The 57,671-nt window shown below is 42.1% G+C and carries 48 protein-coding genes, 2 tRNA genes, 2 pseudogenes and 1 riboswitch (2 of these 53 cut by a window edge); of the genes and pseudogenes, 27 read left to right on the plus strand and 25 right to left on the minus strand.

Features of this window, described 5'->3' with window-relative positions; genetic code table 11:
* The 9 genes from NA23_RS01085 to nth all read left to right on the plus strand — a co-directional run.
* On the plus strand, nucleotides 1-203 hold the end of the coding sequence (locus NA23_RS01085; RefSeq protein WP_033191420.1) for an electron transport complex protein RnfA. The gene continues 370 nt to the left of window position 1, outside the view; 203 of the gene's 573 nt are visible here — the last part of the coding sequence; the start codon falls outside the window, past its left edge; its stop codon occupies nucleotides 201-203.
* Between the two features lie 161 nt (nucleotides 204-364).
* Nucleotides 365-2,449: a polyribonucleotide nucleotidyltransferase gene (locus NA23_RS01090; RefSeq protein WP_033191419.1), complete on the plus strand. Its 2,085-nt coding sequence runs from the start codon at nucleotides 365-367 to the stop codon at nucleotides 2,447-2,449.
* 1 nt (nucleotide 2,450) lies between these two features.
* Nucleotides 2,451-3,671 (plus strand): M16 family metallopeptidase, encoded by a 1,221-nt coding sequence (locus NA23_RS01095; protein ID WP_033191418.1) that lies wholly within the window; start codon nucleotides 2,451-2,453, stop codon nucleotides 3,669-3,671.
* A gap of 53 nt (nucleotides 3,672-3,724) precedes the next feature.
* Complete coding sequence (gene hslU, locus NA23_RS01100) at nucleotides 3,725-5,107, plus strand: ATP-dependent protease ATPase subunit HslU (protein ID WP_033192516.1); 1,383 nt, start codon at nucleotides 3,725-3,727, stop codon at nucleotides 5,105-5,107.
* 32 nt (nucleotides 5,108-5,139) lie between these two features.
* Entirely contained in the window at nucleotides 5,140-6,462 is a 1,323-nt protein-coding gene (locus NA23_RS01105) for a carbohydrate ABC transporter permease (protein ID WP_145974435.1), read from the plus strand.
* A 21-nt stretch (nucleotides 6,463-6,483) separates the two neighbouring features.
* Complete coding sequence (locus NA23_RS01110; protein ID WP_203225725.1) at nucleotides 6,484-8,643, plus strand: carbohydrate ABC transporter permease; 2,160 nt, start codon at nucleotides 6,484-6,486, stop codon at nucleotides 8,641-8,643.
* A gap of 178 nt (nucleotides 8,644-8,821) precedes the next feature.
* On the plus strand, nucleotides 8,822-10,147 hold the full coding sequence (locus NA23_RS01115; RefSeq protein ID WP_084383998.1) for an MFS transporter: 1,326 nt from the start codon (nucleotides 8,822-8,824) through the stop codon (nucleotides 10,145-10,147).
* Between the two features lie 53 nt (nucleotides 10,148-10,200).
* Nucleotides 10,201-11,130, plus strand: coding sequence for a riboflavin biosynthesis protein RibF (ribF, locus tag NA23_RS01120; protein WP_084383999.1), 930 nt, complete (start codon nucleotides 10,201-10,203; stop codon nucleotides 11,128-11,130).
* Nucleotides 11,114-11,758: an endonuclease III gene (gene nth, locus NA23_RS01125; protein WP_052107263.1), complete on the plus strand. Its 645-nt coding sequence runs from the start codon at nucleotides 11,114-11,116 to the stop codon at nucleotides 11,756-11,758. The genes ribF and nth overlap by 17 nt, the downstream gene beginning before the upstream one ends.
* Nucleotides 11,759-11,773: 15 nt before the next feature.
* Here nth and fliD read toward each other — a convergent pair whose 3' ends face one another.
* From fliD to NA23_RS01190, 13 genes are all read right to left on the minus strand, one after another.
* Nucleotides 11,774-13,564 (minus strand): flagellar filament capping protein FliD, encoded by a 1,791-nt coding sequence (gene fliD / locus NA23_RS01130; protein WP_033191417.1) that lies wholly within the window; start codon nucleotides 13,562-13,564, stop codon nucleotides 11,774-11,776.
* 4 nt (nucleotides 13,565-13,568) lie between these two features.
* Entirely contained in the window at nucleotides 13,569-13,958 is a 390-nt protein-coding gene (locus NA23_RS01135) for a flagellar protein FlaG (protein ID WP_033191416.1), read from the minus strand.
* A 39-nt stretch (nucleotides 13,959-13,997) separates the two neighbouring features.
* Entirely contained in the window at nucleotides 13,998-14,375 is a 378-nt protein-coding gene (gene rbfA, locus NA23_RS01140; protein ID WP_033191415.1) for a 30S ribosome-binding factor RbfA, read from the minus strand.
* Nucleotides 14,353-15,222 (minus strand): HDOD domain-containing protein, encoded by an 870-nt coding sequence (locus NA23_RS01145; protein ID WP_033191414.1) that lies wholly within the window; start codon nucleotides 15,220-15,222, stop codon nucleotides 14,353-14,355. Before NA23_RS01145 ends, rbfA begins: the two co-directional genes overlap by 23 nt.
* Before the next feature lie 71 nt (nucleotides 15,223-15,293).
* Nucleotides 15,294-16,700, minus strand: a complete 1,407-nt coding sequence (locus NA23_RS01150; RefSeq protein WP_033191413.1) for a sensor histidine kinase — start codon at nucleotides 16,698-16,700, stop codon at nucleotides 15,294-15,296.
* A gap of 49 nt (nucleotides 16,701-16,749) precedes the next feature.
* Nucleotides 16,750-18,378 carry an arginine--tRNA ligase gene (gene argS / locus NA23_RS01155; RefSeq protein ID WP_033191412.1) on the minus strand — a complete coding sequence of 543 codons (1,629 nt, stop codon included), beginning with the start codon at nucleotides 18,376-18,378 and terminating at the stop codon, nucleotides 16,750-16,752.
* Between the two features lie 43 nt (nucleotides 18,379-18,421).
* A complete protein-coding gene (gene yihA, locus NA23_RS01160; protein ID WP_033192510.1) occupies nucleotides 18,422-19,015 on the minus strand; it encodes a ribosome biogenesis GTP-binding protein YihA/YsxC in 594 nt (197 codons plus the stop codon).
* Nucleotides 18,966-21,416, minus strand: coding sequence for an endopeptidase La (gene lon / locus NA23_RS01165; protein ID WP_033191411.1), 2,451 nt, complete (start codon nucleotides 21,414-21,416; stop codon nucleotides 18,966-18,968). Before lon ends, yihA begins: the two co-directional genes overlap by 50 nt.
* Nucleotides 21,409-21,891, minus strand: coding sequence for a tRNA (adenosine(37)-N6)-threonylcarbamoyltransferase complex ATPase subunit type 1 TsaE (tsaE, locus tag NA23_RS01170; protein ID WP_033191410.1), 483 nt, complete (start codon nucleotides 21,889-21,891; stop codon nucleotides 21,409-21,411). Before tsaE ends, lon begins: the two co-directional genes overlap by 8 nt.
* A complete protein-coding gene (gene glpK, locus NA23_RS01175; protein ID WP_033191409.1) occupies nucleotides 21,849-23,294 on the minus strand; it encodes a glycerol kinase GlpK in 1,446 nt (481 codons plus the stop codon). The genes tsaE and glpK overlap by 43 nt, the downstream gene beginning before the upstream one ends.
* Before the next feature lie 42 nt (nucleotides 23,295-23,336).
* Nucleotides 23,337-23,558 (minus strand): DUF2905 domain-containing protein, encoded by a 222-nt coding sequence (locus tag NA23_RS01180; protein ID WP_084384000.1) that lies wholly within the window; start codon nucleotides 23,556-23,558, stop codon nucleotides 23,337-23,339.
* Nucleotides 23,470-24,366 (minus strand): PSP1 domain-containing protein, encoded by an 897-nt coding sequence (locus NA23_RS01185; RefSeq protein WP_033191408.1) that lies wholly within the window; start codon nucleotides 24,364-24,366, stop codon nucleotides 23,470-23,472. The genes NA23_RS01180 and NA23_RS01185 overlap by 89 nt, the downstream gene beginning before the upstream one ends.
* The gene (locus NA23_RS01190; RefSeq protein WP_052107104.1) at nucleotides 24,363-25,196 is read right to left on the minus strand and encodes a DNA polymerase III subunit gamma/tau; all 834 of its coding nucleotides are present in this window, start codon (nucleotides 25,194-25,196) and stop codon (nucleotides 24,363-24,365) included. Before NA23_RS01190 ends, NA23_RS01185 begins: the two co-directional genes overlap by 4 nt.
* A gap of 180 nt (nucleotides 25,197-25,376) precedes the next feature.
* On the opposite strand from NA23_RS01190, the gene NA23_RS01195 reads away from it, so the two are divergent.
* From NA23_RS01195 to NA23_RS01205, 3 genes are read left to right on the plus strand one after another with little or no spacing between them, the layout of a single operon-like run.
* Entirely contained in the window at nucleotides 25,377-26,438 is a 1,062-nt protein-coding gene (locus NA23_RS01195) for a polyprenyl synthetase family protein (protein WP_236938709.1), read from the plus strand.
* A gap of 22 nt (nucleotides 26,439-26,460) precedes the next feature.
* Complete coding sequence (glgX, locus tag NA23_RS01200; protein ID WP_033191405.1) at nucleotides 26,461-28,632, plus strand: glycogen debranching protein GlgX; 2,172 nt, start codon at nucleotides 26,461-26,463, stop codon at nucleotides 28,630-28,632.
* A gap of 19 nt (nucleotides 28,633-28,651) precedes the next feature.
* Nucleotides 28,652-29,242 carry a hypothetical protein gene (locus NA23_RS01205; RefSeq protein ID WP_249477107.1) on the plus strand — a complete coding sequence of 197 codons (591 nt, stop codon included), beginning with the start codon at nucleotides 28,652-28,654 and terminating at the stop codon, nucleotides 29,240-29,242.
* Between the two features lie 26 nt (nucleotides 29,243-29,268).
* Here the strand turns inward: NA23_RS01205 and NA23_RS01210 are convergent, their stop codons facing one another.
* Together NA23_RS01210 and NA23_RS01215 are read right to left on the minus strand one after the other, a co-directional pair.
* Nucleotides 29,269-29,652 (minus strand): Rid family detoxifying hydrolase, encoded by a 384-nt coding sequence (locus NA23_RS01210; RefSeq protein WP_033191403.1) that lies wholly within the window; start codon nucleotides 29,650-29,652, stop codon nucleotides 29,269-29,271.
* Between the two features lie 33 nt (nucleotides 29,653-29,685).
* Nucleotides 29,686-30,381: an energy-coupling factor ABC transporter ATP-binding protein gene (locus NA23_RS01215; protein WP_033191402.1), complete on the minus strand. Its 696-nt coding sequence runs from the start codon at nucleotides 30,379-30,381 to the stop codon at nucleotides 29,686-29,688.
* 110 nt (nucleotides 30,382-30,491) lie between these two features.
* Here NA23_RS01215 and NA23_RS01220 point away from each other — a divergent pair, with 110 nt between their 5' ends.
* The gene (locus NA23_RS01220; protein ID WP_084384002.1) at nucleotides 30,492-31,376 is read left to right on the plus strand and encodes a YitT family protein; all 885 of its coding nucleotides are present in this window, start codon (nucleotides 30,492-30,494) and stop codon (nucleotides 31,374-31,376) included.
* 45 nt (nucleotides 31,377-31,421) lie between these two features.
* On the opposite strand, the gene NA23_RS01225 is transcribed toward NA23_RS01220, so the two are convergent.
* Complete coding sequence (locus tag NA23_RS01225) at nucleotides 31,422-33,407, minus strand: methyl-accepting chemotaxis protein (RefSeq protein WP_033191401.1); 1,986 nt, start codon at nucleotides 33,405-33,407, stop codon at nucleotides 31,422-31,424.
* Between the two features lie 498 nt (nucleotides 33,408-33,905).
* On the opposite strand from NA23_RS01225, the gene NA23_RS01230 reads away from it, so the two are divergent.
* Nucleotides 33,906-35,108 (plus strand): acetyl-CoA C-acetyltransferase, encoded by a 1,203-nt coding sequence (locus NA23_RS01230; protein ID WP_033191400.1) that lies wholly within the window; start codon nucleotides 33,906-33,908, stop codon nucleotides 35,106-35,108.
* A gap of 35 nt (nucleotides 35,109-35,143) precedes the next feature.
* Nucleotides 35,144-35,863: a beta-ketoacyl-ACP reductase gene (locus NA23_RS01235; RefSeq protein WP_033191399.1), complete on the plus strand. Its 720-nt coding sequence runs from the start codon at nucleotides 35,144-35,146 to the stop codon at nucleotides 35,861-35,863.
* 62 nt (nucleotides 35,864-35,925) lie between these two features.
* Here the strand turns inward: NA23_RS01235 and NA23_RS01240 are convergent, their stop codons facing one another.
* Nucleotides 35,926-36,654, minus strand: coding sequence for an ABC transporter substrate-binding protein (locus NA23_RS01240; protein WP_236938432.1), 729 nt, complete (start codon nucleotides 36,652-36,654; stop codon nucleotides 35,926-35,928).
* Nucleotides 36,655-36,807: 153 nt separating this feature from the next.
* Nucleotides 36,808-37,791 carry a thiamine ABC transporter substrate-binding protein gene (locus NA23_RS01245; protein WP_033191398.1) on the minus strand — a complete coding sequence of 328 codons (984 nt, stop codon included), beginning with the start codon at nucleotides 37,789-37,791 and terminating at the stop codon, nucleotides 36,808-36,810.
* A gap of 90 nt (nucleotides 37,792-37,881) precedes the next feature.
* Nucleotides 37,882-37,993, minus strand: a riboswitch (TPP riboswitch).
* Between the two features lie 131 nt (nucleotides 37,994-38,124).
* Here NA23_RS01245 and NA23_RS01250 point away from each other — a divergent pair.
* A complete protein-coding gene (locus tag NA23_RS01250; RefSeq protein ID WP_033191397.1) occupies nucleotides 38,125-39,138 on the plus strand; it encodes a polysaccharide deacetylase family protein in 1,014 nt (337 codons plus the stop codon).
* A gap of 24 nt (nucleotides 39,139-39,162) precedes the next feature.
* A complete protein-coding gene (locus NA23_RS01255) occupies nucleotides 39,163-40,359 on the plus strand; it encodes an MFS transporter (RefSeq protein ID WP_033191396.1) in 1,197 nt (398 codons plus the stop codon).
* On the opposite strand, the gene NA23_RS01260 is transcribed toward NA23_RS01255, so the two are convergent.
* Nucleotides 40,356-41,750, minus strand: a complete 1,395-nt coding sequence (locus tag NA23_RS01260; RefSeq protein ID WP_052107103.1) for an MATE family efflux transporter — start codon at nucleotides 41,748-41,750, stop codon at nucleotides 40,356-40,358. The two genes, NA23_RS01255 and NA23_RS01260, sit on opposite strands and share 4 nt — an antisense overlap.
* Nucleotides 41,751-41,763: 13 nt before the next feature.
* Nucleotides 41,764-42,975 carry an MFS transporter gene (locus tag NA23_RS01265; protein WP_033191395.1) on the minus strand — a complete coding sequence of 404 codons (1,212 nt, stop codon included), beginning with the start codon at nucleotides 42,973-42,975 and terminating at the stop codon, nucleotides 41,764-41,766.
* 280 nt (nucleotides 42,976-43,255) lie between these two features.
* On the opposite strand from NA23_RS01265, the gene NA23_RS01270 reads away from it, so the two are divergent.
* From NA23_RS01270 to NA23_RS01300, 7 genes are all read left to right on the plus strand, one after another.
* On the plus strand, nucleotides 43,256-45,481 hold the full coding sequence (locus tag NA23_RS01270) for an ATP-dependent Clp protease ATP-binding subunit (RefSeq protein WP_033191394.1): 2,226 nt from the start codon (nucleotides 43,256-43,258) through the stop codon (nucleotides 45,479-45,481).
* Between the two features lie 144 nt (nucleotides 45,482-45,625).
* A tRNA-Cys gene (locus NA23_RS01275) sits at nucleotides 45,626-45,702 on the plus strand.
* Nucleotides 45,703-45,709: 7 nt separating this feature from the next.
* A tRNA-Ile gene (locus NA23_RS01280) sits at nucleotides 45,710-45,785 on the plus strand.
* Nucleotides 45,786-45,910: 125 nt separating this feature from the next.
* Complete coding sequence (rpsF, locus tag NA23_RS01285; protein WP_033191393.1) at nucleotides 45,911-46,297, plus strand: 30S ribosomal protein S6; 387 nt, start codon at nucleotides 45,911-45,913, stop codon at nucleotides 46,295-46,297.
* Nucleotides 46,297-46,707 (plus strand): single-stranded DNA-binding protein, encoded by a 411-nt coding sequence (locus NA23_RS01290; protein ID WP_033191392.1) that lies wholly within the window; start codon nucleotides 46,297-46,299, stop codon nucleotides 46,705-46,707. Before rpsF ends, NA23_RS01290 begins: the two co-directional genes overlap by 1 nt.
* A 33-nt stretch (nucleotides 46,708-46,740) precedes the next feature.
* Entirely contained in the window at nucleotides 46,741-46,971 is a 231-nt protein-coding gene (gene rpsR, locus NA23_RS01295) for a 30S ribosomal protein S18 (protein ID WP_033191391.1), read from the plus strand.
* 94 nt (nucleotides 46,972-47,065) lie between these two features.
* Nucleotides 47,066-47,983, plus strand: a complete 918-nt coding sequence (locus tag NA23_RS01300) for a glycoside hydrolase family 191 protein (RefSeq protein ID WP_033191390.1) — start codon at nucleotides 47,066-47,068, stop codon at nucleotides 47,981-47,983.
* Between the two features lie 23 nt (nucleotides 47,984-48,006).
* Here NA23_RS01300 and era read toward each other — a convergent pair whose 3' ends face one another.
* Entirely contained in the window at nucleotides 48,007-48,903 is an 897-nt protein-coding gene (era, locus tag NA23_RS01305) for a GTPase Era (RefSeq protein ID WP_033191389.1), read from the minus strand.
* 212 nt (nucleotides 48,904-49,115) lie between these two features.
* Here era and NA23_RS01310 point away from each other — a divergent pair, with 212 nt between their 5' ends.
* Nucleotides 49,116-50,315, plus strand: a complete 1,200-nt coding sequence (locus NA23_RS01310; RefSeq protein WP_128998116.1) for an IS110 family RNA-guided transposase — start codon at nucleotides 49,116-49,118, stop codon at nucleotides 50,313-50,315.
* 771 nt (nucleotides 50,316-51,086) lie between these two features.
* Here the strand turns inward: NA23_RS01310 and NA23_RS01315 are convergent.
* A protein-coding gene (locus tag NA23_RS01315; RefSeq protein ID WP_145974437.1) for an IS3 family transposase occupies nucleotides 51,087-52,363 on the minus strand; the annotation gives its coding sequence in 2 pieces (ribosomal slippage) (nucleotides 51,087-52,057 and nucleotides 52,057-52,363; 1,278 coding nt in all).
* 42 nt (nucleotides 52,364-52,405) lie between these two features.
* Complete coding sequence (locus NA23_RS01320) at nucleotides 52,406-53,767, minus strand: sensor domain-containing diguanylate cyclase (protein ID WP_033191386.1); 1,362 nt, start codon at nucleotides 53,765-53,767, stop codon at nucleotides 52,406-52,408.
* Between the two features lie 179 nt (nucleotides 53,768-53,946).
* On the opposite strand from NA23_RS01320, the gene NA23_RS01325 reads away from it, so the two are divergent.
* Nucleotides 53,947-54,582 carry a 1-phosphofructokinase family hexose kinase gene (locus tag NA23_RS01325; RefSeq protein ID WP_236938440.1) on the plus strand — a complete coding sequence of 212 codons (636 nt, stop codon included), beginning with the start codon at nucleotides 53,947-53,949 and terminating at the stop codon, nucleotides 54,580-54,582.
* A gap of 19 nt (nucleotides 54,583-54,601) precedes the next feature.
* On the opposite strand, the pseudogene NA23_RS01330 reads toward NA23_RS01325, so the two are convergent.
* Nucleotides 54,602-56,166 (minus strand): annotated as a pseudogene (locus NA23_RS01330) (IS3 family transposase).
* Nucleotides 56,167-56,240: 74 nt separating this feature from the next.
* Between NA23_RS01330 and NA23_RS01340 the strand changes: the two are divergent.
* A pseudogene (locus tag NA23_RS01340) lies at nucleotides 56,241-56,591 on the plus strand (transposase); the annotation flags it as partial.
* Nucleotides 56,592-56,815: 224 nt separating this feature from the next.
* On the opposite strand, the gene NA23_RS01345 reads toward NA23_RS01340, so the two are convergent.
* Nucleotides 56,816-57,671: the final stretch of a heavy metal translocating P-type ATPase gene (locus NA23_RS01345; RefSeq protein WP_084384004.1), read on the minus strand. 1,742 nt of this gene lie beyond the right edge of the window; 856 of the gene's 2,598 nt are visible here — the last part of the coding sequence; the start codon falls outside the window, past its right edge; its stop codon occupies nucleotides 56,816-56,818.

Below are 57,671 nucleotides of genomic sequence, written 5' to 3' on the forward strand. Positions count from 1 at the left end.
CGAAATACACATTCTTTGAGGCCATTTTCAACGCACTCGGTGCAGGATTAGGATTTTTGCTGGCGTTAGTTATCTTTTCTGGAATCAGAGAAAAACTTGAACTTTACGATGTGCCAAGGCCATTCATTAACCTTCCAATCTCGATGATAACAGCATCATTACTTTCACTTGCTTTCATGGGATTCCAAGGTATGATAAAATAATAACACGCCAGTGCAAAAGTGTAAGATAAAGAAGTTCCGGGGAACCGGAACTTCTTTCTTCATATTTTGATGTTCCAGACGATTCAAAAATCATATAATCTGTGATAAAATAATTTGATTGAGGAAAATAATCGAAAACCAGGAAAATCGGAGGTGTAGTTATGTCGGTTCGAGAATGGCGAAAGACGTTATTTGGGAAAGAATGGATATTCCAACACGGAAAGGTAGCAAAGCAATCGGCAGGTTCAATATGGGCAAGGTTTGGTGATAGTGTCGTCTTGGCAACTGCGAACGTTTCTGACAAAGTCGTTGAAGGTGTTGATTTTGTACCACTAACGGTGGAATTCATGGAGAAATTCTATGCGGCTGGTAAGATACCTGGAGGTTTTATAAAACGCGAAGGAAAGCCTTCAGAAAGTGGTATATTGTCGTCAAGACTCATCGACAGACCTATAAGGCCACTTTTCCCGAAAACTTTGAGGAATGAGGTTCAGGTAATTGTTACAGTTTTATCCGTTGATCCGGACTGTCCAACGGATGTATTAGGAATATCCGCTGCATCACTGGCCCTGAATATTTCAAGGATCCCGTTTGATGGGGTTGTTGCCGGCGTACAAGTTGGTTACGTCGATGGCCAGTTCGTCATCTTTCCAACGGCCGAACAACTGGAGAGAAGTAAGATAGATATTGTGGTTGCTGGAACGAAAGATGCAATTACTATGGTTGAAGGTGAAGCGAAGGAAGTTACCGAAGATGAGATGCTCCAGGCACTTATGGTTGCACACGAGGCTATAAAGGAGATCGTCGCTTTCCAAGAAGAGATTATCAGCCAATTCAATGTTGAAAAAATGCCACTGCCAGAGCCGAAGTACAACGTGGAACTCGTTGAAAAGTTTGCGCAGTACGTGGATATGAATGAATTGGAAAAGAGGATATTCACACGCGGAAAACAGGAACGTGTCGAAATGGCTGATGAGTACTATGAAAGTATCGTTCAGAAATTCTTTGAGGACAACAACATAAGCGAGGAAGAGCAAGAAGAGTACAAATTGCCGTTGAAAGAAAAATACGACGAATTATCCAAAAAGCTTATGAGGAAGATCATAATCGAGCGCGGCCTGAGGGCAGATGGAAGAGGGCCAAAAGATATAAGACCTATCAGCTGCGAAGTTGGATTGTTACCAAGAACACACGGTTCTGCACTATTTACAAGGGGCGAAACGCAGAGCCTTGGTATTGTAACGCTCGGTTCACCAGCTGAAGAACAGATAATCGACACGTTGATCGAAGAGGGAACAAAGAGGTTCATGTTGCACTACAATTTCCCACCGTTCTCAACTGGCGAAGTGAAACCAGTTAGATTGAGCAGAAGAGAGATAGGGCACGGCCATCTTGCTGAACGTGCTGTCAAAGCGGTTATGCCTTCGGAAGAAGAATTTCCGTACGTTATAAGGGTCGTTTCTGAAATTCTTGAATCCAACGGCTCTTCGTCGATGGCGACTGTTTGTTCTGCTTCGCTTGCCCTGATGGATGCAGGAGTGCCTATAAAAAAGCACGTTGCAGGTGTTGCAATGGGGTTGATTTTGGAAGAAGGTAAGTCCGTCATACTGACAGACATCATAGGACTTGAGGACCACTGGGGTGATATGGACTTCAAAGTTGCAGGTACAAAAGATGGCATAACGGCATTCCAGATGGATTGTAAAGTTTCTGGAGTAAGTGAGGAGTTGCTTAGAAGTGCGCTTTATCAAGCGAAAGAGGCAAGGATGTTCATACTCAACAAACTTTACGAAACGATCCCTGAACCACGCAAAGAACTCTCGCCGTATGCACCGAGAATCAAGTGGTTCTACATCGACCCAACGAGAAGTGGTGAACTGATAGGACCTGGTGGAAAGATAATAAAATCAATCATAAAGATGTTTGACGTGGAGATTTCTATCGACGATGAAACAGGAAAGGTAACGGTCAGCGGTGTTGACCCAGATAAGGTTCAGCAAGCAGTAGACTACATCCAAAATATGTTCCGCGATATTTCCATAGGTGATATCTACGATGGCAAGATCACGAGGGTGGAGAATTACGGTATCTTCGTTGAAATCGCACCTGGTAAGATAGGTTTGGCGCACGCATCGAAGCTCGGAAACATAAAGCCCACCTCTTTCAAGGTTGGAGACAGAGTGAGAGTAGAGGTTATCAGCATAGACGAAGTTGGAAGGTTCCAGCTCAGGAGGGTTGAGGAATAATATGCTTAAACTTGGAGAGAATATATACTACTACGAAATCCCCGGTGTTAGATCTGCTACAATAGCCTTTATCGTTGGAAGTGGTCCGGTCTATGAACCGGACCATTTGCTCGGTATCTCACATTTCATCGAGCACACGGTTTTTCGAAAAACGAAGAAGAGAACACTCAAAGAAATAAAGTATCCAATAGAGCAGGTTGGCGGTTTGCTAAACGCTTGGACCGACAAGGAAGACACGGTGTATTATGCGAAGGTTCCATCTTCGTTCTTTAAAACCGCATTTAATATACTCAGAGAAATCGTTTTTGAACCTGAGTTCACAGACAGAAACGTTGAACTTGAACGAAAGATAATACTCCAAGAGTACTATTCCGACCTAGAAGTCCCTGAGCAGAGACTCTTCAATAAGTTCTTTGAAGAGCTCATAGACGGTCCACATTCAAAATCGATAATTGGAACTGAGCAAACTATAAAAAATATAACAAGAGAAGATTTGGAACGATTCCACGCTGAGATGTATTCACCCTACAATGTGAAACTCGTAATCGCTGGTCACGTTGATGAGAAAGACTTGAAACTTGTTAAGGAGTTGGAGCTGACAGATGGGTTTAAGACGGTAAAACAGGGCTCAAAGCTTAAGACAGGCATTGTTTGCGACAAGTTTAAGGAAACACAGCAAGTGCACCTTCTCTTTGCCCACGATGGGATACCTCTGGCCGATGAAGAGAACGTGTATGCTGCGATGGTTTTGAAAACGCTGCTTGGAAGTGGTATGAGTTCGGTCTTGTTTGAACAAATCAGGGAGAAAAAAGCATTGGTCTACGATATCAGTGTATCCCACCTTCAAAGCAAAGAATGGGGAGTGTTCTTGATATACGCCGCAACCTCCACTGAAAATGCTCCAAAACTCGTTGATGAACTCTACTCACTTTTGAAGAATTTCAAACTCAACAAAAAAGTTTTCGATTACGGAAAAAAGCGTCTATTAGGGTACCTTGAGCTTCTGACCGAGAGCACGTCTTCGCTCATTTCACTCTATACACAGTATCTGGCAAACGATGTACAGGCAAAGAGCGTAGACGAGATTATAGAGTGTGTGAAGACTGTTAGTGAAAAAGATGTGGAAAGAGTTTTCGAAAAGATGATAGCGGGGCAGTGGTCACTTGCCTACGTAACACCTGAACAAGAGCTGCAAGTTGGGCTCCCAGATATTTATGTTTAGGCATAGACACATCACAAGCACTGGAGGTGCTTAAAATGGGCGATTTTGCAAACTTGACGAATTTTGACAATTTGACACCTCGCCAAATCGTTGCAGAACTTGATAAGTACATCATCGGACAGTACGAGGCAAAAAAGGCTGTTGCGATAGCGATAAGAAACAGAATTAGAAGGCAAAGACTCCCAGAAGAATGGAAAAAAGAGGTCATACCGAAAAATATTCTCCTCATCGGTCCAACGGGTGTTGGTAAGACCGAGATTGCAAGAAGGCTTGCACAATTATCTGGTTCACCATTTTTGAAAGTTGAAGCGACGAAGTTCACAGAAGTGGGATACGTCGGCAAGAATGTGGATTCGATGATAAGGGATTTGGTAGAGATAGCTGTGAACATGGTGAAACAAGAGAAGATTAAAGAGGTTGAGCCAAAGGTGAAAGATTTGGTCGAAGAGCGTATATTGGAAGCATTGGTACCGAGCAAAAAGCAAAGTATACCATTTGCAAATATCTTCGGATTCCAAGCAGCATTTCAAGGTCAACAGGAACAGCAAGAAGAGATAGACGTTCGCAGAAAGAGGGCAGAGCTAAGGGAAAAACTAAAAAACGGCGAGTTGGAAGATATGGAAATCGAGCTTGACATCGAAGTTAACCAGCCCGGCGTAGGTTTCGTTGGAATGCCGGATATGGAAGACATGGGTATCGATTTTTCGCAGATACTTGGAAATATACTGCCAAAGCAGAAGAAAAGGCGGAGAATGAAGGTCTCAGAAGCAAGAAGGATACTTGCTCCTATTGAGTCGGAAAAGCTCATTGATATGGATGAAGTCGTTCAAAAAGCACTCGTTTTAGCGCAGGAACGCGGAATCATATTTATAGACGAGCTCGATAAGATAGCGGCAACCGGACAAGGTCATGGACCCGATGTCTCAAGACAAGGTGTCCAAAGGGACTTGTTGCCTATTGTCGAGGGGACGACGGTAACAACAAGATACGGACCCGTTAGGACAGATTATATTCTCTTCATAGGTGCTGGTGCATTCCATATGTCCAAACCTTCAGATCTCATTCCAGAGCTCCAAGGAAGGTTCCCGATAAGGGTGGAATTGGAACCTCTCAAAGAAGAAGACTTTGTAAGGATACTTACAGAACCGGAAAATGCACCGCTGAAACAATACAAGGCACTGCTTTACACGGAAGGAATAGAACTAGACTTCACCGAAGATGCGATAAGAGAAATCGCAAAGATAGCGTACAAGCTTAATGAAAAGATGGAAAACATAGGTGCTAGGAGACTCTACACCGTCGTTGAAAAGCTCCTCGAAGACATTATGTTCGAAGCCCCCGACGTAGAGAAGAAGGTAGTTATAAACAAAGAATACGTCAACAAAAAGCTGAGCAGCATAGTCGAAGATGAGAACGCAGCAGCTTACATCCTTTGATGAGCTTAAAATATACTTGAGGGGTGGGATTGATGGCACGCATTAAGGCAAGTCGGGTAAAAGAAAGTCTCTTAGCGTATTTGTTTTTGCTTCCATCACTTGTTGTGCTTGGTATCTTTACATTCTGGCCCATCGGCTTTTCATTCGTGCTGAGCTTTTTCAAATGGGACTTCAGAAATATGAAGAACCCGTATTTTTACGGATTTGGAAATTACAAGGAGATTTTGAAATTCGACTATCCGGTGAAGTTCCCGTTCTACAAAGGACTGATTTACAGCGCTCTTTACATAGTGCTCTCTATTTTGCTCTTGATGGTTATCTTTTCGTTTGTTGAGATGATTAACAAGAGAAAGTTGGAATGGAGAAAGTTGCTATTAATAGCTTCATACATTCTAGTTCTTGTTGGCTATGGATTTACAAGAGCACAACTTTCTACAGGAAGGTTGGTTATTTCGCTAATCGTTTCAGCTGGTTTGCTGGCTTTGTTCTTGCGAGCAAGGCTAGTGGGTTCAAAAACGCTCGCAGACCATGCATGGATTGGATTTGCAATATGGCTTGTTACCTACGTGCTCTTTGAGTTTAAATTCACAGGGGCTTTCAACGGCCAAAGCTACGGCATTGTGGACTTTTTGATCGATGCGGCCGAGAAGAACTTGTTCTTTAAAGCGTTAGTGAACACAACATATTACGTGATTCTCACAGTCCCCATCGGATTAAGCCTTTCTTTACTAATTGCGCTTCTTTTGAACAGTATAGAGCGGTTTAAGGCCTTTTTCAGAACGGTCTTTTTCATACCATTCGTCACTTCGGTTGTTGCAGTCTCGCTAATCTGGAAATGGATTTTCAACGATGATGTCGGTTTGCTCAACTACATACTCGTTTCTATGGGATTGGAACCTGTGAAGTGGTTGAAGGACGCGAAATGGACGATACCGACCGTCAGTATAGTCTCTATTTGGAGACATGTTGGCTATAACGCAATGATCTTCTTAGCCGGCTTGCAGAATATTGATACGTTTTACTACGAAGCTGCCGATGTGGACGGTGCGAATAGTATGCAGAAGTTCTTGAAGATCACTTGGCCCTTACTCTCACCGACCACGTTCTTCTTGCTTATAGTCTCCGTTATAGGTGCGTTTAAGGTCTTTCAAGAGGTCTTCACCCTCTACGATGGTCTACCGGGACCTTACGGCAACAGCGGTATGACGATGGTTTACTATGTATTCGATTTGTTCTACCGCCAGCAGAGGATGGGTATCGCAAGTGCGGCGGCGTATCTGCTCTTTTTAGTGATTCTTGTCTTTACATTCATTCAGTACAGGGTCGGCGACAAAGTCGTTGAATACGTCAGCTGACGCTTCGAGGGGGAACGGTGTATGAGAGAATTGAAAAAGCTTATAATATATGTACTTTTATTACTTGGTACAGTTATTATGATCGCCCCTTTCGCTTGGATGGTGGTCACTTCTTTCAAGCTGCCTTCCGAGGTTAACACATGGCCACCGAGATGGACGACGAAGTCTTTTGCGTCAAGTAGAGACGTTAGAGTTGTCCCTTCAACGGGATCAGTATCGACCGTAAAAGGTTTGAGTTTGCGAGAAGCACTTTCATTTGTTGCGAAAAAAAGCACGGGTCTGAACTTAGTTGTTAACGACGATCCGTTTTACAGAGGAACCTTAACGATTCCATTCAAGGGAGCGAACTACTCGAAAGGTGTTTCACAAGAGGAATTCAACGATTTCCTATCGCAGATATCACTTCCGAGTGACTTTAAAACCGATGCGAATAATCCGGAACAGTTTTTCGAAAATCTCTTGCTTTTCTACAAGACCGGTTCCAGTCCGTACTTCAAAAGGGACGTTTTTGTCGACAATTTGGTCGGCTCGCTCGATTCTTTAGCCGATATCGTAGATACTATCCTCACATTCGGAGTCGACAGGATAAGCGATGAAAACGAGAAGGCCAGGTTCGAGAAATTTTTGGACGATGCTCTCAAAAACATCGAGGTGCTTAAGGCAGAAGTCGGAAAATACAAAGCTGGGACAGAACTTGTTCTAACCGACGAGGAGATAGATTCAATAAGGGATATTTTGAATAAGTACGATTTTAGATATCCACGCATAAACGAAGCGAGCGAGAATTACAATAACGCGGTCAGCAACGGTGTTGGGAAGTACGTTGAAAACATAAACTTCTATGTAAAGGCCAAGGATTACTTCTCAAAGGTGCAAAATGAGGTAAGTGATTCTGACATAATTGCTGTTCCACTCAGCAAACAAGAGCGCGTGGAGTTGCTGATAGAGCGTGTCCAAGACCTTAAAGATAAAGCTTTACTCGAAGAGATTATAAGAAAAACAGCTATGAAAAACGCTGTTGAGGAATTCGCTAAAAAGCTTGATGAGGAAGTTGCAACGAAATTTAACGTGAAAAGTCAAGACTTGTCGACGCTTAAGACTCTTTTGGGTAACCTAATCAATATCGCTGCAGAAAACGGGTTAGATGCTCAGGCTTTGCTGAATGAGTCTTACGAAACCTTTATTAACGCCATAGAGTCACATGCTGGATTCAATCTATCGTACTCAGCCACAAAGTCCAGGCTTGATGCGCACGCCAAAGAGATAACTAACGCAGAAGAATTATTCAGAACAGTTGCACTCAACTCACTTGAACTGCAAACTTTTAGGGCTATATACGAGCAAACGGTCTACGCCTGGCGCGTTGTATCGGCTCCGAAATTTGTTAAAGACGTTCTGGTAAAAGAAGGCAAGAACATTGAAATCATCCTTGATGGTGTACATCCGGTCTATTTCGTTGACGATGGTATTAAGACAGTCCATTTGAAATTTAGCGCCGGCGATGTGTTTAAGAACGTATTTCAGAACTATGTGAACGCTTGGAATGCAGCTCCATTTGGAAGGTACTACTTCAATACGGTCTTTATCGCAGCGGTTACGACTATTCTGGAAATCGTGGTCTCAGCTATGGCGGCATATGCGTTCTCTTGGATGAACTTCCCGGGCAAAGGCATAATATTTAGCATATTCCTCGCAACGATGATGGTTCCCGGGGAAGTCTTGCTTGTGCCAAATTTCATCACAATTACGAAGTTCGGATGGATCGATACGTACTACGCACTTATTGTTCCATGGATCGTCAGCGTCTTTTCGATCTTTCTTATGCGTCAGCATTTCATGAGTATACCTTCAGAACTCTTCGATGCTGCGAAGATCGATGGTTCGTCGCATTGGAGGTTCCTATGGCAGATAGTCGTACCGCTAAGCAAACCTGTGATCATTACGAGCGCACTCCTCAAGTTCGTCGGCAGCTGGAATGCGTTCTTGTGGGTATTGATAGTGACAAACAGTCCGAAGTACAGAACTCTGACGGTTGGGTTGCAGGCTTTCAGTTCGGAAGTAGGTACGCTGTACAACATGCTGATGGCTGCGGCAACGTTCAGTATACTGCCTGTTGTCATTATCTTCCTGTTCGCTCAGAAGTACTTCGTTAGAGGCATCGCAAGAACCGGTCTGAAGTAATACAAAGCCTGCGAAGGAATCGAAGAAATAAACAAGTGATTTTAGATAAATCGAACATACAAATTGCCCCAGGATTGAGTTCTTCCTGGGGTAATTTTTAAAATAGATAGTTCAAAAAACGAACAAATCGTGATAGCATTTTATTGGTAGGCATTTTCAAAGGGGGACGGAGAATTAGATGTCTGACGAAAAAGTGGACAAGACAAAGGGAAGCTATTCTGAAATACCGAAATTGAAGAGCTATTCGAGGACGATGAGGTTATCGGTCGTGGAAGGAGCACTTTACACATTGGCATTCAACGCAACGCAGGGGTTCGTGTACTCTACGCTGGCACTATACTTCAATTTCGACCCTGTGCTTATTTCCGTTTTAGCAGTGCTGCCCGCTTCTTCCCAGTTGATTCAGTATTTCACACCAGTAATATACAAAATCATACCTTCCAGAAAAAAAGCGATTTTCTGGATTGCTTTTATCGCAAGGTCGAGTTTTGTAATCATACCGCTTTCTTTGGTAACGGGTGTTAGGAATAAAATCATCGTAGCACTTCCGTTTATCGTATTTAGTATCTTGAACAGCTTGGTGGGAAGCCTCTGGACCTCAGCGATGAAACAGATCGTTCCTGAGCAAACGAGGAACAAGTACTTCGGAATGAGAAATACCGTGGCTACTTTTGCCGGATTGGTTGCTTGGGTTTCTTACTCGATGATACTGCAGTACCTCGAACGAAAAACTGCACTTTTGCTTATTTATCTTGTTTCTTCTTTAGTTTTTGTCTATACCGCCTATCTTCTGTACTTGCACGAAATCCCGGAAACTAGTGTTGCGGAGTACGGATTGACGATGCCGCTGAGGACTTTGAAAAATAAGAAATTTAGAAATTTTATCGTCTTTGTTTTTATATGGAATTTTGCAATACAATTTGCAGGACCTTTCTTCAGCTACTTCGAAGTATCACAACTGAAGGTGCCGTATTCGTTCCTTGGAGTGTTGAATATCATAAACTCTTTGCTTGCGATGTTTTTCTACACATTTTATGGTAAAGTTGCCGAGAACGTTGGGGAAAAGAACATGATTAGGTACGGAATCACGGTGGTGTTAGCCATACCATTTCTTTATTCGATGATGACTCCCAACAATTACAAGTACTTACTCATCATAGACGTGATTATTGCCGCGATGGGATGGAGTGCGATAAATCTTGCGTACTTCACATTACTTTTGAAGCTGGCACAGGAACCAAGCGAAATATACATATCCATGCATTCGTTCGTTGCTGGTATTTCTTCACTCATCGCTTCTTATCTTGGTGGACTCACCTTGAATGCAATAAAAGATTGGCGGTTCTTCGGGCTTACGGGATACAATGTGATGTTCATGTTGGCCTTTGTGTTAAGAATAATTGCTTTAATTTCGTTTGTGAGGCTCGATTTTGGGATGGAAGGTCATAGACCTTTGAAATTTGTGGAAATTGGTCAGGTCTTTTTGAGAAGGTCGAGAGATTAGCAAAGTCAAGAAGATAGAGCACATGTTTGGAAAGGGTGAGAGGTGGAACTGAGATGAGCATTTTAAATGAAATGACTAACTCTGGAAAGGTTAATGGTACGTTTGTCACGGTTGGTGTGTTCGATGGTGTGCACAAAGGACATGCTAAGATACTCTCAAGACTTTCGCAACTCTCCGAGGAAAATAACGCCCAGGCAAAGATTTACACTATATTGTACCCGATGGAGTACTACGTTGGGAAATTCGAAGGTTTAATAGCATCTATTGAGGATAGATTGGAACTACTCTCCATTTATGGAGAAGTGCAGATATTGGAATTACCGCAGATCAAAGACCAATCACCAGAGGATTTTTTTGAAGAAATTTCGGCTGGAGCCAAAGGTATTGTTGTTGGCCACGATTTCAGATTTGGTAAGGACGGAAGAGGAGATGTGGAATTACTTGATAAGCTCTGTAAAGAAAAGGGGCTAAAGCTGGAGGTTATACCTCCAGTCGTTGTAGACGGAGTAAGGGTTAGTAGTAGTTACATCAGGAAGATGATAAAAGCAGGGCAGGTGAAGGATGTCAAAAGGTTTCTGGGAAGGAATTATTCCATACATGGAGTTGTGTACAAAGACAAACAAATCGGAAGAAAGCTTGGCTTCCCAACTGCAAATGTGAAAAGGCCTGAACTACATTTAGTAGAGCCCGCGACGGGTGTTTATTTTGTAAAAGTCTATACTCCCAAACAGTACTACGGATTGATGAATGTAGGATTCCGACCCACAATAGAACACTCAAGGAAGATAAAATACGAAGTCTACATCCTTGATTTTTCAGACGATTTGTACGGGAAAGAGATACGTGTGGAGTTTTTAGAATACCTGAGGCCGGAGATTAAATTCGATACTTTAACTCAACTCATTGAGCAGATGAAAAATGACGAGAAGACTGCAAGGAGGTTGATAAAAGAGTATGAGAAAAAAGATGCAAAAAGCATCTGAACTCGATTGCAAAGATGTTAATAGGATCGCCGAGTTGATAATAGATAGATTTCCACGGCAGCATGAAGAGAAGGACCCTTTTAGGGTTCTTATCACAACGATACTCAGTCAGCGGAGCCGTGATGAGAACACGGAAATCTCAGCTAAGAACCTTTTCCGTGTTTACAAGGATGTATCGCAGTTGGCGAATGCAAAACCAGAGGAACTCTACGAACTCATCAAGCCTTCTGGATTGTATCGAGAAAAGGCAGAAAGGATAGTTGCCGTTTCAAGGTTGATATTAGAAAAATACGGTGGAAAGGTCCCGGATAGTTTGGAAGAGTTGGTTTCACTACCGGGGGTTGGTAGAAAGACCGCGAACATTGTTCTGCACGTGAGTTTTGGTCAACCTGCTCTTGCGGTTGATACTCACGTTCATAGGATATCCAATCGCTTGGGGTGGGTTAACACAAAAACTCCGGAGCAAACGGAAGAAGCACTCAAAAAGATACTGGACCCCGATTTGTGGGGTCCAGTCAATGGTTCTATGGTTGAATTTGGTAAACAAATTTGTCGACCGATTTCGCCTAAGTGTGAATTGTGCTTCTTGACAGAGTGTTGTAGATATTTTAAAGAAAAGCTGAAATGATAAGCAAATATCCTTTTACTTTCTCTGAGTGAATGCCTGTGCCATGAATGCACCTTGGGCTTGTAGTTTTGATAATGCGCTTTCGAGCGATGAGTACTTTGCCCAGAGTTGCTGTTCTTTCTTCTCAAGGTATTCCATCATCGTGACCATGCGTTTAGAAAGGATGCGCTTTTCTCTTTCAAGCCTTCCACTAACACCAGCCACGGTGTCTATTTCACCGTTGAATTTTGTAAGGTTAAAGCTGTATTCTTTGAGCTGGATACCTAATCCTTTGTAGGTGTCGTTGTTGCCAAAGAATTTCCAAACTGCATCTGGTCCGTTTTCATCGATGAATTTCTTCAGTTTGTCTTCGTTTAACGTAATCCTACCTTTCATCGTGTTTTCAAAACTCTTACCTACGTCGCCAGATTCGATACCTAAATCTGCCAATTTCTTTCCATCAATTGTGGTTGTTAAGAAACTTCTGAATTTGTCGAAAATGCGTCTCAAGAAGGAATCATCCTTCAGCAGGCCTTGCAATTTTTCGTCTTCGTTCATCTGATCAGGTGATTTGTTTGTAACTTTCTTTTCCGTTAGCTTGGTGTAGAGGAAATCGGTGAGTTCATTCCATTTGTTGACAAAGTCTTTGACACGTTCGACGATCTTGTCTTTGTCTGTTCCAACTGTGACGATAGCACTACCTATCGCTGATAGATTTAAAGTCACGCCGTTGTAAGTTAGTGAATTTGATTTCGATGTGATTTCTTCTATATAACCATTAAACGTAACTTTCACATTGGCAAGTTGGCCAAGTGTGAAAGTGGAATTGGTATCATCGAGTTTTAAAACACCTAACAAACCGCTATCGCCCTCAACGGATATTAGGTTATCTCCTGTCGTCTTGCTTGTAAGTACTATCTGACCTGACTTATCGTCATAGGTTGCGTATACATCGGTTATGGTGTTGTTGATTTTCTGAATGATCGTTTGCAGTGTATCTGAAGGTTTCAACGTGATTTCTTTTCCATTTATCTTTATTGTTGCATCCGAAGTAACTCCAAGGCTTGAAAGAGTCTTGAACGTAGAGTAAACGCCTATATCACCGCTGCTTTCAAGCACGAAATTTGTTCCCGCCTGTTTCAAGCTTGCATCGTTCAATCTGAAGACGAACGTGAAGTTTCCGGATGCGTTGGAGATCTGGAATGCTTTATTTGATTCGATTTTAAGTTTGCCATCCTGGAATACGATGTTGGCAATTGCTCCCAAGTCGGTGAACGCTTGCTCTAGTTTTCCGATGATGTCGTTAATCGTGTCAGAGTGCGAAACGGTAATTTGTTGTTCTTGAGAACCAACTTTGATCTTGACTACAGAGTTATCAACCGGCGCATATCGTGTATCGATACTTGCAAATGTATCGGTCGGTTGGATTTCTCTTCCCAGCTTTCCGCTTTTGAAGAGACTATTCGTTGCAAGTGATACTACATCAACAGAATACGCACCATCTAAAGCGGATGGTGCAGCACTTGCGTTAAGTACGTTTGTGGCAGACGAAGTTGCGGTTTTCGGAATTAAGTTTGCCTGCAATGAAAAATCTGAGATGTAGTTATAAAACTCGCGGATTTTTGAAGAAACTTTTTGATACGCCTTCTGGAGATTGGCGTACTGTGTGTACTTATCGTTAAGCCTTTGGAGTGGTGCAGCCTCCAGTTCCATAAGTTTTTCTATGATCGATTGTGTATCAAGACCACTTACAGCGCCACCAACCTGCAGTCTTGAGGACCGCTGATATCTGTAATTTATGTTGTTGGCTATGCTTGAAAGGTCCATAACCTCACACCCTTTCGTCCATCAGTACCCCCAGGAGTTCTTGGATGTTCTTTGCAAGTTTAAGAGCGAGTTCTGGAGGAATTTGGCGAAGAACTTCCCCTGTTTCAGGGTCTTTGATTTTGATCACAACCATGTTCGTATCTCTGTCGATTTTAAACTCTGCTTCCCCTCTAAAAATCTTCTTCAGCTTCTCGAAGTTTTCCTTAAACATGTCGAGTTCTTCGACTCTATCCTTTCCTATACGCAGGGTATCATGTGTCTCATTTCTTCCGTGGCTGTGTTCTCCTACAGCGGGATTAACAACTGTTGCCGCGTTGTTTTGCACTTGATTTTTGTTGATAAAATCCTGTTCAACTACCGTTCTTCCTACGCCAACCCCTTTAATCCCATCCATAGCTCACCACTCCGTGATGAAAGTATAGTTAGAATATCCCTATTTATTATCGTCACTCTTTTCTTTTTCTTTAATCGAATCTAAAAGTTGTGCGATCCGCACGGTTGCTTCGATACCTTTGTCTTCTTTGAACCTGAGTTCAGGTGCTACGTACATTCTGATGCTTTTCGCTACGTATGTTCTAAAGTAACCTTTTTTTGAGTCCAGGTATTCCACAACTTCCCTTCTCTTTGATTCATCGCCAAGGACACTAACGTAAATATCCGCGTACCTTTTGTCTTTAGAGACTTCTACTCTCGAGAACGTGATTAACGACCTCACAGTTTCTATGTACGGATCTTTCATCTCCATTAACGCTTCTGATAAAACCTTTCTCAGTTCCGATTCAAGCATTTTAAGCTTGTATTCCTGCTTCATCCTGAACACCTCCGTAGATCATGTCTCTGGACCTTTCAAATACTCTTTCTAATTCGTGGAACATTACCTTCAAATCCCCTGGTTTCATCCCCAAAACGTTGAAAGTTAATGGATCAAGGTAAGGCGAACCGTAAGACAGAGAATAACCTGGCATAAATATGTTAGAAAAGACGTTTGCAAGGTGGACAATGCAAATCATCTCTATGTATGGCGAATCTGGGTTAAGTGAGGGTTTCTCATGGTACTGTGCAACAGAAACGTACTCATCTGGAAATTTCCAAAGTTTTAGGAGTTCTCCTCCTAACTCCATATGGTCTTCGACTCGACATTTGTATTCAATTAAGAAGAATGGTGTTTGCTTTTCTTGGCTCAATTTCGACAATTCGTACGTATACACTGGAAAAACCAAATCAAGTGCTATCTTCCCAACATCGTGCATCATTCCAGCTAAAAAGACTTCTTCCCTATTCATGAATCCGATTCTTTTGGCGATGTGTTCCGAAAAGATTGCGGTTGTCATAAAATGCGACCAGAGTTTGTCATGGTCGATGAATGTATGTTTTGAGTGGAGCGCAGAATATGTGAAGACACTCAGTGCAAGGTTTCGAACTGTTTTGAATCCAACGATGACGATAGCCTCACTGAGCTTTGTTATTTTTCTCGGCAGTCCGTAGTATGCCGAGTTCACAAGTCGCAGAATTTTCGTCGAAAGTCCAACGTCCATCGCAATGACCTTTTCAAGGTCTTTTGCACTGGCATTTGGATTTGACGCAGTTGATATGATTTGTTGGACAACGATATCGGGTGTCGGTATTTCAGAAATCGTTGATAGTAATTCTTTTATCATCCGTCTTCGCCCCAGTTGGTCTGAATTTACGCGCTAGTGTCCCAACTACCTAAGGATAAAATGTTCGTGCATCAAGCACCTTGCTCTTTAGGTAGCACCACTTCAAAGATGCTTCCCTCACCGACCTTGGATTTAACGTGAATCTCGCCACCGTGCATCTCCACGATTTCTTTGACTATCGCTAAGCCAAGGCCGGTTCCCGGAATTGAATATGTAAGTTCATTGTCAACACGGTAGAACTTATCGAAAATCCTATCGAGTTTATCCTCTGGTATACCAATCCCGTTGTCTTCAACGGATATCCTTACCTTTTCACCCTCATCACTCGCAGTGATTTTGGTGAACTTATTCTCTTTTTGTTGGTCCGAGAATTTTATCGAATTGCTTAAAAGGTTTACTATCACTTGCTCAATTCTTCTGGGATCACACTTTATTACCACTGGAGAACATTCTTTCATTATTTGTACGTTCTTTTCTTCTGCAAGCTTTTGAACGACCGTTATTGCCTGGTCAACGATGTCACACAAATTTGCACTTTCTAAAGAAATACGCATAGTCCCAGATTCGAGCTGTGAGAAATCAAGTAGATCATTCAGCAACTGTTCTAATCTCAGCGATTGTTCGTGAACAATTGAAATGAACTCCTGTATTTCTTCGTAACTCATCGGCATGCTGAGTATTGTTTCAACATAAGCTTTTATTGCAGCGAGCGGTGTTCTTAATTCGTGGGAGATGTTCGCAATGAAGTTTGCCTTTATCTTGTCCACTTCTTTTAATTTCTGGATTTCCTTTTCTGTCGTGATGTTCCTGATATTTACAAGAACCCTGTCTTCACCAAAAAGTTTTATATGTTTTATTGACACGCTGAAGAACGCATTCGCTTCTTCAAATTCGAAGAACTCTACACCGTTTTGTGTGTTTTTCAAAATCTCATCGAGTAGTCTGTTGTGTTCGCTGATTACTTGTTCTGCCCTTAAGTTTTTGAATTCAACTTGCCCATCTTTGAAGACGATAATACCATCGTTTGAGACATTTATTATCGTCTCGTAATACTGACGAGAATCATCAACGATTTTAAATAGCCTCAAGTTTTCGAGCGTTATTCCAGAGAGGTAAGCGATCAATTGCAAGTAATCAATCACTTCAGCCGTTGGTTCGGTTGTTGTCAAGATTACCGCAACTGACAAGATCTTGGTCCCTTTGAAGATAGGGATAAGTCCAACGTAGACATCCTCGAAAGGAAGGAACGTTGGATGCAACCTTTCTTCTATCCACTGAAGGTAATCGGCATAGTATTCTTGTGCTATAGTTACATCCTGCGGTTCCGAATATATCACTTCGTTGTTGCTCAGGACGTTCAGCACTTGGAAATCAACGATGCGTTTTAGAATGCCTACCAAGGCACCATACAACTTGTTTTCGTCATCAACCTTAGATATCTCAAGCATATATTTTGAAAGAAGCTGTTGGATTTCCATCGACATTCACCTTCTCAGCTAAGTCTTTCAACTACACAGTTCAACAATTTCACATTTTCTCAGGGGCACTTACACCGAGTAGTTTCAACCCTTCTGCAAGTATAATCTTCACACCGAGAGCAAGATTTAGTCTTGCGTTGGAAAGCTCTGGATTTTCTGGATCCACTATCTTGTAATCTGCGTAATACTTGTGGAATGCCGCAGCAAGATTCTCAAGATAATCAGTTAAGTAATGTGGTGATAGTTTGTCCCGGATGCGCTCTAAAACATCGTCGAACGTTGATATAAGCTTTACGATTCTCAATTCGGCTTCATTTTCGAGTAGCTCTATGTTGTCCAGCAGTTCGAATTTCAAACCTTTGGCTTGTGCGTTTTCAAAAAGACTCGAAATCCTTGCGTGTGCGTACTGGACGTAGTACACGGGGTTGTCCGTTGTCTGTGCTTTGGCAAGTTCAAGGTCGAAATTGAGGTGTGTATTCACGTCGACCATTGCAAAGAAATACCTTGTGGCATCTTTTCCGACCTCGTCTATCAGCTCATCCAGTGTTACGAACTCACCGGCACGTGTGCTCATCTTCACTATTTCGCTTCCACGTTTAAGTGTCACGAATTGGTGTAAGACAAAGAAGAGGAAATCCTCGGGAATACCAAGTGCCTTTATCGCTGCGTACATCCTTGGTAAATGCCCGTGGTGATCACTACCGAAGATGTCAACGGCGATGTCGTATCCCCGTTTGAATTTATTATAGTGGTACGCAATGTCTGTAAGATAGTAAGTATAGCTTCCATCACTTTTAATTAAGACCTTGTCGTTATCATTTTCAAATTGAGAAACTCTGAACCACAACGCACCTTCATGTTCGTACACCAGGTCTTTACTCTTAAGTATCTCAAGTACTTTTTGAACGGTTCCGTTGTCTATTAGACTCTTTTCGCTAATGACACTGTCAAATTTTGCATCGAGCTTTTCCAGTGTAGTATCGAACATCTTCGTTATCTCTCGAAGTGCGTATTCTTTAAAGATTTCCTCAACCTCGTCGTTCCAAATACGGAAGAATTTGTCGTTGTGGTCTTTCAAAACAAGTTTAGCAATGTCGATAACGTACTCTCCACGGTAGCCATCTTCTGGGATCGGTTCGTCGTATCCGAGGAGCTGGTTATACCTTGCCCAGACAGATTTGGCAAGCAGTTTTATCTGTCTACCTGCATCGTTTAGGTACATCTCTTTTGTTACATCGTAGCCTATGTACTTTAAAACGTTTCCGAGTACATCCCCGATGACGACCTGTCTCCCGTGCCCCACCGTTAGCGGACCTGTTGGGTTTGCACTACCGTACTCAAGAATGATTTTACCTTTATTCTTGAAATTCCATACGCCAGATGGATTTCTAAGGAACTTCTCGAGGAAATCTCTGTAGAATGTTTTAGAAACCTTGAAATTGATGAATCCAGGTCCAGCTATCGTTATTTCCTCGAACATGGGATGTCCTTGGAGCTTTTCAACGAAATATTTCGCCACTTCTCTCGGTGGTTTCTTGAAGTGTTTTGCGCCAACTAAGGCAATGTTTGTAGAAAAGTCCCCAAACTGCTCTTCAGGTACTTCAACAACAAAGTCGTATTCGTATCCACTTTCCATCAAAAAGCTCTTTAAAAGGCTTTCTATTTCTTTTCTAATCATTTATGCGGTTACCTCCTGATTTTTAGTTTATTAGTTTTTCTTTTTACTCCTTCGAGAGCTCTTCAATTATAACATTCCATATCTTGTCCAGGCCTTCCTTTTTAACCGACGAACACGGGATGAGCTCGCGGATGCTGTAACCAGATAATACTTCTTCAAAGTATTTGAGTTGTTTACTCAGTTCGGGAGAGCTGAGCTTATCTATTTTCGTCAACACAACGAGGGGAGAAATACCTATCATTTCCAACCATTCAAGCAACTGTGCATCGGATTCCATTAGTTCATGTCTGGAATCTATCAGTGCAAAAAGCGCCTTCATATTCCATGTTCGTTCGGAAAAATACCTTTCTATGACCTTCCTCCATTCCTCTCTGTCCTTTTTTGAAGCGCGTGCGTAGCCGTAACCGGGAAGGTCGACGAAGTAGAATTTATTGTTTATTAGGTAATAATTGATTGTTCTGGTCTTCCCTGGGTTTTTGCTTACAAAAGCCACCTTTTTTCCAATGAGTGCGTTCAAGAGGCTCGATTTTCCAACATTAGAACGTCCAACAAATGCAAATTCCCCGTGGAGTGGCTCTGGGAATTTATCATTCGGCTTTGCTATTACTTTCGCGAGTTCTACGTTTTCTACCTTTATTAGCCTGCTTGTGTCCGTCTTTTTCACACAAAGCCACCTCCAGTACTTCGTCGATCGTTTCAACAAAAATGAACTCCATATTCTTTCTTACTTCTTCTGGTATCTTTTCCAAGTCTACTTGGTTCTTCTTAGGTAGTATAACCGTTTTGATGCCCTTTCTGTAAGCTGCCAAGACCTTTTCCTTTATGCCGCCAACGGGCAGTACTCTTCCTCTAAGCGTTATCTCTCCGGTCATCGCTACATCGTTTCTAATTGGGACATCTTTTACAACAGAAACCAAAGCCGTTGTGATGGTCACACCAGCACTTGGTCCATCTTTTGGAACAGCACCTTCGGGTACGTGGATGTGGATATCGTGCTTTGTAAATCTATCCGAGTAATCCTCGCCACACAGTTTTCTTGACAAGCTTAGCGCGATTCGGACGGATTCTTTCATTACATCTCCCAGTTGCCCAGTGATTATGAGTTGTCCATTACCGGGAATGAGCGCACTCTCTATGTAAAGCGTTGTTCCACCGTTTGGAGTCCACGCAAGCCCCGTTGCGATACCAACCAACGGTTTTTCGAGAGAGTCTTCCTCCCTTATCTTTTCCGGTCCCAAGTACTCAACTACCTTTTCGGGAGTGATTACCACTATTTTTCCCGTCTTCGTGAATTCCAATGTTGCCTTTCTGACCACGCTTCTCAGTTGCCTTTCTAGTTCACGAACGCCAGGTTCCATCGTGTATTCGTTAATTATCTTTTTAATTGCGGAATCCTTGAATGCGAAGACCTTTGCCTTCTTTTCTGTGAATTCCTCGTATATCTTCGGAATTATATGGTTCTTGGCGATGTAGAATTTTTCCACGTCGGTGTAGCTTGAAATCTCAATCACTTCCATACGGTCTCTAAGTGCTGGTGGTATCGTGTAGAGAACGTTCGCTGTTGTAACAAAGAGTACCTCCGATAGGTCAAAAGGTATTTCTATATAGTGGTCAACGAAATCTTTGTTCTGCTCAGGATCAAGCACTTCAAGTAGTGCAGATGCCGGATCTCCTTGGAAACTGATACCCATTTTGTCTATCTCATCGAGGAGTATGACAGGGTTCTTGACGCCAAGTTTCCTTATGAGCTGAATAATCCTACCAGGCATTGCACCCACGTATGTTCTTCTATGACCTCTGATCTCAGCCTCATCCCTAAGACCACCAAGCGACATACGACCAAACTTCCTATTCATCGCACGTGCAATGGATTTTGCAAGGGAAGTCTTACCGACACCAGGAGGTCCAACAAAGCAGATTATAGGTGCTTTCGCTTTATCTGAGAGCTTCCTTGTCGCAAGGTATTCGAGTATTCTTTGCTTTGGCTCTTCCAAGCCGTAGTGGTCCTCGTTCAAAACTTTTTCTGCGTACTCTATATCGACCGTGTCCTCGGTCTTTTCGTACCAAGGCAGATTGAGTATCCAATCAAGATAGGTCCTTATCACACTTGCTTCAGGTGCGTAAGGTGACATTTTTTCAAGCCTTTGCAGTTCAGCCTGGGCCTTTTCCTTGACGTGTTCAGGGTAGTTACCTTTCTGTATCTTTTCCCTGATCTCTTTGATTTCGACGTCTTCTTCGCCACCAAGCTCGTCCCTTATTACGCGAAGTTTTTCCCTCAGATAATATTCCCTCTGACTCTTCTCGATACGTTCCTTAACCTTTTGATCCAATTGCTGTTCTATCTCGAGTAGTTCCGTTTCCCTTGCCAAGATATCGAGGATTTTTTCAAGACGGTTCGCTGGGTGTACTGTTTCGAGTAAATCCTGCTTTTCTTCGATACTTCCGGGGCATAAGGATGCTGCGATATCTGCGAAGACATCCGCGTTGTCAACATCCTCCAGTAACATTAACGTCTCTGGGGGTATCTTTCTTGAATATTGCACGTATTTGTGGAGCTCTTCCTTAACCATCCGCATCAGTGCAATAAGGCGCTTTGACCTACCGTAGCGCGCCCTTAGTATCTCGAGCTCGAATTCGAAGAACTTCTCCCCGACGTTCTTTAACCACTTCGCCCTTGCGATACCTTCAACAAGAACTTTGAACGTACCATCGGGTAATTTTCCAACTTGGATTACTCGAACAATTGTCCCGATTTTATAAAGGTCATTTTCGTTTGGATCTTCTATCGCTGGGTCTTTTTGGTTCACAACAAAAACAAGATTATTAGTATGCTCCATGGCATGTTCAAGAGCCATGAGTGATTTTTCCCTTCCTACGTAGAAGGGAACGACGGTATTTGGAAATATCACCATGTTACTGCGCATCGCTATTCCAGGCAGCACATTCGGGATCGATATCCTCTCTTCTCTACTCTTTTTCGCTTCTTTTTCCAATTTTGCGAATTTCTTTTGATTGTTTCTCTTTTCGGTCTTATCCAACGTTCATGCACCTCCTTATTAGTTCGACTCTTGTCTGATCTGCTGTGATACTGAGTTTTCTGTGGCTTTCATCAATATGCTCGAAGAAAATAGTTACAAAGTCTTCTAAGAAAAACTCTTTCACGAGTTCTCCCCATTCAATTATGAATATCCCATCCTTCTCCTCGATTTCTCCTTCAAGCACGTAGAATATCTCTTCCAAGTTGTTTAGACGATAAGCGTCTATATGGTAGATCGTTTTCAAGCACGAATAGACGTTCATCAAGGTAAATGTGGGACTTGTGACGATATGTTCGCTACAGCCAAGTCCTGTTACCAAACCACGAACAAACGTGGTCTTACCACTTCCAATTTCACCGGACAAAATCACCACGTCACCATCTGAGAGGCAGTACGAGAATTTTTTTGCTACGCTTTTCAGTTCTTGTTCATTTAAGATTCCCAATTCAATGCGCGGTTGACTGCCTGTTTCCACTTGTTGAACTCCTCCTCACGAGCCTGTTTTGGTGTGAATATTCTATCTATTTTCCTAATCTGCTGCAATTTTTCTTTTGTGACGATGCCAAGGGCAATCGCCGCAAGACTGGCGGCACCAAGTGCCGTTGTCTCTCTGTTGACAGGCCTTTCAACAACTGTGTTCACGACATCGGAAAGGATCTGCATTATCAAATTGTTCTTTGAGACACCTCCATCAACCTTCAAGGTGTTTATCTTTATGTTGCTTTCTTTTTCCATAAGCATAACAAGTTGGCCGACAGAAAATGCGATACCTTCAAATGCTGCGTAGATTATGTGCCTTTTGTCCGTTCCCGGGGTGAGCCCGATGATTAGACCACGCGCATACGGATCCCAATACGGTGCACCAAGTCCTGTAAGGGCTGGGACGAAGTAGATACCGCCGTTATTACCCACTTGAAGTGCCAGTTCAGTCAGTTCGCTGCTATCTTTTCCGAATCCAAGGTTCTTGATAAGGTAATTCACAAGCGTACCGGTTATGAACACGCTTCCTTCGAGCGCATAGGTTACCTCATCTTTGATCTTCCAACCAACAGTGCTCAGCAGATTGTGTTCGGAACTTATGATTTCATTTCCCGTGTTCATCAAGATAAAGCTGCCAGTTCCAAGCGTACATTTTACGTCGCCTCTTTGGAAAGCGGTCTGGCCAAAGAGAGCAGCCTGCTGGTCTCCGACCAAGGAAGCTACCGGGATGCCGTCGGCTGTGTACCCTATGAATTGCGCCGTATCGACCACTTCCGGAAGGAATTCCCTTTTAACTCCGAAAAGTTCCAGAAGCTCTTCATCCCAATCAAGAGTGTTTATGTTGAATATCATCGTACGCGATGCATTTGAATAATCTGTCACATGCCTTCCGGTCAATTTCCATGCAAGGAAGCTGTCTATAGTTCCAAATCTTAAAGTCCCTTTGTTGTAAGCTTCTTTAACTTCTGGAACGTTTTGAATTAGCCACTCGATTTTGGTTGCCGAAAAATAAGGGTCAACAACCAGACCTGTCTTTTCTTTTATCGCTCGTCCGTATTCTTTTCTTAGGAAGCTCGACCTCTCAGCTGTTCTACGGCACTGCCAAACGATAGCGTTGTAAAGAACTTGCTTTGTTTCAGAATCCCAAGCAACAACGGTTTCCCGCTGGTTTGTTATACCTATAACATCTATTTTCTTCCCTTTTGAATCCGCAACACGCTTGCATTCTTCAAGAACTTCAACAACAGTTTGCCAGATATCCTCAGGATTGTGCTCCACCCATCCTTCTTTTGGATATATCTGGCGAAATTCTCTTCGCGCCTCGTGCACAACAGAAAAATCATCGTCGAATAGAATCGCTCTCGTGCTTGTCGTTCCCTGGTCTAAACCAACGAACATCACCACCAACCTCCCCTATCCCGCAAATCTATCAGCCGTCTTTTATTTAAAGAACCTACTTATGATGTTCAGCACGACAGTAAGTACCACACTTAGAATGATCATCGTTGTTATTGGGAATATAAAAACGAAGTTTTTCTTTCTAATCACGATGTCACCGGGCAACCAATTCAAATCACTCATCTTCGATATCAGAAACATCATCAAGCCCATTGTAATAGTTATCACTCCGACCGCTATCAATAATTTTCCAATTTCCCGCATTCTCTCCCTCCTTAAAATAGGAGAATGGAAGTGCGACCATCTCACCGTCGTCCGTTTGTAAGGTGACCCTTGAAAGGAAGACGTTAACTGTTATCACCTTCGCAATTTTTCCATCGTAGTATATTGTAGACCCTTCATCTGGTATATTCTTCAGAGCTTCAACGTAGAAGTCGTGCTCAAATGTTAAACAGCAGAGCAACCTACCGCATGGTCCTGTGATCTTTGCGGTGTTTATCATCATCTGTTGTTGCTTTGCGTGTTTCAGGGTTACGCTATCGAATTCCCTCAAAAAGTACGAACAACAGCTCTTTCGTCCGCAAAGTCCCAGCCCCTTTATGAACTTCATTTCATCCCTTGCACCAACCTGCCTCAATTCAATACGTGTTTTAAACTCTTTCGCTATATCTTTTACGAGTTCTCGGAAATCAACCCTTGTTTTGGAACTGAAGTAGATGACGAGTTTACTTCGATCGAATATGTACTTAGACTGCAAGACCTTCATTGGAAGGTTGTGCTTCTTTACAAGTTCTACGGTCACTTTGCGCGCTCTTTTTGCAATCTCTTCGTTTTCTTCAATAATCTTCAGGTCCTCGGCCGTTGCTTTTCTGATAACCGCTTTTAGTTCGTAATTGACATCGTCTATGCTTATATCTTTTGGACCTAGCAGTACTTTACCGTAATCTGTTCCGAATTCACTTAGAACAATTGCGTAATCGCCGTATTTGAAGGTTTCGCCGTTATCTAAGTAGTACACGATCTTCCCTAAAGGCATCAATTCTACTCCGTAAACGGTAGCTTCTAAACTCACAAATTATCACCTCTTAATCCAAGTAGTAGTGTGTAATACGTCAACTGGTAGTTGAAGTTTGCGATCTTAGATTTCAATATGTCATCACATATGCGAAGGTATTTTATCTTCTCATTTTCGGAAAGCGTCGTATCTTTGTAAATCAACCATGCGACAATCTTAGCAACAAGCCGGAGGAATTTAATGTTGCTTTTCTTGGATAGTTGTGAGATAAAACGTACGTATGCCGACAGGTCCTTGCTTAAGTATTGCTCCAGAATCTGCTTTAGCGACATGATGACGTCTAATTCCACACTTGACTCGTTGATTTCATCTGTTTCTAAGAGTTCTTCTTCGGAAAGTATCGAATAATTCTTTCCTTTTAAATTTTCAAGGAAATCGTAATTCCAATATACAAGATACCTTTCGAATTCGTCCAAATCAGGATCGATGAGTAGTTGCGCGTGCAGTTTTTGCAACCTGCTTCTTATCGTTGGTAGTAGAGAGAACCATCTTGATGTGACGAGTATTATTATCGCATACGAAGGTGGTTCTTCGAGCGTTTTCAAAAATGCGTTCGCAGCTTCTTGAGTCATCTTGTCCGCATCGTACAAAATCACCTTTTTAGTCTCACCTTTCGGTGAAAAGTCAAGAAATTCCACAACAGTTCTAATTTCGTCGATGCCAATATTCGTGTCTGGTTCGATAACTAAAGCGTCCTGGATATCAGAAGTCTCAATTATACCTTTGATTAACGCTTTCGCGTACGCTTTGTTCGGAACAACAAGACCAAACGATTTACCACTTTCAAGCTGCCTTGATATTTTATTTCGAATTTTCTCTATTGTCACTACCATCACCACCGAATAGACCAAAAATGTTCTATTTCAACATGGATGTGTCAAATTCTTCGTAGTTTCTACTTGCATTTCAATTATATCACAAACAACGAATTTAGACCATTATCAAGTTGTGTGATATAATCGTTAACATGAACATCAAAACAGGTCAAGGGGAGAATGAATTTGGATATGCTGAGTACGGTGAATATCGAGATTCTAACAGAAAAGGTGAACGAAACAATTCGAGAGTTATTACAGGAGTTGATCGAAAACACTCCGGACACACTGAAGGCGTATTCTCAAGAATTCGCAAAGTTCACTCTGCGACCGGGGAAGCGAATTAGGCCTCTCTTGCTCCTGTTAACCTACTACGGTTACAAAAACTCAGCAGGTGATGATGCTGATCGCTCAGCCTACACTTTAGCAGGAATACTGGAAATAATGCACTCATTCTTGCTGGTACACGACGATGTAATAGACCAGTCTTCGCTCAGGCGCGGAGAACCAACGCTCCACAAGATTTACGAACAAATCACAAACGATGAGAAAATGGGTAAGGACCTTGCAATCATCGTCGGTGATATTGTAAGTTTTTATTATTTCGGAAAACTTGCAGATATGAATGCAGGTAGTGGAAACGAATTGCTCCCAAAGATTTTAAGACTTTTCGCCGACTGCTATGTGAAAACCGGATACGGTCAGCTGCTCGATATACTTTTCACAGGGCGCATGTCTCGTGATGCAATGGTAGACGATGTCCCGACGAAAATCAGCCTCTTGAAGACCGCTTATTACACCTTCGTTTATCCGATGCTCTTTGGGTATTATTTGGCAGGTGGAGTGGATGGTGAAGAGGCGGAAAAGCTTAGGGTGATAGGTGAAAAGGTGGGAATCGCATTTCAATACAGAGACGATATTCTTGGAACGTTCGGTGGTGAAGCAAAGAGCGCAAATGATATAGCGGAAGGTAAGACAACGATCCTGGTGAAGAGAACGTTCGATAAACTTTCTGAAAGCGAAAAGCAGAGGTTTTTGGAGTTGATGAACAAAAAGCAGAAGTCTGAAGACGATATCGAAACGGTGAAGTCGTACATGCTAAAATCTGGGGCTCTGAGTGAGATAATTGAGGACATAAGAAGTTTAGTTGAGCAAGCTCTATCGATGCTTGCGCCATTGCAAATGAAAACGCATTTTAAAAAGCAGATGGAGAAGATTTTCGAGAAGGTTTTAGACCTTCCGAAAACATTTTAAAAATTAATCGGTGGTGGTACAAATGGCTGATTATCCACTTCAGTATAAAAATCCGGGGCCTGATGTGGTATTAAAAACCAAACGCGGTTATCCAAGGCTCGGTGCAACACCTGACGAGACAGGTGTCAATTTTGCGATATTCTCACGCCATGCGACAAGGGTTGTGTTGGAGTTGTACCAAAATTACTACGACGACAAGCCATCGCACGTCTTTGAGCTCGATCCTGTAAAAAACAAAACAGGCGACGTATGGCATATCTACGTTTACGGTGTAGGGCATGGTCAGTACTACGGATGGAGGATCGATGGACCGTACGATCCTATAAACGGAAAGAGGTTCAATGTCAACAAATTGATTATAGATCCTTACGCAAAGGCGATAACGACGTTTTTTGACTGGGACGACGATTCGGTCTATGGATACGACAGGAACTCTCCGATGGGCGACCTTTCGTTCTCCACCTTGGATTCAGCAAAAAGTATGATACGGTCTATCGTTATAGACGATTCCAAGTACGACTGGGAAGATGACAGGCAGCTCCACATACCTTGGAACGAAACGATAATCTATGAAATGCACGTGAGACTCTTTACAATTAGTCCAACGTCAAAGGTAAAGTTCCCAGGCACGTTCTTAGGTATAGCTGAAAAATTGGACCATTTGAAGGAACTCGGCGTCACAACTATAGAACTGATGCCTATTTTCGAGTTCAACCTCAATTCGAATCCTAATATCAATCCGCTTACAGGTGAACGTTTGAAGGATGTCTGGGGATACAACCCTCTGAATTTCTTCGCGGTCACCGGAAACTATTCCGTTGGTCTGAAGTTGGGAGAGCAGGTCTTCTTGTTCAAAGACTTTGTCAAGTTGATGCACAAAAACGGTTTTGAAGTAATTCTTGATGTTGTCTACAACCACACCGGCGAGGGTAGTGAAAAGGGACCAACGCTTTGTTTCAGAGGGATAGATAACGAAATTTACTACATGCTCGATCCAAGGAACAAAAGGTACTATCTAAACTACTCTGGCTGCGGTAACACTCTGAACTGCAATCACCCCGTTGTCAAAGAGATGATCATTGACAGTTTGCGTTACTGGGCCACGGAGATGCACGTGGACGGCTTTAGATTCGACCTTGCTTCCGTACTTGGCAGAACACCGGATGGTAGGTGGATTGGTGACTTCTCGCTTTTAAAGGATATAGCCGAGGATCCGATTGTTGGCAAGTTGAAGCTCATAGCTGAAGGCTGGGATGCTGCAGGTGGTTATTATCTTGGACAATTTCCAGAAGGTTGGGCGGAATGGAATGGAAAATACAGAGACTGCGTGCGAAGATTTGTTCGCGGTGACAACGGCACCATTCCAGAGCTGATGCTCAGGATAGCTGGGAGCCCGGACCTCTATTTCAATAGAAAGCCGCACGCGAGCATAAATTTCATAACTTGCCACGATGGTTTTACAATGAGGGACCTGGTTTCGTATAACCAGAAGCACAACGAGGCGAACGGGGAAGGTAATAAGGATGGTGCAGACGAAAACTTTAGTTACAATTACGGCGTCGAAGGCGATACGGACGATGAAAGTATTATCAAAATACGTAAACAGCAGATAAAGAACTTCTTTGCCATACTCATGGTTTCCCATGGCACACCGATGATACTAATGGGCGATGAAATGTTCAGAACGCAAAAAGGTAACAACAACGCCTACTGTATTGACGATGAAACAACGTGGGTCGATTGGACACTTAAAGAAAAACACAGGGACCTGTTCGAATTTGTGAAGAAGATCATACATTTTAGGAAAGAACACAGTGCACTTAAAAGAGAATGTTTCTATCAAAGGTACGACAAGTTCGGTAACGTTGTGACGGACATCACATGGCATGGTATTAATCCTTTCGAACCGGATACCGGTTACTACTCTCATTCGGTAGCGTTCATGATCTCAGGATTCGATCCTGTAAAAGGTGTAAGAATCGATAACGATATCTACGTTATCTTAAACCAATGGATTGAACCGCTCAGATTCATTTTACCACCGTTGCATGGGCAGTCTTGGTACAGAGTCGTAGATACAGCACAAGAACACCCAAACGATTTCTTAGAACAGCCTGTAAAAGTGGAAGGTCATTACATTGCCAAACCGAGAAGTACAGTGATATTTATCTCAGATTACCCCGAAGACAAATAAAAAATCAAGGGAGGAGATTGTGTTGGTTGCACCGCTTGGTTTTCTCTTAGGTGTGGGCTGCTTTTTGATGGGGTTTTACCTGCACGCAAGAGTCATGAATTTGCTCGTTTCTAAACTGATTGTTGGTGCTATGCTTCTTGCGATTGGATTTTTCCTGAGAAATCCGTACCTTGTGGTCTTCCTGACGATTTTAATGCTCTTTTCAAGGCACATGTACACACCAGTCCAAAGTGATCTGGTTTCAGATCTGAAACGTTACCTTTTTAATAGAACGATGCTCAGGAGCAAAACGTACCTGATGCTTGTTAGCACGGGTGGGATTTTTCTTGGACTCGCACTTCCGGCTGTTGTGAATTATCCATTAACTATAACTTTAACCACGTTATTTGTAGTAATGCTCATCTGGGTAGTTGAATTCTCAAACTACAAAAGCTTTGAAGAGAAAATTAAAAAGGCCGCCGAAAAAGGAGGCGACCTTAATGATCCAATCGAAGCCCTTAGGTACGCTTACACGCTTATGAACCCATTCTCGAATACCGATGTGGAAGAGGTTATAAAAAACAGAATAGAACTATTCAAGAATGTTCAAGATCGAAAGGCTGCAAGGTAGCAAAGAGTAGCAAATCGAAAAAATCATTAAGCTTCCACGATGAATTCCATTTCAACAAGTGCACCTTTCGGAAGGCTTGCAACTCCAACGGTGCTCCTTGCCGGGAAGTCTTTTGTGATAGCTTCGAAGTGCTTTTGGTAAACTTCGTTAATTTTTGCGAATTCGTCCAATTTCGTGGTAAATATCGTTGTCTTAACAACATTTTTTAACGAAAGACCAACCTCAGAGAGCATAAGAGAGAGGTTTTTTAGTATCTGCTCTGTTGCATGTTCAACAGAATCGTTCACAAGCTCTCCGGATTCTGGGTCAATTGGTAAGATTCCGGAAAAGAAGATGAGGTTTCCCACTTTCACAGCGGATGAGTACGGCCCCACGGCTTTTGGTCCCTTTTCGAATTTCAGAATTTCCATAGATCGCACCTCCATTTCAAAATGAATTGAAAATCAGACTTTTGAGGCGAACTGCCTGTGAATTTTTTCGCGGTAGAGTTTTATTCCATCATTTGGATTGCCATCGAAAACGATACTCCCAGCATCTATGTAGATGCATCGATCTGCGTAAGCGCTGAAGAGGTTCAGTTCATGTGTTGCTACGATAATACCTTTGCCTTCTTCCTTCAATTTAACAACTGCATCAACAACTTCGCGCTTGCCATTCTTGTCGAGCATCGCCGTAACCTCATCCAAGAGGAGAAATTCAGGCTGCAAAGCGAGTATAGATGCGATGGCAAGCCTCTGCTTTTGCCCACCGGACAGGTAATAAGGGTCGGTATCTTTTAACTCTTCGAGCTCCAATAGTCTAAGCACATGCATTGCCCTTTTCTCCATCTCGTCTTTTTTAAGTCCTATGTTCTCCAATCCGAATATCACATCTTCCCAGACAGTTGAACCGATGATTTGAGTCTCGGGATTTTGAAACACGTATCCTGTGACTTCCGATACATCGCTTACGCCTTCTGGCAGTACGATTTCCCCATCATATTCAATTAGTCCAGCAAGTACCTTGAGCAAGGTAGACTTCCCAGAGCCGTTTGCCCCGATAACCATCACAATCTCTCCGGTTTCAAACGATGTGGAAATGTCCCTCAAGATTTGTTTGCCCAAATAAGAAACGCTTATGTTCTTCAATTTTAATACCAACAGAGCCTCTCCCCTTATGCGATTTGAACTTTTCATCTACTACTGGTATAATGATACCACGGAAAGAGAAGTTATCAAACACAAAAGAAACAAAGAAAGGAGGAAGAGGTATGTTTAAGGTATCTGAAAATTACGATTTGAAAGAGCAGGTGAAAGAATACGTCCTTTCCACGATTGGTGTTCTCTTAACCTCTCTTGGACTTGTTATATTCTTCATTCCTAACAACATCGCGGCCGGCGGTGCGTCCGGTATTGCGATGATACTTCACAAGCTAGTTCCTTCCGTTTCTGTGGGTATCTGGATGTACATTATCAACGTCACACTCTTCATTCTTGGCTTTCTACTTGTTGGTAAGGATTTCAGCTTTAAAACGATATACTCGACCTTCGCACTGAACTTCTTCGTTGACCTTTTCGACCGGATTATCGATATACCAAAGTACACGGGTGATGATTTAATGCTTGCCGTTTTCTTTGGTAATATACTCGCTTCTATAGGTATGGCAATTGCGTTTGCAAACAACTCTTCAACTGGTGGAACCGATATCATTGCAAAGATCATCTCAAAATACTTCCACACACCAATTGGAACAACGCTGCTGATGGTCGACTTTGCGATAGGTATATTTGCAGGGTTTGCATTCAACGCAAGGATAGCGATGTACGCACTACTTGCGATAATCATCAACGGTATAACGATAGACTTTGTGCTCAAAGGTCTTGAACTTTCCATAACGATGATGATTATCTCAAAGAAGGTAGATGAAATTAAAAGGTACATCTTGGAAAAAATGGAACGCGGAGCGACGATATTGAAAGCACAGGGAGCTTACTCGGGCAAGGATATCGACGTACTTTATGTGGCGTTAAGGCGAAGAGAACTCGGAGAGGTGCTGAATGTAATTCGTCACATAGATCCCGAAGCTTTTGTAATAGTTACGGAGGCAAGGTACGTGCTTGGTGAAGGTTTTAGAAGAATAGACAAGGTAGTCTAAAGAATAAAAAAGGGCTTCCCCGCAGGAAGCCCTTATTTTTTAATTTTAAATCTTGAATCTTCTCACCGTTTCAACGAGCTTTTCTGCGATATTGTCAAGATTCTCAACTGTTCTTGCAACATTTGAGATAGCATCCGCCTGTTGTTTAATCGCCATCGTTACTTCGTTCATCTGTTCTACCACGCTGACCATGGACTTACTCGCACTGTCCATCGCACTACTCATTTCTTCAGCGGCTGCGCTCTGCTCTTGTGCGCTCGCAGCCAAGTTCTCCGTCATCTGCGACATGCGCACGATACTTTGGAGAATCTGTTCGAACTGCGATTTCACCAAGTCTGACTCACTGTAGGCTTTGTTGACGATTTCCACCGTTTCTTTCGTTGCTTCACTCGCCTTCATGCTGCTATCTACTATGCCACGTAGTATGTTCGCAATGTTTTGTGTCGCTTGTTTACTTTCTTCTGCAAGTTTTCTGATTTCATCAGCGACAACCGCAAAGCCTCTTCCAGCTTCTCCGGCCCTTGCCGCTTCGATTGCTGCGTTCAGTGCAAGTAAGTTCGTTTGTTCCGCTATCGAGTTGATCGTATCGACAATCTCACCGATGTTCTTAGCGCTTTCGCTGAGCTGTTCAACAATTCTGAATGTTGCATCCGCTTTTTGACGTGTTTGAACGATGACGTCAGAAATTGAAAGTATCGCCTTCTGACCTTCGTTTGCTAAGTTTGAAACTTTTTGAGCTTCTTCACTGAGCTTTTGTGAAGCATGTGCGACATTCTGCGCACTTGCCGCCACTTCCTCTATACCACTCGTCATCTCTTCTATCGCAGCCGATGCGTTATTGACGTTCGTATTGACGTTGTCCACCTGTGCGGTGAGTTCTTCGATTGTCGCACTGACTTCTTCGGATACCGCTGCAACTTGGGAAGCCTCTTGTTTGACTGTTGCCGAATCTCTCTCGATATTCAGTGCGATTTCCCTAAGTGAATTGACCATCTTACTCAAGGCAGTTGCGAGTTTACCGATTTCATCTTTTGCTGTATAGTCTATCTTTGTCGTCAAATCACCATTGGCGATTCTTTCGGCTGCTTCGACCAAAAAGCTTATCGGCTTGACAACAAAGCCTCGTGTGACAAATAAGGCAACGACAATACCAAGTAAAATTGCTATGATAGTTATAGAGATGTTGATAAATGTTGCTCTGTTAACATCTTTCATTAGACTTTTTTCCAAAACCAACGTAGCGAAAATCCAACCGTTCGACAGTCTCTTATATCCTGATATCCTCTTAACACCGTTGAGTGTGTAGCCAAACACACCACTTTCATCACCAGACATCCACTTTTTAAAGAACTCTTCATTTGCAACGTTTTTGCCAACCAACGTCTTATCCGAATGCATGATGATGTTTCCTTCCTTTGAAACGACTGCGTTCAGATAACCAAGCTCTTTACCCTTGGTCATGAGCTTTTCCGACAACTTAGAAATATCAAAGTCTAAAGCAACAACACCGACGATGCCTTCATCCGTTTGGATGGTTTTGGCAACAGTAACAACAAGCTGACCGGTTGAAGCATCTGCGTACGGTTCTGTGATTATCACCTGTCCAGGCTTTGCCACAGCTGCTTGATACCAAGGCCTTATCGTTGGATCGTATCCTTCCGGAAGTTCTGTCTCTGGGATGAGGTACATCCTTTTGTCTTTCAATCCAACGTAAACGTACATCACGTCTGGATAGCTCTTGAGAACGGTGTTGAAAAGCTTTTTCATCCACACGTCTTCTTCGTGTTCGTTTTTATACACTCCCATAACGTTCGCATCTCTGGAGAGCATATCTATCAACTTTGTGTGCTGCTCGATGAAGCTCACAAGGTTTTCTCCACTGTTTTCTGCAAGAGCTTTTAGATTCTGCATGGTTTTTTCAGTGATGTTGTTACGCAGTGCAAAAGTTGAGTAGACACCTATAACGATCATACCAAGCGCGAGGATCAAGACGATGACCATAACTTTCATGAAGATACTCATGTTACGCATACAAATCCCTCCTTTGAGAATAGCTTTTTTCGAAAAGGTAATGAAAACGTATGGAAATTTCTGAAAGCTGTAATTTTGAGCTCCGTTGTAAAAAGCTCAGCCGTTGTGAAACAAGTTTATTATACCACAAGAATATCATGAAAACATTATACCACAGGCAATCACTTTCTAGGTTATTTTTTGTGCATTATTTTGAAAACTTGCAAAAACATGCTTTAATCTTGAGCAGTGGTGATGATATTGATTTTTCAAAATTTTCCAAGTAATTTTAAATGTTCTTAGGTGATTATGAGCTTTGACATGGCACTATGAAAAATGGTCTAATTGTATTGGTTAATGTGATAGGTGATTCATGTTTCACATGAGCTGAAAAGCTGGAAAACATTTAGCGTGGAATCAAATAATTAAGAGATTGGATTTGTCGTTTTTCGATTCGGTTTTATTTTTGAATCAAACATGGGATGTTGAGTAGGCTGGAAGAAGGTGGAGGTGGTTGTTGTGGTCTATATTCTTGGTGCGAAAAGAACAGCGATAGGTACGTTCGGAGGTTCTTTGAAAGATGTTCCCGCAACACAACTTGGAGTGGTTGCAGCCAAGGCTGCAATAGTGCAAGCAGGTGTTCCTGTCGAGGATTTCGATGAGACGATTGTTGGATGCATACTCACAGCAGGTCAGGGGATGGGACCAGGTAGGCAGGTAGGAATTTACACTGGTATCCCTGCAGAAAAGCCCGGATACACGGTGAATATGCTTTGCGGAAGTGGTATGAAAGCGGTTATGATCGGTGCAACAGATATTGAACTTGGTGAAGCGGACCTTGTGCTTGCTGGTGGTATTGAGAGCATGTCGCAGGCACCATTTTTGCTCTCGTACCGTGCAAGGTTTGGATTGAGATTTGGAAGTCAGGAACTGCAGGACCATATGATAATTGACGGGCTAACAGACGTTTTCAATAAGGTCCATATGGGACTTACTGCGGAGGCACTTGCCGAGGAGTTCAAGATATCTCGTGAAGAGCAGGACGAATTTGCGTACAACAGCCAGATGAAGGCAAAAGCTGCAATTGAGGCTGGTAAGTTCAAAGATGAGATAGTTCCTGTTGAGATTCCGGACAAGAAAGGCGTTAAGATTTTCGATACAGACGAACATCCCAGATTCGATACGACGCTCGAATCGCTCGCAAAACTTAAGCCCGCTTTTAAACCGGACGGTACGATAACTGCCGGAAATGCGAGTGGTATAAACGATGGTGGAAGTGCAATAGTGCTTGCAAGCGAAAGGTATATTGAAAAGAAGAGCCTGAAACCACTAGGAAGGATCGTTGCATGGGCTCAGGCTGGCGTGGATCCAATGAGGATGGGATTTGGACCTGTACCAGCAACGGAGAAGGTCTTGAAAAAGGCAGGATTGTCGTTCCAGGACATTGAACTGATTGAATTGAACGAGGCATTTGCGGCGCAAAGCTTAGCGGTTATCAAGGGTTGGGAAAAAGCGTTCGGCGTTACAAAGGAATGGATATTGGAAAGAACAAACGTCAACGGTGGAGCGATTGCACTTGGACATCCAATCGGTGCGAGTGGGAATAGGATTATAGTAACATTGCTTTATGAAATGAAGAAAAGACATGCGAAATACGGTTTGGCAACGCTCTGCATAGGTGGCGGTATGGGAACAGCTGTGATCGTTGAAAATATTGAATAAAAATTTGCACTTTTTAAGATAAGGGGGTTAGAAAGATGAGATTGGAAGGTAAAGTGTGTATCATAACCGGTGCAGGTAGTGGAATTGGAAGATCAGCTGCTGAGTTGTTTGCAAAAGAAGGTGCAATCGTAATCGCTTGTGATGTGAGCGAAGCAACGTACGACCATCCAAATATCCATTTCTACAAACTCGATGTAACGGACAGGAGCAGGATCGCAGAAGTTGTGAAAGAAGTTGTCGAAAAATTCGGCAAAATCGACGTACTCGTGAATAACGCAGGTATCACGCGCGATGCACTAATCCAGAACATGACCGAAGAAGATTGGGACAAAGTCATCAACGTGAATTTGAAGGGCGTTTTTAATATGACACAAGCAGTAGTTCCGTACATGCTTGAGGTAGGAAAAGGTAGTATAATCAATACGTCGTCTGTCGTCGGTGTTTACGGGAACATAGGTCAGACAAACTATGCTGCGACAAAAGCGGGCGTTATTGGAATGACAAAGACATGGGCTAAAGAATTTGCAAGGAAGGGCGCACAGATAAGGGTAAACGCTGTCGCACCGGGATTCATAAAAACTCCAATGACAGAGAAGGTACCGGAAAAGATATTAACGGCGATGGCGGAAAGAGCCGCACTGAAAAGACTCGGAGAACCTATCGAGGTCGCTTACTTGTATCTCTTCCTCGCATCCGATGAATCATCGTATATTACTGGTCAAGTAATAGGTGTTGACGGAGGACTCGTGCTCTGATTCTGATAGAAAATAACGATAAAGAAGGCAAAGGCTCCGGGATGAACCCGGGGCTTTTTAGTTTAGTAACTACCTACGTACGATACCACGATGCGCCGGACGGTACCATTGGTCACAAGTTTGGCAATTGCCTCGTTGAGTCTTTTTTCTAAAGAGTTGTTAAGTATAACTGCTCCCACGCTAATGGTGTAAATCAAGTCTTTGTGAACGTGGAAACCATACTTATTGGACAAATAAAGCGCGTTTATGTAATCAAAGAACGCTCCATCGATCTTTTTGATGAGTAAGTTTGTCACGATCTCTTCATTAGATACGAAAGACGTGTACTTTACCTTCTTTCCGCTCTTAATCCATTCTTGCACGATCTTTTCTCCGGTTGCACCTTTCTTAACCCCAAATGTTATCTTTTCCACATTTCCGTCCCATTTTATCTCGCTTCTGACAACTATAGCAAGTCCAGAGGTTATGTACGGCTGTGTGAATTTGAAAGTCTTTTTTCTCTCCTCGGTCATATGTATCCCACCAGCGACAACATCCAACCCTAGCTTTGGAAGGATTGCGTTATCAAGCGCTGCAAATGGCAGGACGTAGAATTCGACCTGTAATCCCAACTCGTCACCAATGGCATGCCAAAGGTCGAATTCGATTCCGGAAAGTTTGTTAGAAACCCAAAAAGCGTAAGGTTCACCAAGCAACAAGCCCACCTTAAGAAACTGACAAAAAGCAAGAGATGTTAAAAGTGTAATTATCAGAAAAACCAACACTTTGAAAGCGAATTTTGTTAGCATCATACACTCGCCTCCATATACGGTGTCTCTTAATCACCCTCTACATTTTAGACTCCGTAAAAGTTCTTTTCGTTCGACTTCGCATAAGCCCATTGAACGAAAAAAACTCTGGAGGATGATACCTCCAGAGGCTTTTGTGGTTCGTTCGTACGCTTGTTATCCGATAACAGTTTTTTCCCACTTCTTAAGTATCTCGTCTAATCTGTCGTTGATTTTTGGATCGAGTTTCAATATCTTCTTTATAGTCGGTACGTATTTGAATACGTCTGGCAGTTCGATATTGATAACAGGGAGCATCCACTGGTTCAGCGGGACTTCTTTTTGGAAGTCCGGTGTGAGCATGAATTCTATGAACGCACGGGCAAGAGCTAAGTTTTTAGCTCCTTTGACGATTGCTGCGTATTCTTCAAGTACGTAAGCTCCTTCTTCGAAAATGACAGGCATGTACTTTATTGAACCATACTTGTACATGCTGTAAGCACCGTCCGTCGCGTAGCTGACTATCATATCCGCTTCGCCGGTCTCAAGCATCTTAAATGCTGCGCTCCAGCCACTTGTGAACGTGAGCACGTTGCTTTTTACCTCTTTCCAGAAGTCCATTGCCCCGTCTTCACCGAGAGCAGCGATGGTCCACATCAAGAAGGTTAAACCTGTGCTCGATGTCCTTGGATCGATGAGCACAAATTTACCTTTATACTCTGGTTTCAGGAGGTCTTTAAACGATTTTGGAGGGTTCTTTATCTTCTCAACGTTGTAAATCATCGCTAAAGCACCATAGTCGTAAACCGTTCCGTAATCATTCACAAAACCCTTGTAAACAAGGTTCTTTGAGTTATTAGCACGGTATTTCTCGAGTAAACCTTCTTTTATTGCCTTTTGAAGCTGTTGAGGGTTCAATCCAATGACTACATCGGCTTTTGGCGAACCTTTTTCAGCTATCATCCTTGCCAACACATCACCCATCGAACCGAAGCTTACAACTTTGACTTTGCATTTGTACATCCTTTCAAATTTTGGAACGACCACTTTTGCAATTCCTCCAGCAAAGCTGTCCGATGTGTAAATAACAAGTTCAGCAGAGAATATGAAAACCGTCGTCAGAAGTAAAAGCGCTACCATCAGTTTTGTAAACCTTGCCATGCTAATCCCTCCTCCACGAAGACTTTGAAAATAAAAAACCCCTCCGCTTATTTGCTTTACGCTAAGCGGAGGGATGATTAAATGAGTGTCTTTTATCATTGCCCTGGTCCCTCCGCCGGTATTACCCGGATCAGGTTCGAAGGGTCGGGAACTTGACGTTCCCCTCTCAGCCCCGCATTCAGGAGCTCCCCTCCAGGAAATGTGGTTTTCAAGTTTATTGTAACACGAGCTTAAGCCGCTGTCAATGAAACTTAATTCCCGATGTGATTATTTTCTTGCTATAATTAATGAAGATGAGAAAAAGAAGTCTGATATATAAGGGAGAAAGAATGTATGAAGAATAAAAGCTTTCGGATTTGCATTGCTATCCTATCAACTGTCGTTATACTTTTTATCGTCTTTTCAAATTTCACTTCTTGTAAGCCAAAAAGTGTGCAAAACGAAAAAGAGATGCTTCAGTTAAATGATGCAAGAGAAGAGAAATCTGGAATATTGTTGGAAAAGTCAGTTGCTTCTGCTCATAGCGATTCGAAGTTGTTTAAGCCCGTAATTGAGTCGTCAACGACTATAACGACTGCGTACGCTTCCGATGATGAAACGACAACCGAAATGGCTACTTCTGATGTTGTGAATGATTCATACGATTTTGGTGTGTTGTGCAATTTGAATGATAAACCAACCACTGCAATTCAGACCACAAAGTTTGCTTCAAGTTCAAAATGGGAACTTGGTAAACTGTACATGAAACTACCATCAGAAGAGCCTAAATTACTGTTGACAATTGACGATGGCCCTGGAAATTACACAGGTGAGATCCTTGATTATTTAAAGGAGAACAACATAAAGGCGATATTTTTCGTCTCGGGAGATACGGTCAAAAGCTATCCTAACATCGTGAAAAGGCAGTACGAGGAAGGGCACGAAATCGGCACTCATACGTATTGTCACAGAAGTTACTATAAGTTAGAAAAGACAGCAACTATAGATGAGATGAAAGAAACACTTGAACAAGACCTCCAGCGCACGGAAAATAACGTTAGAGATATAGTGCCTGAGATAAAGATAAGGTTCCTCAGAATGCCCGAAGGTTATTACAGGGACTGGGTTGGTGAGATAGCGAAAAAATACGGTTATGTTACATTGAATTGGTCAGCTGCTGGTGATTGGCTTGAAAAACCCGATGAAGAGGTCATAGCGTTCTTTAAATCGCAAATCAGACCTGGGACGATAATTCTGCTCCACGATGGACGAAACAGAGGTAAAAGAGCGCTGAAAATCCTCAAAGAACTCGTCCCATATGCGCTATCAAAGGGATATATGTTTGTTGATCCAAATGAATTCTTTTAGTACGAAGGGAGCGTTTAACTAGGTATGATAAGACACAAAGAACAGATATTCCATAAACTGCATTTACTTTCGTTTGTAATATCTATTCAGGCTTATCTTTACAGTACGTACATAAACTCTGCAGCGGCAAAATTGGGGTTAAGTTTTACGGGAATTGGTTTGATCAACTTCTTTTTGTCCATTGCATATGCTGTTGCAAGCATCACACTGGGGCATCTTGGTACGAAGGTCGGATACAAGAAGATGATATCTATACTATCGGCCTACCTGTTTTTTGTCTCTATAATCGGATTTACTGCAGATTCACCGGGAAGGCTTGTTTTATTTGCGATTCTCCAGGGGGTATTTTTCGGAGCGTTCTTTCCTCAAGTGGAAGGGCTCATAGCAAAATCCGAGCGTTTGTTGAATATAGACCCGCCTTCGATAACTGGCAGATTCACATTATCATGGAGTACGGGGAATATAATCGGTGTGGCGTTTGGTCCGTTCCTTACCGTTAAGGCTCCGCTTGTGATATTCACTATGGGATTGATCGTTTCTAGTCTGACAAGTGTGTTGATTTACATAGATTACAAAAAGCAGAAAGACATTATTATATTTCCTCCATCCAAAAAGCTTCTTGAGCATTCTCAAAACGCCGCAGTTGTTATGAACAAGCAGGCTATGAGAAGACTAAGGCTGGAATACAGGATCATTTTGTTCCTTGGTGGTCTGATTTACACATCCGTTCTGGCAAGCTTTCCTAAATTGATGATGCTTGAAAGGCTAAGGCTCGAAAATGCGGGCTTTTTGACCGTCGGAGCTAATATAGGGGTGTTGCTTACTTTTGTTGTCCTCCAGTCGTGGAAAGGTTGGGTTGGTAACGAACTTGTCTGCGGGTTACTTCTTTCAGTCGCTCCTCTTACTGGGCTGATAGCGTTTTTCGCAAAGACACCGGTGATGTTCTTTATTACTGCACTTTTTGCAGGGCTGAGCTATGCAGTTCCGTACACATTTGCAATTTTCTACGGACTGCTGTCGGAAGAAGAAGACCACGGAAAGCAAGGTGCTTTGCACGAAATGGTCATTGGTCTTTTGTTTGGCATTGGCCCGCTTGTGGGAGGATTATTGTTCGACAAGCTGGGCGGAAACTTGGGATTGTTGGTCTACGCCCTTTCGATAGGAGTGGTCATATATACCGTTCACTATATCTTTAACTCGTTGAACAAAAAGCAAAGCTAAACAACACGTTTTTTATGCCAGTCGGATTTAACGAAAGCGATCCACATGATGAGCACTTCTGCAACTTCGGAAAGTGGGAATGACAACCACAATCCAACAGGACCCAAACGGAGTAAGTATGAGGAGATAAAAACAAAAGGAACCATAACTCCCCATCTACTTACAAGTCCGGAAACCATAGGCACAGAGGTCTTCCCAGAGCCAAAGAACGCACTTGAAAGCCCTGCGCTAAACGATATGAAAAAGAGTGCACAAACGATGTATGGAATACTTTGCATACCTATGTTTATAACCGTTTCGTTGGAAGTGAAAAGGTGAAAAATCTGCTTACGCAAGAAAATCAAAGGCATAAGGATACCTGAAATGACTGTAACACTGTAAAAAGTTGCTAGGATTGTAACTTGTTTTGCAGCTTTCTCGTTATTTCTTCCCAATTGAAATCCCACCAGTGTGCTTGCCCCCATCGAAAGTCCAAATATAGGGATAATCGCAAATCCAAACATCCTTTCGTTAATACCGAACACGGTCACGTACTCGGAGCCAAAAAGAGAAGAAATCTTAATAAGTACAGTGTAGGACAAGTTCCTCAACAACATCTCGATACCTGAAGGCAGACCTATGGTTATCAGCTTTTTGTCTATACTCTTATCGAGTGATAGCAACCCCTTGAGTGAAATCTTCACACCTGAGATACCTTTGAAAAGCACGTATATTCCCCAGGCGAGGGGAACAAAAGTAGAAATCACCGTTGCCCATGCGGCACCGGAAACCCCAAGTCCAAGACCGGGGATATTGATCAACGGGACTTTCTCGAAAATAAAAACGGGGTCTAACAAGATATTCGCAACTGCACCACTTGCCATAGTAAGAGTTGCAAGTGTCGCATGACCGACATTTCTTAAGGCAGTGAATGTGGAGTAGGTCATGAAAAATATAGGCATGAAAAAGATGCGTATGTAACCGTAATGAATTGCGTAAGTGACAACGTCCAAATCTTTAGAGAAAAAGTTGACTACTGGTCTAAAGAAAAGCAACAGAAAACCGGATGCAATAAGTGCGACGAGTGCTTTAAAAACGAGGGTTTGCTCGATAATACGCGATGTAAGGGGTTTATCACCCTTACCAAATGCTTGAGAAATCAATGAAACAGATGATGTACCTATGATTTCGTTCAATATCTCGACAAGCCAGAATATCGTTGAAAATATCACAACCCCAGCTATTGCTTTGTACGAAATCTTTCCGATCCAGAACATATCGATGATGTCGTACAGTGACTGTACTGCAAAACCGATCATGCCGGGAACGGATAGTTTGAAAAGATTCCTTGTCAACGTCTTTCTGTCAGTTCCTTTTTCAAGCACATCTTTGACTTCGCTCAGGTTATCCATAGTCTCCACCTGGTCAATCTTTTAAATGTTTGTACATTCTTATCATAACATACGCATTGGCAAAGTAAAAAATGGAACTTACAACGAATATCCACGTATATCCGTTCTTGAATCTGGTGAGTGCGGCGAACAAATCTGCAGAGAGTGCTCTCGCGACGTTGCTAAGAAATGTGTTCATTCCATTGATCGACGAAAGATAACTGGCAGGTATGTTTGAAAAGACCAAAGCGGTAAGCAGAGGCCCAACCATGTTCATAACCGCAAAGCGTAGGATGTATACTGATGTGAAGGTTATCGGTTCCCTAACAAAACTCAAAAGCACAATTAAGATGGGGACGAAAACATATGAAAATATCAAGACGTTCATGTCCCCGAATTTCCTTCCCAGCTTGTACGAAAAGATGGCACCTATGCTTGTTGCCAACTGCGCCATGGCAAGGATCGTTCCAATCAGCGAAGGGCTAAGATGGAAAAGGTCGTAAAAGATGACGTTTCCAAATGTGACAAACAAACCAGCTCCAAAGCCAACACTCATCGTGGACAAAAAATAGTAAAGTACAACCTTTTTTGCTTGTTCGTTGAGCTTTTTCAAAGTGGAAAAGAACTCTAATACGTTGGTATCGGTATCTGACTTGTAAAGCCTAGTATCGCTGAACTTTTCAATGCTAAGTCTTTTGACAGGAATTAAGGCGAGCAATCTGGAAATACTGGCGCTTATTAGTACAGCTTTCAAAGGGAAAATATCGCCAAGCACACCGCCCAGTATATTCCCCAACACACCCGTGAGCATTCCCACACCGAAGTTCAGTCCCAAGACCTTCGTTCGATTATCTTTTGAGGTTTTCAATATAAGAAGCGTTGACAAAACGATACCTGTAGCAGTTGAAAACCCACCGAAGAAGAAGGAAGAGATACCGAGCTGGACGTACGATTTCGATAGAACCCTGTAAGTTCCGAAGAATACACTCAGAAGATGCGTTGTAAACATGAGCTGTTTTTTATTTACCTTGTCCGCGATAATACCGAACACAAGTCCCAGTAGTGCACAACCCCATAAGAAAAAGGAGGTGATCCGACCAACGTAGGAAGTTGGCATCCCGGAGGTTCGGAGCATCAGATTGAAGATGGTTCCGTATATGCCTTGAGCAAGTCCATCGGTAAAGGTGAAAATAGTGATTAAGCGAGCAGCTGAATTAGTTGATGAAATGTCGGAAGTGTGAGACATATTATCAAACGTCCTCCTCGTACTTTTACCCAGTCTAAGTCTGACTTTTAAGCGAGTGGCAAAATTTTGAAATTAAGTTAGCATATCGAACCATATCCAAATCAATTCTAACATCGCCATTCTTAAAATCAAGTACGGTTTATTGGTAAACATTTTTCTTTGGCCAGGAATTTTTTGAATTTTTTTATTAGCACTCTTGACAACTGATTGCTAATATGGTATACTACTGTCGGAAAAGAAAATTAAACAAAATAGAAATAAAAAGAAGGGAGTGGTTGAGATGACATTCAACCTTGAGGAATTCACGGAAAACGCTCAGGAGATATTACAGTCTGTAACAGATGTATTGAATCGTTACAGGCAAAATCAGATGGCACCTGAGCACATACTTTTGACTATGCTCGAAAACACAAAGAACGCGGCTTACGACATACTAACGCATCTAAACGTAGATGTTGATAGTTTGAGAAAAGATGTTGAGCGCGCTATCACTTCCAAAGGTGGATATTACTACTCTTCCGGCGGAACAGGGCAGATCTATGTGACACCGGATACGACAAAAGTTATCAACGAAGCCAAGCGAGAAGCAAGGCGCATGGGTGACGAAAAGGTCGGAACAGACCACTTGCTACTTGCTATGGCAATCGTCCCAGAAACGACTGTCTACAGGCTGTTGGCAAGGTACGGGGTCACCCAAGACAAGCTCTATACAGCTATCAAAGAACTTAGGATGAAGAGAACGTACTCAGAAGAGGAAAACATCGACGTCTTAGCAAAGTTCACAGAGAACTTGACAGAAATGGCGAAAAACGGCCAGTTAATGCCGGTCGTCGGTAGAGAAAACGAAGTCAATAGGATGATTGAAATCCTCGGAAGGAAGATCAAGAACAACCCGGTTCTCATCGGAGATCCCGGTGTTGGTAAGACGGCTATCGTTGAAGGTCTTGCCCAGAGGATTGTTGCAGGGAATGTCCCTGACTTTTTGAAGAATAAGACTATCCTTAAACTCGACCTTGCAAGGCTTGTAGCTGGGACAAAGTTCAGAGGAGAGTTCGAAGAAAGGCTTAAGAAACTCATCGATGTGCTCAAAAAGAGAACAGATGTTATCCTGTTCATCGACGAACTGCACACAGTTGTAGGTGCAGGTGCTGCTGAAGGTGCATTGGATGCTGGTAATATCTTAAAACCAGAACTTGCAAGAGGTACGCTCAGAGTGATAGGTGCAACAACTGTTGAAGAGTACAGAAAGCACATTGAAAAGGATAAAGCGCTTGCAAGAAGATTCCAAGTCATATTCGTATCAGAACCTTCTGTAGAAGAGACTATCGAGATTTTAAAAGGTCTCAGGCAGAAGTTCGAAGAGTTCCACGGAGTAAAGATCAGCGATAAGGCTATAGAGGCAGCTGCTAAATTATCATCGAAATACATAACGGATAGGTTTATGCCTGACAAGGCTGTAGACCTCGTAGATGAAGCTGCTGCACGTGCGAAGATCGATGGTAAGAAAGAAGTTCAGGAAGAAGACATCGCAAAGGTTGTCGAACGCTGGACTGGAATACCCGTTGGTAAGATAATGGGAGATGAGAAGGAGAAGATCAAAAATCTCGAGAAGCTCATCCATGAAAAGTTCGTAGACCAAGAAGAGGCTGTAAAAGTTGTAGCAAATGCAATAAAGATGTCGCGCGCTGGTATACGCAATCCAAAACGCCCGCTTGGAGTATTCCTGTTCCTTGGGCCAACGGGTGTTGGTAAGACAGAACTTGCAAAGAGACTTGCCGATGTTTTGTTTGGTAGTGAAAAGGCACTGATCAGGATCGACATGAGTGAATACATGGAAAAGCACTCGGTTGCAAGGTTAATTGGTGCACCTCCGGGATACGTTGGTTACGAAGAAGGTGGCCAATTGACGGAACAGGTCAGAAGAAGACCATACAGTGTCGTGCTCTTTGACGAAATTGAAAAAGCACATCCAGAGGTTTTCAACGTACTCCTGCAGCTCTTTGACGACGGTCGGTTGACCGATGGTAAGGGAACAACCGTCGATTTCAGAAATACGATAATCATTATGACAAGTAACATAGGCTCAGACATAATTATCCAGGACATCGAAGATGGTTTGGAAAGTGTGATACCAAGACATATCGAAGAGGAGATGCGCAGGTATTTCAGGCCGGAACTGATCAACAGGATCGATGCAGCAGTCGTGTTCAAACCGCTCAAGAAGGAGCACATCAAACAGATAATCGATATCTACCTCAAAGAACTCAACGAAAGACTTGCTGACAGAAACATTGTTGTTGAGTTGGATGAATCGATGAAAGAGTACTTGGCTACGGAAGGTTACGTGCCAACTATGGGTGCAAGGCCTCTAAGAAGGCTGTTTGAAAACACTGTCGAATTCAAGCTTGCAGAACTTATAATCGATGAGCAAGTAAAAGAAGGTCAAAAGGTGAAGTTTTACTGGAAAGACGAAGGACTTTACTGGGAGATTTCGGATAATAAGTAAATAGAGTGGACATTATCCCGAACCCTCCTCAGGATGTGAATTTTGAGGAGGGTTCTTTTTTTGAATTTTCTATACGATAAAGTTTGTGTTGTTGCACCCTGTTGACAGATAAAAGGTTATGTGGTAGAATGTAACACGCAATGGGGCGACGTAGCCAAGGGGTCTAAGGCGGAGGTCTGCAAAATCTCTATTCGAGGGTTCAAATCCCTCCGTCGCCTCCAGGCGAGTGGGCTCGTAGCTCAGTTGGCAGAGCATCCGGCTCATAACCGGACGGTCGGGGGTTCGATCCCCTCCGAGCCCACCAGAAGATAAAGATGCAGCGGGCATACGCCCGTCTTTGTTTTATGTTTTACAGAAGTTCAATCACAAAATTCCCGCTCTGCTTGACTGAGTAAAGCAGGGCCGATAGACCGAGGGAGGAGGTGCTTTATGAGGATCTACGAAACGATGTTTATCATCAAACCAGACGTACCAGAGGAAGAAAGGAACAAGTTGGTAGAGAACGTTAAGAAGTTCCTGGAGGAAAGAGTCGGAGCACAAGTGGAGAACGTTGACAGATGGGGTATTAGGAAACTTGCCTACAAGATTGGGAAGTACTTCGAAGGTGATTACACAGTTCTCTACTTCAGGTCAAATGGGCAAGGGCTTGAACAACTGGAGAACTATTTCAAGGTGCACCCAGAGTTCATGAGATGGCAAACGTTCAGAAGAGAAGACCTTGAGAAGAAGGAAAGAAAAGCAGCAAGGGCTAAAAAAGAAGAGGTTTCCAACGAGGAAGTTCAACAGGAGGGTGCTTCTGAAGAGAAGGTGGAATAATGTCGTATAACAAAGTGGTGCTTGTTGGAAGGTTAACGCGAGATCCTGAGACAAGGCAGACAATCGATGGAAATTTGGTAACAACATTTACGATTGCGGTCAACCGAGGTAGCAACGGAGACGAAGCTGATTTTATAAGGGTTGTAGCATTTAGAAAGTTGGCGGAATTGGCCCACAACTATCTCCAAAAAGGACGTATGGTCTTGGTTGACGGCAAGCTTAGGATAAACAAATGGAAGACAAACGACGGACAGACAAGATCTACCGTTGAAATATGGGCAGATAATATCGTGTTTGTCGATTCAAGGAAAGGCGAAAGAGAGATTCCAGAAGAGATACCTTACGAAGAAGTTTTTGGAGAAGATGCGGAAGAAGAAGATATTCCCGGCGATGATGAGCCACCATTTTGATGAATTAGGAAACTAAAATAGGAGGGAAGTAGGATGCCAAGAGTAAGGCAGAGAAGAAGAAAAGTTAAAGCTTGTAAGCTGTGCGAAATGAACGTTGAATATGTTGATTATAAAGATACAAAACTACTCAAAGATTTCTTGAACGAAAAAGGTAAGATCCTTCCAAGAAGACTGACGGGAAACTGTGCAAAACACCAGAGAATGGTAAAAACAGCAATCAAAAGAGCAAGACAGATGGCATTGTTACCATACCTCAGGTACTAATTAAATTGAGAATAAACGAAGTCGCCAGTCACCGATTGGCGACTTTCTTTTTCTTTTCATTACTTCAAAAGTTTAATCAAAGAGGTGTTCAAATATGGAAAATAGCATCACTTCAAAGATTGTTTTTACAACCGTCATTGTTGTCTTTTTATTTCCTTTTATCTTAAACCTTTTTGCTATTGAAGTTCCACAAGATTGGATATTATATACGAACGGACCAAAATTAGAAGAGCTGATGCCGGTAAAAACGGATCTGGTTGTCATAGACTACTCAGCTGACGGTACTGATAAAAAGGCTTTTAAGAGAGAAGACTTAGCGCCTTTGAAGGCGCAAGGTAAGAAAGTATTTGCCTATTTGAATTTTGCTGTAGCGGAGGACTGGAGATTCTATTGGAAATCTTTAAATAAAGCTCTTATACTAGGACCACTCGGTGATTGGCCCGGTGAGTACTACGTAAAATACTGGTACTCGGAATGGTATGATGTGGTGAAGCAATACATGAAGAAGATCACAACAGCAGGTTTTGATGGTGTTGTACTGGACTGGATAAACGTCTATCAGCACTCTAAGCTACAGCAGTTGTCTGGGAAAAGTGAGAATGGACTGAAAATGGCTATCGTGGAAAATCTTAGAAAGTTAATCAAAGATTTTCCCAACATCGAATATGTGTTGATAAATGGTGAAGATATCCTGATTGAATTTCCGGAATTCAGGGAAAAAGTGAAATACGTTCTTGTTGAAAGCCTCTTTTTCCACAAAGCTGTTCTCGCGATAAATACGAAAGAGTTTTTCAGCAGACTTAATAAGCTTACTGAGTTGCAAAAATACGGCATAACAATACTTTCTGTTGAGTACATCGATAACGGAAATCCATTCGATAGTACGAACGCAGAGCGTATAAACACGTATGTAAGCTTGGCAAGAAAATATGGATTTCGATACTACATCGCACGTCTGGATATGAAGCTCAACGCTGTTAATGTTCCAAGGGTACCGACAAGAAAAGACTAAAAAATAAGTGGTGTTTGGCTTTCTCAATCTAAATCATCACGCATGCCTACTTCGTTGAGGATTATAAAATCCTTGTTCCTCCAGTCCTTCTTGACCTTCACATGGAGGTCCAAATAAACCTTTGAACCTAAGAAGTATTCAATGTCCTTTCTTGCGCTTTCTCCGATTTTCTTTATCATTCTACCTTCTTGTCCGATGATTATGCCTTTCTGACTCTCTCGCTCAACGTAGATGTTGGCTCTGATGTAAACAACTCCATTTGGCCGTTCTTTAACCTCCTCTACAATCACGGCAACGGAATGGGGGATCTCTTCGTACGTGAAGTGGAATATCTTTTCCCTAATCAACTCAGCGGCGATGAACGAGAGAGGTCTATCGACTATGATATCCTCTGGATAAAGCTGAGGACCTTCAGGTAAGTGTTGCTTGATCTTTTCAACGAGCTCGTTCAATCCTTCCCCAGTTACAGCTGACGTTCGGACCACGTCCAGAAGATTGTTCACGTGTTTTCTGATTAGTTCTTCTATCAAGTCGGCACGTTCACCATCAACAAGGTCTATCTTGTTGATCACACCTATCGTTGGTGTTCCAGATTGGTTTATGTAATTCGATATGTGTTCTTCCGGTGTTTCAAATCCTTCCTTTGCGTCAATTGTGAAGAGCAACAGGTCAACGTTTTTCAATGCTTGGACCGCAGCTTTGACCATGTACTCGCCAAGCCTGTGCAACGGTTTGTGTATACCCGGTGTGTCGACGAATATAATCTGGGATTCAGGGTCGGTGTATATAACATTTATTCGGTTCCTCGTTGTTTGCGGTTTGTCCGATACAATAACAACCTTTTTCTTCATTATTGCGTTAATTATAGAAGATTTTCCAACGTTTGGTTTACCGACAAATGAGACAAATCCACTTTTCACCTTAACACCTCCTACATAAAAATATGGTATAAATAATTTAGCTTAAAAAAATTGAGGGCAGGACAACTTATGTCACCTTGGCTTTTAAGCCATTTTGGGAGTCTGTTGCCTGCCTTTAACCATGATAAGTTGGTTGGGCTTTCAGCCCTCGTCAGCATGGAGGATTGGTTCAGTAGGCTCCCTGCCCTCATCAATTGAAAGGAGGTTCTTGTATGAATAACTTCTCCATATTCGTCGGCATCGATGTTTCCAAGGATAAGTTCAACGTCTGCGCTATCTCTAATCCCAGTTCCATCATCTTCGAATCTTCTTTCGATATGTCCCAGCAAGGCTTTTCCTCCTTCGCAAACAAACTCTCTGCCTTCCCAAAACAATCCATCATCATCGCTATGGAATCTACTGGCTGTTATCATCTCAACCTTCTGGCTTTCCTTTCTTCCAACGACTTTGCTTGCGCTGTTTTTAATCCTCTAACTGTTAAAAACTTTGCTTCTCTTCGAAAGACCAAAACCGACAAAATCGATGCTCGCATTATCGCTACTGCTTTGTTTTACCTACAACATCAAATTCCTTCTTCTGCTTTTGTCAACTCTGAGCTTCGTGATATTGTCAGAGCACGCGAAAACATTATCCACCGCATCGCAAAAGTTAAAGACAATATCGAAAAACTGCTCAACGTTCTTTTCCCTGAACTCGAAAGAGTTACCAATATCTACAGTGACACTATCCTCAATCTTCTTTCTCATTTCCCTTCTGCCAAGGCTATTCAAAAGGCTCGTAATCTGGATGTGTTCTTTTCCAAAGACCGTGGCAGAAGTACAAAACTTAATGCTCAAAAACTTAAAGAACTCGCTAATAACTCGATTGCTCAATATTGGCCGATGAAAGAAAAGATTCTTGTGCAAAATATCAAAGAACTACAATTTTTACAGCAACAGCTTGAAGAATACGACAAGATGATGAAAGAATATTGCGAATGTAGTGCGATAAACCTTGATATCGAGATACTCACGTCAATACCAGGTATTGGTGAAAACAGCGCGATGCATTTCTTGGCAGAAGTTGGAGATATCTCAAGATTTAGTACATACAAAAAACTCATTGCGTATTGTGGACTCGATCCAAGCATTGCCCAATCAGGCAAAAGCAAAGTAGAAGGACACATATCGAAAAGGGGCAATGCCCACCTAAGACGAATACTATGGCTAATGGCAGTGAGTGTAGTGATTCACAACGAATATTTCCGAACATACTATGAACGAAAAAGGCAGCAAGGTATACCGTACAAAAAAGCGATAATGTCAGTAGTACACAAGTTATTGCGAACGTTGTACGCAATGTTGAGAAAGAAAGAGAAGTTCAATATTGATTATGCTATCTCACACTCAAAACAAAAATTTAATTTTGCATAGTTGACTCCTTATCATTCAATTGAACACTTGAATAAGCTTTCATATATATTATAAACCTCAATTCTCCGTTTGTCAATAAAAACATATGAGTAATTGTTCAAGTGTGTTTATCTTTTAGCTTTACGGTCAAGACCGCCACCTCTAAGCGCAGCGTAGGTGGGTTTTAATCAGGTGGAGTAGACTCTCCATCTGATTCCCCGATGTTTCAGCTTGCTGAAACGAGTTCACTTATTAGATTATCCCCAAGTATAAATAGAAAAGAACCGCCCATCAAGAAGTATTTCTCCTCAATCGGCGGTCAAGTTCATTTTAAATTAATACATCAATCTCTACTCCAAACTTAAACTCAACGGTCAGCTTATTATCAAATACCGTAACTTTTTCAATAAGCCGCCTTACCAGTTGCTCATCATATTCCTCCAGCTCATAGGACTGTTCATTCAAGAAGTCTGTCATTTCAGCTATTCGCTGCTTCTTCCTTCACGCTCTGCATTTTTAACCAGCGCATTTTGCTTCTGCTCCCGCAATCGGTAATCCAATTATGTCTCCTGTAGTTATTTATAATAGTATAAGTACTCTTCCCCTACTGGCGGCTATCTTAATACGAGCTTATAGGTTTACTTCTATTTCTAACCCTGACTTAAACTCTACCACTAGCCTGTCATTATATACAGTTGCCTTTTCAATTAGTTTTCTAACCAGTTTATCATCCCTATATGTTAGGATAGTTGTCGTAAAGAAAATAGCGGATTGACCCCCTAATTCCGGAGATTATGCACTGAATTCTTGGATTTTCACACCATTGCTCATGAATGCTTCATAAAACTTATTCGGAGCCATATATTTTATGCTTCCATGTATTCTTCTCTCGTTATAGTATCTCATGTACTCGTTTATAACACCATATACTTCCTTAAAGCTCTCAAACTCATACCGGCTATAACACTCATATTCCAGTATCGAGTGAAATGATTCTATATGCGCATTCATATTGGGCGTCTTTACTGGTATCCTCTCATGTATGATGCCCAGTTCTTCTACTGTATCATTGAACAGTTTAGAAACAAATTGTGGGCCATTATCTGTCCTTATCTTTGGTAGGCTGGTACAATCGTTAAGCCCTCTCGCCGCTAATGCGCTTTTTAGCACCCTGCAAGCGTCTTTGGCTGTGCAGGATAATCCTACATAATAATCTATTATTGACCTGTCATATACATCTATAATCGATAACTGAAAGAAAAACCTATCCTCTCCCGCTATATAGCCATATTTTATGTCCATTTCCCATAGCTGATTTGGAGCGTTTACTGTATCCATTTTAGCTAAATGTTTGGGATGCCTGGATACTATTACCCTCTGTGGCCTCAATATCCCCATTTCATCACATAATCTATATACTTTCTTGTGATTGACCGCTATATTGTAATCCCTCTTTAATGACATCGTAAGCTTGCGATAACCATACGGATAGCCATCAGAGCATATTAGTTCACTTAAACACTCTTTTATTTCTTCATCTGATATTTTGCGGCCATCATAGGTGAAAGAATAACCTGGCACAGGCCTGCCATGATGATTGCTCTTATCATCTTCGATTTCTTCTTTCTCTTTTTGCTCTTTATTTTGCCTGTTTATGTTTTCATAATAAGTGGATGGTGCTAAACCGACAAAGCTTAGTACAAGGCTTGCCTTATACCCCTCGGAAATCCACTTTTTAGCCACTTCAACTCTGCCGGTCACCGAGGGTTTACTGTATCCCTCAAATCTCTCAGGATAGCAAGCTCAAGCTCCTTTTCTCCAAGCAGCTTCTTTAATTGAACGTTTTCCTGGCTTATGGTTTCTAAGCGCTTTTCCGCTTCTGATAGCCTCTTATTCTGATTTTTAGGCAATGGTTTAATAGAGCCTCTCTTTTTAGCAGCATAAGTCCAACCGTATATTGTTTTAGGAGATAAATTATGCCTGCGGGCTACCATAGCAACATTGCCAACTTCTTCACATTCTTTTATTATTTGCTCTTTAAATTCTTCACTGTATTGTTTTTGTGTCATAATTATCTGCGCCTCCCAACGCTTATTTATATGTTATCATAGTTAAGATATATTGTCCAATCTCGTTAGGGGGCTTAATAGGTTTATGACTTTGAATTTCTTCAGATCCAAGAACATGCAACATATATTCTTTCCATCTCTCTTTGCCAAAGCCATTAGTTTTTCGGATTCAATCTCCAATAGTCTTCTGTTGGGAAGGCCTGTTAGACTATCGTGTGTAGAAAGGTATTGGAATTGCTCCTTTTGTTGCTCAAGTTCTCTCTCCAATGCTATTCTTTCAAATAGTACACCAAGTTGATTGGCAAAGACAGTCGCTATTTTCTTTGAATCTTCGGTGAATGCATCTTCCTTCTCAAAGTTATCCAAATTTAGAAATGCAACAATTTCATTATTTACTATAACTGGAATAGACAAAGTTGATTTTATCTCGTCTATCCTTCCATATTTGGTCAAAATATCTAAATTTTCTGTTTCTCCAAAAGTTTCCCTATCAAATTCTCCGAGAGCCTCTATTTCTTTAATTTCTCCTTGCGTACCTTGAACCAATTCATTTGGTCTAAGTCTTATTTTTGACAGTTGTTCGAAATTGTAATCTACGCAACCCGAAAACATGAAATAGTTGCCTTCTCTAATAAGCACACTCCCACCTTGTGCACCGGGTACGATTTCAACTGCCTTTTCTATCATGTACTGATACGATGGTTGTAGTATATTTTTTAGTACTGCTTGAGTAAATTCATTTATCGCCTGCAATGATTTTCTTTGACTCTCCAAAGACTCTGATACATGTTTTTCAATGTTGACGCGATGCTTTTCGGAAAAAAATAGAATTAAGAGCAGAACCATTACGATGGTAACGAAGAAGAATAAAGGAACAGCCAAATTGTTAAATGAGAACAATCTCTTATACTTCAAGTTGTAGACGAAGGGTTTTCCATCTTCAGATAATCTGATGGGAGTATTGGGAACTAAGCTTAGGAAACTCTGTGCGGGTATTTCAACGATGGCAATTTTGTCTGGTACATATTTAATTGCCGAGTTGTCTAAAATCTTGAATCGTATCACCATCATCATTCCGTTATTTGAGATTTCGTACAGCGTTTTTGGTGGGACACTCTCAATTATCTTGATGTCTTCTATTTTGGGATAGTTTTTCTTTATATCTTTGATCTGTTCATCTATGAAATCAAAATCGTTATTTACTATGGCATCGTGCATCTCATCCCATTGAAAATAGCCAGCACTTATCGACTTTGCGAAAAAGTCGGTCTGCGCTACAAAATAGGCTTTCAGCATACTGAATTGGTTCATAAATGGCGCGTCGTACACCAACTGGGTCATGATTCCAGAGACCAATATTAGTACAACAGCAGAAAGAAATATTAACCATTTTCTTGAATTCATTCTCTTCAGCACCTCTGATTTGAGCTGATTTGAGTATAAAAATTCTCAGTTACATATTCAAATTATATCACATTGTCACTATTACATTCTCCTCTAGTATAACCTGTAGTATAATATAATTATAATACATATGAACAACGAATATTCAAAGAAGACTATATTGAGTAGGAGGAAAAAAGATGATTTTTACACTTACTATGAATCCATGCCTTGATAGATACATTTATGTTGACAAACTTGTTGTCGATGATACGATCAGAGCAAAGAAAACTGTCGATTATCCGGCCGGAAAGGGAATAGATGTTTCCAGAGTGATAAAGGAGCTCGGTGGTGTATCCGTTGCAATCTCGTTGATTGGTGGAGATACCGGTAGAAAATTGGAAGAGATGCTCGATAAAGAAGGCGTGATCTACAGTTCCATAAGGGTACCTCAAGAGACGCGTCTTAATGTGATATTAGAGACAAAAGAGGGGCAGTATAGGATAAGCATGCCAGGTGAAAAAATCGGCGTCAAAAAGCTTGAATCAGTACTCGATGTATTGCATGCACTCGTTAGAGAAAATGATACTGTTGTTGTCTCGGGTAGTTTGCCAAGTGGCGTCTCATCTGACTTCTACACAGGAGTAATCTTTACACTCAAGCAGTGGGGAGTAACTGTGTATTTCGATGCCGATGGCGATAAATTAATTGCAGGACTAATCGGACAACCTGATTACATAAAGCCAAACTTACATGAGTTTCAAAGATTGGTTGACAAAGAGATATTGAATGTGACAGAGATGATTGAGGAAGCAGAGCGGTGTTTGTCAAGATAGTTGTCGCATTAAATTTTATTTACATAGTTCCCCCGATAGCCAAATCAAGTTCCTGCTCTCTTATTGGATTTAAGGCAACTACCTCCGGCAATGTCCAATCCCTAATATTCCCTGACCACCTTGATGGATGCCTGGCCTTACTTCTTTCATAGACTTTTATACGGTTTCCCAAAATCTTTTTATCCAGCCCATAATGCCTTTGATAAGGGGTTATGAAATTAATCCCGCTATGCAGATGAGTAAGGTTATACCACCTCACGAAAGCTTCGACCCATTGCCTTGCTTCTCTTAAGCTCGAGAAGCCTCTAAAGGGATATCTGGGGCGATATTTCATCGTCTTAAAGAGCGATTCAGAATATGGATTATCATTGCTTACTCTGGGCCTTGAAAATGAACTTTGAACCCCTAGTTTCTCTAATGTAGCTAAAAAGGTTGCGGCCTTCATGGGGCTCCCATTATCCGAATGTAATACTAACGGCCTTCCCTGGATTTCCTGAGTAAGTACAGCCTTTTTTATGAGTTCTTCGGCATATTCAGCCTTTTCGGTTTCCCATACTTCATAAGCGACTATGTATCGGCTGAATATATCTACTATCATATAGAGTTTGTAGTATTGCCCTTTAACAGCCGCATCTAACCAGGTAATATCCCATGTCCACACTTGATTGGGAGCGGTGGCTATATGGGTGGGTGGTTCTCTTTTGACCGGCTGCTTACTACGGTTCCTATAAGTGTCCATCTTCTCATCCTTTAAGATGCGATAAAATGTTGATTCCGACGCGATATACTCCCCTTTATCTGCTAGTTTGGGTACGATTTGGCATGGAGGCAGATCGGCAAACTCGGGGCTATTAGTTACCTCAATGATTTTTGCCCGTTCTTCTTCTGTCAGTTTGTTTTTAGGAGAAGGCCGGTTGATAACAGGCCTTTGATCTTCATTGATGATGCCGCTCCTAGTCCAGCGTTGATATGTCCGGTCGCTAATGCCTAATACCTCACAAGCAGGCTTTAGCCTGGCCCCGGCAGCTCTTGCTTCATTGATCAGCTTTACTGCTGTTTCGCGATCTGAGGCGCTGATCAGTCTTCCTCGTGGTCCCCCCAAATCGCTTCGGCTTTTTTTTGAAGCACTAACAGTGCGGCTGCTTCAGCTAATGCTTTTTCTTTCCTCCGAAGTTCTTTCTCAAGAAGTTTGGTCTTCCGCCTCTCCTCCTTTAGATTTTCTTCTAATTCCAGAGGGTCTTTGGCATTTGATCCATTGGCATTCATGCACTGTTTACGCCAGCTTTTAACATCGTCCATAAATAATCCCTTTCTGCGGCAATAGGCCGCTAACTCCTGCTCTGTAAGGGTCGAGGTCTCAAGTACCACATGAAATTTATCCTCTGTGCTCCATTTACCTACAGCAGACGTATTCATTCCTGTCTCGTTTTTCGACCTTATCCAATGATATATTGCGCTCTCAGAAACCCCTAATTCTTTCGATAGACCTGCCACTGTATCATCGGTTGGTGGCTCAAGCCTGTTGAGGACTAACTCTTTAAATTCCCGGGTATAATACCCGTTTGCCTTTCTATGTTCCGACATTGTAAAACCTCCTTAGGATCTGCCGTATTTTTATTATACACTATTTTCTTTACGACAACTATCCTAACATATAGGGTAAGCTAGCTGCATATTTTGGCATTGACCCCTCTGTGAAACAGTCAGGTCAATTTAAAGGCACTCAAAACAAAATGTCCAAACGCGGCTCCAGGCTCTTGAGGAGGGTCATATTCACCACAGCGCTTGCTAATATTCGCAAGAAGCGCAATGGCGAGAATATTAACCCAGTGCTTTATGAGTATTACCATGAAAAATGCAAGAGTAAACCCAAAAAAGTAGCTCTTGGTGCCGTTATGCATAAACTTGTCAATATCATTTTTGCCGTTCTTAGGGATAGAAAGCCGTTTGAGTTAAGAAACCCGGAAGAACATGCAAAATTGCTTATAGCAAAGAAACTGGCGGTTTAATACAACATGCTCGATATTTAGTTTTCAAAGAACAGCCGACCAGCCTGCTAATTTTTAGCTTTTAGGGTTGGTTTGTTTGTTATACCCTTTTTTAAAACCACCTTGCTAAAATTATTTTGCAAAATATCTTGACAACAATTAGCTGGTCTTATAAATTTAAATACAGATACCCCTTGATTTTATCTTTGAGAAGATAAATCAAGGGGTTAATAAATCATGTAGTCCTATATACTTTTTGTATTCATTACCCTCATTGCATTTAATATTGCGATTATTGCCACACCCGTGTCAGCGAATACAGCTTCCCACATAGTTGCAACTCCCACCGCACCAAGTGCAAGGAATATGGCTTTAACCCCTAATGCAAACACAATGTTTTGCATCACAATTTTCCTAGTCCTTTTTGCTATTTTAATTGCAGTGACAATTTTTGATGGTTCATCTGTCATGATAACTATATCAGCTGCTTCAATTGCAGCATCAGACCCCAAGCCGCCCATTGCCACGCCGATATCCGCTCTTGCAAGTACCGGAGCATCGTTGATGCCATCACCAACAAATACAATTTTCCCCTTATGAGATTTCTTAGCATCCAGAGCCTCAATTTTTTCTACCTTGTCGGCCGGTAACAATTCAGTATACACCTCGTCAATTCCAAGTTGGGTTGCTATTTTTTCCCCAACTGCCTTCGAATCACCAGTAAGCATAACAATATTTCTAACACCTAATGCCTTCAATCCTTTAATCGCATCAGCTGAATCTTCCTTCACTGCGTCAGAGATTACAATATTTCCTGCATACTTCTTGTCTACTGCAACATGTACTACTGTACCTAGAGTCTCAACTTCCTGATATTTAATGTTTTCTTTATTCATCAGTTTGCTATTTCCGACAAGAATCTCTTTACCACCAACTTTAGCCCGAATCCCATGACCTGCAATTTCCTCATAGTCTTCAATTTTAGTGATATCGACATCTTTGTTATAGGCTTTCAGAATGGATAGTGCAATTGGATGACTTGAGTGACTTTCAGCATATGCTGCATATTCAATCAATTCCTCCTTTGTAAAATCACTTTGA

The organism is Fervidobacterium islandicum, from assembly GCF_000767275.3.
GTDB classification, from domain to species: domain Bacteria; phylum Thermotogota; class Thermotogae; order Thermotogales; family Fervidobacteriaceae; genus Fervidobacterium; species Fervidobacterium islandicum.

What these genes read in the sequence shown, in the direction of transcription:
- rbfA (WP_033191415.1), bottom strand. Translation starts at nt 14,375, where the DNA reads ATGAAGCAGGAATACAAGCTTAAAATGCTTGAATCGGAACTGAGAAAG.
- NA23_RS01195 (WP_236938709.1), top strand. Translation starts at nt 25,377, where the DNA reads ATGCTGAGTACGGTGAATATCGAGATTCTAACAGAAAAGGTGAACGAA.
- ribF (WP_084383999.1), top strand. Translation starts at nt 10,201, where the DNA reads ATGAGCATTTTAAATGAAATGACTAACTCTGGAAAGGTTAATGGTACG.
- NA23_RS01265 (WP_033191395.1), bottom strand. Translation starts at nt 42,975, where the DNA reads ATGTCTCACACTTCCGACATTTCATCAACTAATTCAGCTGCTCGCTTA.
- rpsR (WP_033191391.1), top strand. Translation starts at nt 46,741, where the DNA reads ATGCCAAGAGTAAGGCAGAGAAGAAGAAAAGTTAAAGCTTGTAAGCTG.
- NA23_RS01180 (WP_084384000.1), bottom strand. Translation starts at nt 23,558, where the DNA reads ATGCGGGAAATTGGAAAATTATTGATAGCGGTCGGAGTGATAACTATT.
- NA23_RS01115 (WP_084383998.1), top strand. Translation starts at nt 8,822, where the DNA reads ATGTCTGACGAAAAAGTGGACAAGACAAAGGGAAGCTATTCTGAAATA.
- NA23_RS01300 (WP_033191390.1), top strand. Translation starts at nt 47,066, where the DNA reads ATGGAAAATAGCATCACTTCAAAGATTGTTTTTACAACCGTCATTGTT.
- NA23_RS01110 (WP_203225725.1), top strand. Translation starts at nt 6,484, where the DNA reads ATGAGAGAATTGAAAAAGCTTATAATATATGTACTTTTATTACTTGGT.
- NA23_RS01290 (WP_033191392.1), top strand. Translation starts at nt 46,297, where the DNA reads ATGTCGTATAACAAAGTGGTGCTTGTTGGAAGGTTAACGCGAGATCCT.
- NA23_RS01225 (WP_033191401.1), bottom strand. Translation starts at nt 33,407, where the DNA reads ATGCGTAACATGAGTATCTTCATGAAAGTTATGGTCATCGTCTTGATC.
- rpsF (WP_033191393.1), top strand. Translation starts at nt 45,911, where the DNA reads ATGAGGATCTACGAAACGATGTTTATCATCAAACCAGACGTACCAGAG.
- NA23_RS01145 (WP_033191414.1), bottom strand. Translation starts at nt 15,222, where the DNA reads ATGATAAAAGAATTACTATCAACGATTTCTGAAATACCGACACCCGAT.
- fliD (WP_033191417.1), bottom strand. Translation starts at nt 13,564, where the DNA reads ATGGACCTTTCAAGCATAGCCAACAACATAAATTACAGATATCAGCGG.
- NA23_RS01210 (WP_033191403.1), bottom strand. Translation starts at nt 29,652, where the DNA reads ATGGAAATTCTGAAATTCGAAAAGGGACCAAAAGCCGTGGGGCCGTAC.
- argS (WP_033191412.1), bottom strand. Translation starts at nt 18,378, where the DNA reads ATGATTAGAAAAGAAATAGAAAGCCTTTTAAAGAGCTTTTTGATGGAA.
- NA23_RS01095 (WP_033191418.1), top strand. Translation starts at nt 2,451, where the DNA reads ATGCTTAAACTTGGAGAGAATATATACTACTACGAAATCCCCGGTGTT.
- NA23_RS01245 (WP_033191398.1), bottom strand. Translation starts at nt 37,791, where the DNA reads ATGGCAAGGTTTACAAAACTGATGGTAGCGCTTTTACTTCTGACGACG.
- NA23_RS01320 (WP_033191386.1), bottom strand. Translation starts at nt 53,767, where the DNA reads ATGAATTCAAGAAAATGGTTAATATTTCTTTCTGCTGTTGTACTAATA.
- NA23_RS01270 (WP_033191394.1), top strand. Translation starts at nt 43,256, where the DNA reads ATGACATTCAACCTTGAGGAATTCACGGAAAACGCTCAGGAGATATTA.
- NA23_RS01240 (WP_236938432.1), bottom strand. Translation starts at nt 36,654, where the DNA reads ATGATGCTAACAAAATTCGCTTTCAAAGTGTTGGTTTTTCTGATAATT.
- NA23_RS01260 (WP_052107103.1), bottom strand. Translation starts at nt 41,750, where the DNA reads ATGGATAACCTGAGCGAAGTCAAAGATGTGCTTGAAAAAGGAACTGAC.
- glpK (WP_033191409.1), bottom strand. Translation starts at nt 23,294, where the DNA reads ATGTTCGTTGGTTTAGACCAGGGAACGACAAGCACGAGAGCGATTCTA.
- NA23_RS01090 (WP_033191419.1), top strand. Translation starts at nt 365, where the DNA reads ATGTCGGTTCGAGAATGGCGAAAGACGTTATTTGGGAAAGAATGGATA.
- NA23_RS01150 (WP_033191413.1), bottom strand. Translation starts at nt 16,700, where the DNA reads ATGGAAATCCAACAGCTTCTTTCAAAATATATGCTTGAGATATCTAAG.
- NA23_RS01255 (WP_033191396.1), top strand. Translation starts at nt 39,163, where the DNA reads ATGATAAGACACAAAGAACAGATATTCCATAAACTGCATTTACTTTCG.
- NA23_RS01310 (WP_128998116.1), top strand. Translation starts at nt 49,116, where the DNA reads ATGAATAACTTCTCCATATTCGTCGGCATCGATGTTTCCAAGGATAAG.
- NA23_RS01325 (WP_236938440.1), top strand. Translation starts at nt 53,947, where the DNA reads ATGATTTTTACACTTACTATGAATCCATGCCTTGATAGATACATTTAT.
- glgX (WP_033191405.1), top strand. Translation starts at nt 26,461, where the DNA reads ATGGCTGATTATCCACTTCAGTATAAAAATCCGGGGCCTGATGTGGTA.
- NA23_RS01250 (WP_033191397.1), top strand. Translation starts at nt 38,125, where the DNA reads ATGAAGAATAAAAGCTTTCGGATTTGCATTGCTATCCTATCAACTGTC.
- NA23_RS01220 (WP_084384002.1), top strand. Translation starts at nt 30,492, where the DNA reads ATGTTTAAGGTATCTGAAAATTACGATTTGAAAGAGCAGGTGAAAGAA.
- NA23_RS01235 (WP_033191399.1), top strand. Translation starts at nt 35,144, where the DNA reads ATGAGATTGGAAGGTAAAGTGTGTATCATAACCGGTGCAGGTAGTGGA.
- nth (WP_052107263.1), top strand. Translation starts at nt 11,114, where the DNA reads ATGCAAAAAGCATCTGAACTCGATTGCAAAGATGTTAATAGGATCGCC.
- NA23_RS01105 (WP_145974435.1), top strand. Translation starts at nt 5,140, where the DNA reads ATGGCACGCATTAAGGCAAGTCGGGTAAAAGAAAGTCTCTTAGCGTAT.
- NA23_RS01135 (WP_033191416.1), bottom strand. Translation starts at nt 13,958, where the DNA reads ATGGATGGGATTAAAGGGGTTGGCGTAGGAAGAACGGTAGTTGAACAG.